Annotated in this window: 58 protein-coding genes (2 of these 58 running past the window's edge); 36 read left to right on the plus strand and 22 right to left on the minus strand. The window is 71.5% G+C overall.

Going from position 1 to position 55478, the window contains the following annotated elements:
* Nucleotides 1–168: the 5' end (the start) of a glycosyltransferase family 4 protein gene (locus C470_RS05600; protein ID WP_004596505.1), read on the minus strand. The gene continues 882 nt to the left of window position 1, outside the view; 168 of the gene's 1050 nt are visible here — the first part of the coding sequence; its start codon is at nt 166–168; its stop codon lies beyond the left edge, outside the window.
* Nucleotides 169–346: 178 nt separating this feature from the next.
* Between C470_RS05600 and C470_RS05605 the strand changes: the two genes are divergently transcribed.
* Nucleotides 347–2152 (plus strand): S9 family peptidase, encoded by a 1806-nt coding sequence (locus C470_RS05605; protein ID WP_008365839.1) that lies wholly within the window; start codon nt 347–349, stop codon nt 2150–2152.
* Between the two features lie 124 nt (nt 2153–2276).
* Nucleotides 2277–3680, plus strand: coding sequence for a PAS domain S-box protein (locus C470_RS05610; RefSeq protein WP_193365830.1), 1404 nt, complete (start codon nt 2277–2279; stop codon nt 3678–3680).
* Between the two features lie 18 nt (nt 3681–3698).
* Here C470_RS05610 and C470_RS05615 read toward each other — a convergent pair whose 3' ends face one another.
* From C470_RS05615 to C470_RS05640, 6 genes are all read right to left on the minus strand, one after another.
* Nucleotides 3699–4484: an aldo/keto reductase gene (locus tag C470_RS05615; RefSeq protein ID WP_008365842.1), complete on the minus strand. Its 786-nt coding sequence runs from the start codon at nt 4482–4484 to the stop codon at nt 3699–3701.
* Nucleotides 4485–4642: 158 nt separating this feature from the next.
* Nucleotides 4643–5065, minus strand: coding sequence for a hypothetical protein (locus C470_RS05620; RefSeq protein WP_004596509.1), 423 nt, complete (start codon nt 5063–5065; stop codon nt 4643–4645).
* Nucleotides 5066–5155: 90 nt separating this feature from the next.
* Complete coding sequence (locus C470_RS05625; RefSeq protein WP_008365844.1) at nt 5156–7729, minus strand: heavy metal translocating P-type ATPase; 2574 nt, start codon at nt 7727–7729, stop codon at nt 5156–5158.
* Between the two features lies 1 nt (nt 7730).
* Nucleotides 7731–8573 (minus strand): sulfite exporter TauE/SafE family protein, encoded by an 843-nt coding sequence (locus C470_RS05630; RefSeq protein WP_008365846.1) that lies wholly within the window; start codon nt 8571–8573, stop codon nt 7731–7733.
* 142 nt (nt 8574–8715) lie between these two features.
* Nucleotides 8716–9141, minus strand: coding sequence for a plastocyanin/azurin family copper-binding protein (locus C470_RS05635; RefSeq protein WP_004596518.1), 426 nt, complete (start codon nt 9139–9141; stop codon nt 8716–8718).
* A 121-nt stretch (nt 9142–9262) separates the two neighbouring features.
* On the minus strand, nt 9263–10042 hold the full coding sequence (locus C470_RS05640; protein ID WP_008365848.1) for a helix-turn-helix domain-containing protein: 780 nt from the start codon (nt 10040–10042) through the stop codon (nt 9263–9265).
* Nucleotides 10043–10176: 134 nt separating this feature from the next.
* Here C470_RS05640 and C470_RS05645 point away from each other — a divergent pair, with 134 nt between their 5' ends.
* The 5 genes from C470_RS05645 (at nt 10177) to C470_RS05665 (ending at nt 15356) form a co-directional block, all read left to right on the plus strand.
* Nucleotides 10177–11712, plus strand: coding sequence for a phytoene desaturase family protein (locus tag C470_RS05645; RefSeq protein WP_008365850.1), 1536 nt, complete (start codon nt 10177–10179; stop codon nt 11710–11712).
* Between the two features lie 242 nt (nt 11713–11954).
* The gene (locus C470_RS05650) at nt 11955–12773 is read left to right on the plus strand and encodes a bacteriorhodopsin (RefSeq protein WP_008365852.1); all 819 of its coding nucleotides are present in this window, start codon (nt 11955–11957) and stop codon (nt 12771–12773) included.
* Nucleotides 12774–12882: 109 nt separating this feature from the next.
* Nucleotides 12883–13221 (plus strand): peptidyl-tRNA hydrolase Pth2, encoded by a 339-nt coding sequence (pth2, locus tag C470_RS05655; protein WP_007344820.1) that lies wholly within the window; start codon nt 12883–12885, stop codon nt 13219–13221.
* Nucleotides 13222–14697: a tRNA pseudouridine(13) synthase TruD gene (truD, locus tag C470_RS05660; RefSeq protein ID WP_008365855.1), complete on the plus strand. Its 1476-nt coding sequence runs from the start codon at nt 13222–13224 to the stop codon at nt 14695–14697.
* A 104-nt stretch (nt 14698–14801) separates the two neighbouring features.
* Nucleotides 14802–15356: a GMP synthase subunit A gene (locus C470_RS05665; RefSeq protein WP_008365857.1), complete on the plus strand. Its 555-nt coding sequence runs from the start codon at nt 14802–14804 to the stop codon at nt 15354–15356.
* A gap of 135 nt (nt 15357–15491) precedes the next feature.
* On the opposite strand, the gene C470_RS05670 is transcribed toward C470_RS05665, so the two are convergent.
* From C470_RS05670 to C470_RS05690, 5 genes are all read right to left on the minus strand, one after another.
* Nucleotides 15492–15776, minus strand: coding sequence for a DUF3194 domain-containing protein (locus tag C470_RS05670; RefSeq protein ID WP_008365859.1), 285 nt, complete (start codon nt 15774–15776; stop codon nt 15492–15494).
* Nucleotides 15777–15780: 4 nt separating this feature from the next.
* Nucleotides 15781–16167: a prefoldin subunit beta gene (locus C470_RS05675; RefSeq protein WP_007344826.1), complete on the minus strand. Its 387-nt coding sequence runs from the start codon at nt 16165–16167 to the stop codon at nt 15781–15783.
* Nucleotides 16168–16286: 119 nt separating this feature from the next.
* On the minus strand, nt 16287–16544 hold the full coding sequence (locus C470_RS05680; protein ID WP_008365861.1) for a KEOPS complex subunit Pcc1: 258 nt from the start codon (nt 16542–16544) through the stop codon (nt 16287–16289).
* Nucleotides 16545–16566: 22 nt separating this feature from the next.
* Nucleotides 16567–16701: a DNA-directed RNA polymerase subunit P gene (locus C470_RS05685; RefSeq protein WP_004049526.1), complete on the minus strand. Its 135-nt coding sequence runs from the start codon at nt 16699–16701 to the stop codon at nt 16567–16569.
* 4 nt (nt 16702–16705) lie between these two features.
* Complete coding sequence (locus C470_RS05690) at nt 16706–16972, minus strand: hypothetical protein (protein WP_004596544.1); 267 nt, start codon at nt 16970–16972, stop codon at nt 16706–16708.
* 444 nt (nt 16973–17416) lie between these two features.
* Here C470_RS05690 and C470_RS05695 point away from each other — a divergent pair, with 444 nt between their 5' ends.
* The 10 genes from C470_RS05695 (at nt 17417) to C470_RS05740 (ending at nt 28399) form a co-directional block, all read left to right on the plus strand.
* Nucleotides 17417–18352, plus strand: coding sequence for a sulfide-dependent adenosine diphosphate thiazole synthase (locus C470_RS05695; protein ID WP_007344828.1), 936 nt, complete (start codon nt 17417–17419; stop codon nt 18350–18352).
* Nucleotides 18353–18887: 535 nt separating this feature from the next.
* Nucleotides 18888–20645 (plus strand): pyruvate kinase, encoded by a 1758-nt coding sequence (gene pyk / locus C470_RS05700; protein WP_008365865.1) that lies wholly within the window; start codon nt 18888–18890, stop codon nt 20643–20645.
* Nucleotides 20646–20763: 118 nt separating this feature from the next.
* Nucleotides 20764–21051, plus strand: a complete 288-nt coding sequence (locus C470_RS05705; protein WP_004596547.1) for a DUF7312 domain-containing protein — start codon at nt 20764–20766, stop codon at nt 21049–21051.
* 100 nt (nt 21052–21151) lie between these two features.
* A complete protein-coding gene (locus C470_RS05710) occupies nt 21152–21760 on the plus strand; it encodes an NfeD family protein (protein WP_004596548.1) in 609 nt (202 codons plus the stop codon).
* A 92-nt stretch (nt 21761–21852) separates the two neighbouring features.
* On the plus strand, nt 21853–22596 hold the full coding sequence (locus C470_RS05715; protein ID WP_004596549.1) for a YIP1 family protein: 744 nt from the start codon (nt 21853–21855) through the stop codon (nt 22594–22596).
* A 92-nt stretch (nt 22597–22688) separates the two neighbouring features.
* Complete coding sequence (gene dcd, locus C470_RS05720) at nt 22689–23309, plus strand: dCTP deaminase (protein ID WP_004596550.1); 621 nt, start codon at nt 22689–22691, stop codon at nt 23307–23309.
* On the plus strand, nt 23306–24220 hold the full coding sequence (locus C470_RS05725) for a thiamine-phosphate synthase family protein (protein ID WP_008365867.1): 915 nt from the start codon (nt 23306–23308) through the stop codon (nt 24218–24220). Before dcd ends, C470_RS05725 begins: the two co-directional genes overlap by 4 nt.
* A 309-nt stretch (nt 24221–24529) precedes the next feature.
* Nucleotides 24530–26671: a methionine--tRNA ligase gene (gene metG / locus C470_RS05730; protein WP_008365869.1), complete on the plus strand. Its 2142-nt coding sequence runs from the start codon at nt 24530–24532 to the stop codon at nt 26669–26671.
* A gap of 83 nt (nt 26672–26754) precedes the next feature.
* Nucleotides 26755–26961, plus strand: coding sequence for a hypothetical protein (locus C470_RS05735; protein WP_008365872.1), 207 nt, complete (start codon nt 26755–26757; stop codon nt 26959–26961).
* Between the two features lie 190 nt (nt 26962–27151).
* A complete protein-coding gene (locus C470_RS05740; RefSeq protein ID WP_008365874.1) occupies nt 27152–28399 on the plus strand; it encodes an RNA-guided endonuclease InsQ/TnpB family protein in 1248 nt (415 codons plus the stop codon).
* A gap of 16 nt (nt 28400–28415) precedes the next feature.
* Here the strand turns inward: C470_RS05740 and C470_RS05745 are convergent, their stop codons facing one another.
* Nucleotides 28416–28874 (minus strand): VOC family protein, encoded by a 459-nt coding sequence (locus tag C470_RS05745; RefSeq protein ID WP_008365875.1) that lies wholly within the window; start codon nt 28872–28874, stop codon nt 28416–28418.
* A gap of 39 nt (nt 28875–28913) precedes the next feature.
* Nucleotides 28914–29039 (minus strand): transporter, encoded by a 126-nt coding sequence (locus C470_RS16355; protein WP_193365831.1) that lies wholly within the window; start codon nt 29037–29039, stop codon nt 28914–28916.
* A gap of 95 nt (nt 29040–29134) precedes the next feature.
* Here C470_RS16355 and C470_RS05755 point away from each other — a divergent pair, with 95 nt between their 5' ends.
* The 5 genes from C470_RS05755 to C470_RS05775 all read left to right on the plus strand — a co-directional run bounded on the left by C470_RS05755 (nt 29135) and on the right by C470_RS05775 (nt 34195).
* A complete protein-coding gene (locus tag C470_RS05755; RefSeq protein WP_004596564.1) occupies nt 29135–29812 on the plus strand; it encodes a 2,5-diamino-6-(ribosylamino)-4(3H)-pyrimidinone 5'-phosphate reductase in 678 nt (225 codons plus the stop codon).
* Between the two features lie 248 nt (nt 29813–30060).
* Nucleotides 30061–30984: a coiled-coil protein gene (locus C470_RS05760; RefSeq protein WP_004596565.1), complete on the plus strand. Its 924-nt coding sequence runs from the start codon at nt 30061–30063 to the stop codon at nt 30982–30984.
* A gap of 156 nt (nt 30985–31140) precedes the next feature.
* Nucleotides 31141–32076, plus strand: coding sequence for a signal peptide peptidase SppA (gene sppA, locus C470_RS05765; protein WP_008365878.1), 936 nt, complete (start codon nt 31141–31143; stop codon nt 32074–32076).
* An 85-nt stretch (nt 32077–32161) separates the two neighbouring features.
* Complete coding sequence (locus C470_RS05770; protein WP_004599694.1) at nt 32162–33298, plus strand: DUF373 family protein; 1137 nt, start codon at nt 32162–32164, stop codon at nt 33296–33298.
* 72 nt (nt 33299–33370) lie between these two features.
* Nucleotides 33371–34195 carry a shikimate dehydrogenase gene (locus tag C470_RS05775; RefSeq protein ID WP_008365881.1) on the plus strand — a complete coding sequence of 275 codons (825 nt, stop codon included), beginning with the start codon at nt 33371–33373 and terminating at the stop codon, nt 34193–34195.
* A 413-nt stretch (nt 34196–34608) separates the two neighbouring features.
* On the opposite strand, the gene C470_RS05780 is transcribed toward C470_RS05775, so the two are convergent.
* A complete protein-coding gene (locus tag C470_RS05780; protein ID WP_008365883.1) occupies nt 34609–35067 on the minus strand; it encodes a hypothetical protein in 459 nt (152 codons plus the stop codon).
* Between the two features lie 104 nt (nt 35068–35171).
* Between C470_RS05780 and C470_RS05785 the strand changes: the two genes are divergently transcribed.
* From C470_RS05785 to C470_RS05810, 6 genes are all read left to right on the plus strand, one after another.
* Complete coding sequence (locus C470_RS05785) at nt 35172–35747, plus strand: helix-hairpin-helix domain-containing protein (RefSeq protein WP_008365885.1); 576 nt, start codon at nt 35172–35174, stop codon at nt 35745–35747.
* Nucleotides 35748–35803: 56 nt separating this feature from the next.
* Nucleotides 35804–37543 carry an anthranilate synthase component I family protein gene (locus C470_RS05790; protein WP_008365887.1) on the plus strand — a complete coding sequence of 580 codons (1740 nt, stop codon included), beginning with the start codon at nt 35804–35806 and terminating at the stop codon, nt 37541–37543.
* Complete coding sequence (locus C470_RS05795) at nt 37540–38193, plus strand: anthranilate synthase component II (protein ID WP_004596574.1); 654 nt, start codon at nt 37540–37542, stop codon at nt 38191–38193. The genes C470_RS05790 and C470_RS05795 overlap by 4 nt, the downstream gene beginning before the upstream one ends.
* Nucleotides 38186–39127, plus strand: a complete 942-nt coding sequence (locus tag C470_RS05800; RefSeq protein ID WP_008365889.1) for an aminotransferase class IV — start codon at nt 38186–38188, stop codon at nt 39125–39127. The genes C470_RS05795 and C470_RS05800 overlap by 8 nt, the downstream gene beginning before the upstream one ends.
* 78 nt (nt 39128–39205) lie before the next feature.
* On the plus strand, nt 39206–39805 hold the full coding sequence (locus tag C470_RS05805; RefSeq protein WP_008365890.1) for a DUF5789 family protein: 600 nt from the start codon (nt 39206–39208) through the stop codon (nt 39803–39805).
* Between the two features lie 87 nt (nt 39806–39892).
* Nucleotides 39893–40363: a Rieske (2Fe-2S) protein gene (locus C470_RS05810; protein WP_004596577.1), complete on the plus strand. Its 471-nt coding sequence runs from the start codon at nt 39893–39895 to the stop codon at nt 40361–40363.
* Nucleotides 40364–40382: 19 nt separating this feature from the next.
* Here C470_RS05810 and C470_RS05815 read toward each other — a convergent pair whose 3' ends face one another.
* On the minus strand, nt 40383–40829 hold the full coding sequence (locus C470_RS05815; protein ID WP_007994573.1) for a DUF5788 family protein: 447 nt from the start codon (nt 40827–40829) through the stop codon (nt 40383–40385).
* 119 nt (nt 40830–40948) lie between these two features.
* On the opposite strand from C470_RS05815, the gene C470_RS05820 reads away from it, so the two are divergent.
* Nucleotides 40949–41749, plus strand: a complete 801-nt coding sequence (locus C470_RS05820; protein ID WP_007344848.1) for a YkgJ family cysteine cluster protein — start codon at nt 40949–40951, stop codon at nt 41747–41749.
* Between the two features lie 27 nt (nt 41750–41776).
* Here the strand turns inward: C470_RS05820 and C470_RS05825 are convergent, their stop codons facing one another.
* Nucleotides 41777–42682, minus strand: a complete 906-nt coding sequence (locus tag C470_RS05825; RefSeq protein WP_007344849.1) for a dihydrodipicolinate synthase family protein — start codon at nt 42680–42682, stop codon at nt 41777–41779.
* A gap of 68 nt (nt 42683–42750) precedes the next feature.
* On the minus strand, nt 42751–43854 hold the full coding sequence (locus C470_RS05830) for a bactofilin family protein (RefSeq protein ID WP_008365893.1): 1104 nt from the start codon (nt 43852–43854) through the stop codon (nt 42751–42753).
* A 152-nt stretch (nt 43855–44006) separates the two neighbouring features.
* On the opposite strand from C470_RS05830, the gene C470_RS05835 reads away from it, so the two are divergent.
* Nucleotides 44007–44417, plus strand: a complete 411-nt coding sequence (locus C470_RS05835) for a TRAM domain-containing protein (RefSeq protein ID WP_004596588.1) — start codon at nt 44007–44009, stop codon at nt 44415–44417.
* A gap of 15 nt (nt 44418–44432) precedes the next feature.
* On the opposite strand, the gene C470_RS05840 is transcribed toward C470_RS05835, so the two are convergent.
* Complete coding sequence (locus C470_RS05840) at nt 44433–45152, minus strand: class I SAM-dependent methyltransferase (RefSeq protein WP_004596590.1); 720 nt, start codon at nt 45150–45152, stop codon at nt 44433–44435.
* Between the two features lie 100 nt (nt 45153–45252).
* The gene (locus C470_RS05845; protein ID WP_004596592.1) at nt 45253–45645 is read right to left on the minus strand and encodes a PPOX class F420-dependent oxidoreductase; all 393 of its coding nucleotides are present in this window, start codon (nt 45643–45645) and stop codon (nt 45253–45255) included.
* 151 nt (nt 45646–45796) lie between these two features.
* On the opposite strand from C470_RS05845, the gene C470_RS05850 reads away from it, so the two are divergent.
* From C470_RS05850 to C470_RS05865, 4 genes are all read left to right on the plus strand, one after another.
* Entirely contained in the window at nt 45797–46069 is a 273-nt protein-coding gene (locus C470_RS05850; protein WP_007344851.1) for a MarR family transcriptional regulator, read from the plus strand.
* Nucleotides 46070–46206: 137 nt separating this feature from the next.
* A complete protein-coding gene (locus C470_RS05855) occupies nt 46207–47250 on the plus strand; it encodes a glycosyltransferase (RefSeq protein ID WP_008365896.1) in 1044 nt (347 codons plus the stop codon).
* A 46-nt stretch (nt 47251–47296) separates the two neighbouring features.
* Nucleotides 47297–48115, plus strand: a complete 819-nt coding sequence (hisF, locus tag C470_RS05860; RefSeq protein WP_004596597.1) for an imidazole glycerol phosphate synthase subunit HisF — start codon at nt 47297–47299, stop codon at nt 48113–48115.
* A 98-nt stretch (nt 48116–48213) separates the two neighbouring features.
* A complete protein-coding gene (locus tag C470_RS05865; protein WP_008365898.1) occupies nt 48214–48399 on the plus strand; it encodes a DUF7511 domain-containing protein in 186 nt (61 codons plus the stop codon).
* 434 nt (nt 48400–48833) lie between these two features.
* Here C470_RS05865 and C470_RS05870 read toward each other — a convergent pair whose 3' ends face one another.
* A complete protein-coding gene (locus C470_RS05870; protein ID WP_008365900.1) occupies nt 48834–50963 on the minus strand; it encodes a hypothetical protein in 2130 nt (709 codons plus the stop codon).
* Nucleotides 50964–51067: 104 nt separating this feature from the next.
* Between C470_RS05870 and C470_RS05875 the strand changes: the two genes are divergently transcribed.
* Both C470_RS05875 and C470_RS05880 read left to right on the plus strand, forming a co-directional pair.
* A complete protein-coding gene (locus C470_RS05875) occupies nt 51068–53419 on the plus strand; it encodes an alpha-amylase family glycosyl hydrolase (protein ID WP_008365902.1) in 2352 nt (783 codons plus the stop codon).
* Between the two features lie 85 nt (nt 53420–53504).
* Nucleotides 53505–54566, plus strand: a complete 1062-nt coding sequence (locus C470_RS05880; RefSeq protein WP_007994592.1) for a TrmB family transcriptional regulator — start codon at nt 53505–53507, stop codon at nt 54564–54566.
* Between the two features lie 150 nt (nt 54567–54716).
* On the opposite strand, the gene C470_RS05885 is transcribed toward C470_RS05880, so the two are convergent.
* Nucleotides 54717–55478: the 3' portion of a DUF7551 domain-containing protein gene (locus tag C470_RS05885; RefSeq protein WP_008365904.1), read on the minus strand. 294 nt of this gene lie beyond the right edge of the window; only the last 762 of its 1056 coding nucleotides appear in the window; its start codon lies beyond the right edge, outside the window; it ends in the stop codon at nt 54717–54719.

Genomic DNA, 55478 nt, shown 5'->3' on the forward strand with positions numbered 1-55478 from the left:
GATCCCGTCCTCGGAGAAGGCGCCGTGGTCGCCGCCCCACCACTGCGCGCAGAGCCAGACCACGTCGTGGCCGCGGTCGGCGAGGGCGCGGGCGGTCCGCAGCGTTCGCGTTCGCGCGGGGGTCTCCCCGTGTCCGGGGGCGAAGAGCGAGACGAACGCGACGCGCATACGCCGACCGCACGGGGGGCGCCGGTAAAAAGACACGGCATCCGGCCGGGAGACGACGCGTCGACGGCGGGGCGGCGTCGCCCGGCCGCTCCGCCCGCGGCCGACCGTCGGCGCGGCGCGACGGTCTACGGGTTCCGTCACCCGAAACGGTTTCACGGGGCGCGCGGAACCGAGTGGCATGCGACAGTACGACATCGAGCGCTACCTCAACGTGCGGAACGCGGGCGGCGCCGACCTCGGCCCCGACGGACGGCTGTCCTTTCTCCTCGACACGACCGGGACCGGACAGGTGTGGTCGGTCCGCGAGCCCGAGTCGTGGCCCGAACAGCACACGTTCTTCGAGGAGTCCGTCTCCTTCGTCGACTCCTCGCCGGAGCGCTCCGAGGCCGTCTTCGGCATGGACGAGGGTGGCAACGAGCGCGCGCAGCTGTACCGGCTCGACTACGAGTCGGGCGCGATCACGAACCTCACCGACATGCCCGAGGCGAAACACCGGTGGGGCGGCTGGGACTCGACGGGCGACCGCTTCGCGTTCGCGTCGAACCGCCGCGACGAGGCCGTCTTCGACGTGTACGTCCAGGGCCGTGACGAGACGGGCGACGACGCCGAACTCGTCTACGAGGGCGACGGCTGGCTCTCGGTCGCCGGCTGGTCGCCGAGCGACGACCGGCTGATCGTCCACGAGGCGCACTCCTCGTTCGACCACGACGTGTACACCCTCGATCTGGCGACCGGGGACCTGACCCACCACACGCCCCACGAGGGGGACGTGCGCTACTCCGGCCCGGAGTGGGGCCCTGACGGCGAGGGGGTCTACCTCGTCACCGACCGCGACACGGACACGCTGCGCCTGGAGCGGCTCGACCTGGAGACCGACGAGTTCGCGGTCGTCGCCGACGGCGGCGAGTGGAACGTCGACGGCGTCGCGATAGACGACGAGTCCCGTCGGGTCGTCTACTCCCGGAACGTCGACGGCTACAGCGAGCTCACCGCCGGCGAGCTCGTCGCGCCCGACCGGATCGACGAGTTCCCGGACCCGGACCTGCCTGACGGCGTCGCGGGCGGCGTGAGCTTCGGCCCCGACGGCGACCGGTTCGCGGTGACGGCGACGGGGAGCACGCACAACGCGAACGTCTACGTGGTCGAGGCGACCACTGGCGAGGCGGAGCGGTGGACGCGCGCCTCGACCGCGGGGATTCCCGCGGACACGTTCGTCGAGCGCGAGCTGGTCCACTACCCGACCTTCGACGGGCGCGAGATCCCCGCCTTCTTCTCCGTGCCCGAGACGGAGCCGCCGGAGTCGGGCTACCCGGTCGTCGTCGACATCCACGGCGGGCCGGAGTCGCAGCGGCGGCCCTCCTTCGCCTCGGTCACGCAGTACCTGCTGAACAACGGGTACGCCGTCTTCGAGCCCAACGTCCGCGGCTCCTCGGGGTACGGGAAGGCGTACTCCGGGCTCGACGACGTGGAAAATCGGATGGATTCGGTGAAAGACGTCCGGGAGGCCGTCGGCTGGCTCCACGACCACCCCGAGGTCGATCCGGACCGCGTCGTCGCGATGGGCGGCTCCTACGGCGGCTTCATGGTGCTGGCGTCGCTGACGGAGTACCCCGAGCTGTGGGCCGCCGGCGTCGACATCGTCGGCATCGCGAACTTCGTCACGTTCCTCGAGAACACCGGCGACTGGCGCCGCTCGCTGCGCGAGGCGGAGTACGGGTCGCTCGAAGCCGACCGCGAGTTCCTTGAGTCCGTCTCGCCGATCAACAACATCGAGTCGATCGAGGCTCCCCTCTTCGTCCTCCACGGCGAGAACGACCCGCGGGTGCCCGTCGGCGAGGCCGAGCAGATCGTCGAGGAGGCCCGCGAGCAGGGGGTTCCGGTCCGGAAGCTGATCTTCGACGACGAGGGACACGGCTTCGCGAAGCTCGACAACCGGATCGAGGCGTATCGAGAGATCGTCGACTTCCTCGCCGAGCACGTCTGAGGCGGTCCGAAGCGCCCGGTCCCGTGCGTGGTGGCTCCGCCACGACGGTCCGGCGGTGACGGTCGTCCGGCACGGGCTAATCCGGCCGTGACGGTTATGAGACGCGCGTGAGAAGGGGGCGTCCATGAGCCGGTCCGATCCGCACGGGGTGCTGCTCGATCAGGCCCAAGACAAGGTCGCCCTGCTGGACGAGACTGGAACGTACACGTACGTCAACGCGACCGGGGAGCGGATCCTCGGATTCGATCGCGACGAACTGATCGGGACGAACGCCTTCGAGTACATCCACCCGGACGAGCGAGAGGCCGTGCGACGCACCTTCGAGGGCGCCATCCGGACCGCGGGGTTCACCGAGGTGACGGCGGATTACCGGCACCGGACGCGCGACGGCTCGTGGGTGTGGTTGGAGAGCCGGATGTCGAACCTCATCGACGGGGAGCTCGACGGGTACGTGATCAGTTCCCGCGACGTGACCGACCGCGTCCGCGCGGAGCGTCAGCGGGAGGAGGCCGCCTCGCACCTCCGGGAGATCGCGTCGGTCTCCAGCGACGTCCTCTGGATGTTCGACGCCGACTGGTCGGAGCTCCTCTTCGTGAACCCCGCCTACGAGGAGATATACGGCGCGTCGACCGACGAGCTCCGTGGCGACCCGAACAAGTTCCTCGAGGCGACCCNCCCCGACGACCGACCCGCGGTCGAGGAGGCGATGGAGCTGCTCGCCGCAGGCTCGTCGGTGGACATCGAGTACCGGGTGAACGCCGACGAGGACTACGGCCGGTGGGTCTGGGTTCAGGGAGAGCCGATAACGGAGGACGGCGAGGTGGTCCGGATCACGGGGTTCACGAAGGACATCACGGACCGGCGACGGCGCGAGCGGCAGCTGGTGGTGATGGACAACCTCCTGCGCCACAACCTCCGGAACGACCTCAACGTCGTCTTCGGCGAGCTGGAGGAGCTCGACGACGACGTGCCGGAGGCGGCGGAACACACCGCGGTGATCCGGCGGATGGGCGAGGGCCTCCTCGAGACCGCCCAGAAGGAACGCGAGGTCATCAAACTCATCACCGACCAGCGGGAGACCGATCGGATCGACCTCCGGAGCGTGGTCGAGGAGTGCGTCGGGACCGTCAGGGACCGATACCCCGAGGGGTCGATCGCGGTGGACGCCCTCGATCCGGTCACCGTCGACGGGCGCTGCGAGCTCCGGTCGGCGGTGATCGAGCTCTTAGAGAACCCGTTCCAGCACAGCGAGGACCGAGCGCCGACGGTGACGGTGCGTCTCAGTCGAACCGAGGACGGCGCGGATCTCGTGATCGAAGACGACCTCGCGGCGATACCGGCCGTCGAGGCCGACGTGCTCACCGGCGACCACGACATGACGAACGTCTACCACAGCAGCGGTCTCGGCTTCTGGCTCATCTACTGGAGCGTGGAGCTGTCGAACGGGAGCATCGCGGTCGACGCCGACCCGACGGGTCGCGAGCGCGGTAACCGGATCACGGTGTCGCTCCCCCGGGCGACGGAGTGAGGGGGGCGCTCTCGCCGCCTACCAGTCCGGCCCGAAGTCGGGGTTGAGCTGGCGGTCGGTCCGGCCGAGCGAGTCGATGCGCTCGACGTCCTCGTCGTCGAGCGTCAGGTCGACGCTCGCGAGGTTGTCGCGGATGTGGTCGATCCCGGTCGCCTTCGGGATGGCGGTGACGCCCGTCTCGCGGAGCCACGCGAGGCTCACCTGTGCGGCGCTGACACCGTGTTTCTCCGCGATGTCGACGATCGCCGGGTCGTCGAGGATCTCCCCGCGGGCGAGCGGCGAGTAGGCGACGAGCTCGACGTCGTTGGCGTCGGCGTACTCGCGAAGCTCCTCCTGGCGGAGCAGCGGGTGCATCTCGACCTGGTTCGCGAACGGCGCCTCGCCGAGCGCGTCCGTCGCGGCGTCGAGGTGGTGCGGCTCGAAGTTCGAGACGCCGATCCGGTCGATCAGCCCGTCGTCGCGGAGCTCCGCGAACGCCGGCAGCGTCTCCTCGGGCTCGTACTCGCCGGCCGGCCAGTGGACGTACATGAGGTCGACCGCGTCGACGCCGAGCTTGTCGAGGCTCTCGCGGGTCGACGAGGCCACGTCGGCGGGCGAGAGCTCGTCGATCCACACCTTCGACGCGAGGAAGATGTCCTCGCGGTCGACGTCGCTTTTCGCGATCCCCTCGCCGACGGCCGCCTCGTTGCCGTAGATCTGGGCGGTGTCGACGTGGCGGTAGCCGGCGTCGAGCGCGTTCGCGACCGATTCGGTACACTGCGCGGGGTCGTCGTTCTCCCACGTTCCGAGCCCGAGAACGGGCATTCCGTTGCGGGTCGGTACCGCGGGCTGCTGCTGTTGGTCTGTCATCGTCACCGTCTACTCGCGTGAGCCGAAAATCGCTTGCGGTAGGGGCGGGCGCGGCCGGGTCACGGGACCGGCGGACGGGTCGCGAGAGCGGCGACCGCGAACGCGCGGGGCGCTCAGTCGAACTCGTCGACGAGCACGAAGAGGTAGCCGACGACCGCGAGGTCGAGCGCGAGCGCGGCCGCGGGGGCGACGAGGCCGCCGCCGCCCCGGAGCGCGAAGAGCAGCTCGCCGGTCGACACCATGGCCCCGACGCCGAAGAACAGGAAGGTGAGGCCGAGTGCCCGGGCGCTGCCTCGGCGGAGCCCGAGCGCGGCCCAGCACTTCACCGCCCCGATCGCGGCGACCGGGACCCCGATCAGGAACAGCGGGCTCGCGACCAGCGCCAGCCCCCCGACCAGGTCCGTGAGCCCGCTGATCAGCGCGAGCGCGACGATCAGGGTGACGCCGAGCCGACGGTCGGTCTCGCCGTCGCCCCGGTCGTCGTCGGACGAGGAGGACCGCCGGTCGCGGCGCCGCTCGGCTTCGTGGAGGGACATGCGCGGCGGCACGGCCGGGACCGAAAAGTGCCTTCGGGTCGCGGCCGCGGGCGCCGCCCGCTCGGTCCACGGGGCGGCAGCACCGCCCGCTCACTCGTCGGAGAGCAGCGCTCGCGAGGAGTTCGTCACCACGAGCAGGCTCGACGCGCCCATCGCGACGGCGGCGAACAGCGGGTTCAGGAGTCCGGTCGCCGCGAGCGGGATGGCGACCGCGTTGTAGCAGAACGCCCAGCCGATGTTCCCCTTCACGCGCCGGCGCGCCGCCCGCGCGAGCTCGAAGACGGTCGCCACGGAGCCGAGGTCGTCGTCGACGATCGCCACGTCGGCGGCGTCGGCCGCCATCGCGGTGCCGCCGCCGAGCGCGATCCCGAGGTCGGCCGCGGCCAGCGCAGGGGCGTCGTTGGTCCCGTCGCCGACCATCACGGTGACGCCGCGCTCCTTCAGCCGCCCGACCGCCTCGGCCTTCCCCTCCGGCGGCACGCCGGCGAACACCGACGACACCGCGTCGTGCTCGCTGAAGACGGTCGCCGCGCGCTCGTCGTCGCCGGTGAGGACGATCACCTCGACGCCCGAGCGATCGAGCGCGGTCACCGTCTCCTCCCACCCGTCGCGCAGCTCGTCGCCGACCACGACGAACCCCTCGGCGACGCCGTCGCGACCGACCGCGACCGGGACGCGCCCCACGTCGCGCGCGTCGGCGACCGCCTCGCGGACCTCGTCCGGGACGCTCCAGCCGCGTTCGTCGAACAGGTCGGGGTGGCCGACCACGACCTCGACGCCGTCGACGACGCCGGAGACGCCGCGGGCGTGGCTCTCGAAGGACTCGACCGCGGGGGCGTCGCCTCCCTCGCCGGTCTCGCCGTCGACCGGCTCCGCCTCGCCGTCCACCGCCTCCGCCCCGCCGTCCGCGACCGCCGGCGTCGCGCCGCCCTCGCCGAGAGCGGCGTCGGCCGCGCCAGCCGCGGACCGCGCCGCGGCGATCGCCTGCCCCACCGGGTGCGCGGAGCGCGATTCGAGCGCGGCCGCGAGCCGGAGCAGATCGTCGTCTATCCGGCGGTCGATCAGCCGCATCTCGCCGGTCGTCAGCGTCCCGGTCTTGTCGAAGACGACCGTGTCGGCGTCGCGGATCCGCTCGAAGACCGTGTCGTCGAAGACCACGATGCTGCGTTCGAGGGCGTCGCGGATCCCGGCGGCGACCGCGAGCGGCGTCGCCAGCCCGAGCGCGCACGGACACGAGACGATCAGCACCGTCAGCCCCACGAGCATCGCGTCGGTTGGGCCGCCGCCGAGCGCGAGCGACGCGCCGGCCGCGACGGCCGCGATGACGAGGACGGCCGGGACGAACACGGTCGCGAGCCGGTCCGCGAGCTTCTGGACGCCGTGGTTCCCGCTCTGGAGGTCGTACACCAGCTCCGCGACGCGGTCGAGGCTGGAGGTCGCGTCCGGGCCGACCGCGACCGTGAGCGAGCCGTCGGTCACGACGGAGCCGCCGACGACCGCGTCACCCGCGACCTTCCGGACCGGGAGCGACTCACCGGTGACGACCGACTCGTCGACCGCGGCGTCGCCGTCGACCGCCTCGCCGTCGACCGGGACCCGCTCGCCGGCGCGCACGAGGAGCCGGTCGCCGGGGTCGAGGGCCTCGACGGCGACCGATTCGGTGTCGCCGTCGGCGGTCAGCCGCCGCGCGTCGTCGACCTGGACCGCGGTGACCTCGGAGAGCAGCTCCGTCGCCCGGTCTTTCACCGAGTCCTCGTAGTGGTTCCCGACGGTGACGATGACGATGATCGCGACGGTCACGTCGTAGTAGATCGAGGGCGACTCGACGAAGATCACGGCGAGCGTGCTGTAGAGGTACGCGCTCACCGCCGCGATGGCGACGAGCAGGTCCATGTTCGGCGAGCGCGTCCTCGCGCTGACGTACGCCCCCCGGAGGATCGGCTTCCCGGTGAAGAAGAGGACGATGGTGGTCAGGACGCCGATGACGATGAAGAAGTACGTGCCGGAGGTCGAGGCCATCGCCTCGTTGAGGTACGTGAGGGTCCGTTCGTCGTAGAACGGGAACGCGAAGTACGTCGGGTAGATGAGCACGATGTACTGCAGCATGACGGCCATCCCGACGAGCACGCCCGCCGCGAGCCGCGCGGTCGCCATGTTGCTCGCCTGCCGCCGCGAGAAGGCGTCGTCGCGGGCGTACGCGCTGTACCCCAGCCCACTCACCGTCTCCGTGAGGTCCTCGACGGTGACCGCGTCGGGGTCGCGGTCGATCCGCACCGTGTCGGTGACGTAGCTCGCGCTCGCGCCGCTGACGCCCTCGGCGTCGGTCGCCACCGTCTCGATGAACGCCTCGCAGGTCGCGCAGTGCATCCCGTCGACCTCCAGGTACGTCGCCTCGTAGCCGTCGGGCACGTCGCGGTCGCCGTCGTCCGCGGGGGCGCCGTCCTCGACTCCGGCCCCTCCGTCACCCGCGTCCGCCCGCCGCCGCTCGCGGACCGCGTCGGCGTCGACGTCGACGTCGCCGAGGGCGCCGTACACGTCGCGGCAGCCGGTACAGCAGAAGCGGTTCCCGTCGCCGTCGGTCACGTCGACGCCCTCGGTCGGGAGTTCACAGAGGGTACACGCGGCGGGCTCGTCGGCCGAGCCGTCGTCGCGAGTCGCGCTCATCTCACATCCCCCCGTGGCCGGCGCCGGCCACGTCGAGCGGGTTCCAGAACGGGAGCCGCGGGTGCGGCACGTGGATCCCGACCGACATCAGCCCGTGGGCGAACAGCACGTAGCCGAGCGCGACGAACGCGACCCCCAGCAGCCGGTGGATCCGGCGGCGGTGGACCGGGTCGACGCTCTCGATCAGGGTCCCGTACGCGAAGACGGCCGGGATCGTGCCGAGCCCGAGGGCGCCGAGCGCGACGCCGCCCGCGACCGCCGAGCCGCTCGCGAAGGCGTACAGGTACGCCGGGTAGAGGATCGGACAGGGGAGGAGTCCGTGGACCGCGCCGAGCGCGACGATCCCCGGTCCGTTCGCGAGTCGGTCGACGTGGCCCGTGAGCCACCCGGTGACGCGTTCGAGCCCGGGAAGGTGGACGCCGCCGGTGGCGCCGCCGAGGAGGTATCGAATGCCGACGAGGATCACGGCCGCGCCGACGAGGAGGCCGACCCCGCCGCGGACGCTCTCGGCGGCGCCCGTCAGGGTCGCGGTGGTGACGAGGACCGCGCCGCCCAGCGCGCCGAGGAGGGTCCCGATCGTCGCGTAGCTCGCCGCGCGCCCGAGGTTGAAGAGCGCGTGCTGGCGGACCTCGTAGGTTGTCAGGTGTCCTTCGCGGCCGGAGGTCCCGCTCGCGGTGCGCGCGGCGCCCGCCTCGCCGCCGTCGGTCCGCCCGGCGTCGGCGTCCATCCGGCTCGCGTACACCGTGACGAGCGGGCCGCACATCCCGATGCAGTGGGCGCCGCCGAGCAGCCCGATGGCTGCGAACAGCAACACGTCGGTTCCGAGGAGCGGCGAGAGGGCCATGAGGATCAGTCACCGACCGTTCGGCGCGCGGGCGGAAACGGGTTTCGGCGGCCGGATTCGGCGGCGCGGGCCGCGGTTGGTCGGACGGGGTCGGCGGCGCGGGCCGCGGTTGGTCGGACGGTGGCGAGACGGGCCACGCGGATCACTCCTCCACGACGACGGTCCCGAACATGCCGCCCTCGCGGTGGGGGATACAGACGTACTCGTAGGCGCCGGAGACGGTGAAGGTGTGCTCGAAGCGGTCGCCGTTCTCCATCCTGCCGCCGAAGTCGGACTGCCACGCGGACAGCGCGGTCTCGTAGTCGTCGAAGCCGCCGGAGGCGAAGAACTCCGCGTCGTCCGGGATCCCGCCCGCGGTCGCGGTGACGGTGTGCGACCGCGCGCTCGTGTTCTCCCAGACGACGGTGTCGCCGACCGAGACCGTGATCTCTCTCGGTTGGTAGGCGGACGCGAGCATCCCGACGTCGAAGTCCGGTTCGCCGCCGACGCCCGCGCACCCGGCGAGGCCGACGGTCGCCGCCGCGCCCCCGGCGGCGCCGGCCGACCGGAGGAACCGTCTGCGATACATACCTTACCTGGGCACCTGAACGGTTTCAATACCGCGGTCGCCCCCGCCGCGTGAGAACGGATTTCTGGCCCCGGGCGAGGGGCGAGCCGACCCCGACGCGCCGGGGCGACCGCGGCCGGCCTCACCCGCCGACGAGGTCATCGAAGACGCGGTGCTGCGCCGCCGCGAGGTGTTCCGAGAAGGTCGCGCGGGCGATCCCGATCGCGTCGGCCACCTCGGTCGCGCTCGCCTCGCGGGGGTGTTCGAAGTAGCCGAGCCGGTGGGCGGTCCGAACCACCTCGCGCTGCCGCTCCGTGAGCCGCCCCCGGTCGACGATGACCGGGTCCGAGCGGGTGTCGGCCCCGCCGGAGCTGGTGAGCCGTTCGAGCCGCACCGAGCCGCCGGTCGCCTCCAGCGCGTCGATCACGTCCCCCAGCGGGTCGGCCGCGGGCAGGGAGAGCCCGAGCCGAACGCGGTCGGGCGCCGTCCGGACCGTGACCGACGAGACGGGGTAGCCGAGCGACTCGACGGCGTCGGACGGGAACTGGTCCGGCGCCCGACTCCGGCAGCGGTAGACGAACTCGTCGCCCCCGTCGAAGACGAGTTCGGCGTCGACGGCGCGGTCGGCGCGGAACTGCGAGACGGCGGCGCCGTCGACGCGGAGGCGGTCGACGTCCTCCGCGACCGCGCCCGGCGGCAGCGCCGCCGCCACCGGCGCGGGCGTCGGGTCGCGGACCACGACCTCGACGCGGACGCCGGCGCCGCCGGAGCCGACCGCACCGGTGGACCGCCCGGCGTCTCGCGCCGCGTCCGAGCCGCTCCGGGCCGCGTCCGAGGTGCCACCGCCGTCGGAGCCCGAGGGGCCGACCGATCCCGGGCGTTCGGCGCGGCTGGAGTCGGACGACCGCGACCGCTGTCCCATGTGTCGATCTCGGGGTCGAAGCCGGAAAAAAAGGAACCCGAACGAGTACCCCTCGCGGCGGGCCGGCGGCCCGCTTCATAAAGCCCCGTCGAGAGTTGGCAACCACTCACACGGCGCGAGTCCCTACCGTACCCATGAGCGACGAGTCGCTCCGCGGGGAGTCGGTAGGAGTAGTGGGCGGCGGCGTCGGCGGGCTCTCGGCGGCGGCCTACCTCGCGGCCGCCGGTGCGGAGGTGACGGTGTACGAGCGGGCCGAGCGCGTCGGGGGCGTCGCCGGGCGACTGGAGCTCGACGGGTTCCGGTTCGACACCGGCCCGTCGTGGTACCTGCTCCCGGACCTCTTCGAACGGTTCTTCGACGACTTCGGCCGCTCGCCCGAGGAGTTCTACGAGCTGACGCGGCTCGACCCGCACTACCGCGTGTTCTGGGACGACGGCGACCGCGCCGACGTCCCCGCCGACCCCGCGGCCGCCGCCGACCTGTTCGAGTCGTACGAGGACGGGGCGGGAGCGGCGTTCCGCGAGTACCTCGACGACGCGGAGCGGGCGTACGACGCCGGCATGGAGCGGTTCGTGCTCCCCGGGCGGTCGCGCTTCCGCGACTACCTCTCGCTGGACGTCCTCGCCGGGGGGCGGGAGCTGGATCTCCTGTCCAGCCTCGACGAGACGGTGCGGTCGTACGTCGACCACCCGAAGCTCAGGCAGCTGCTGGAGTACACGCTCGTGTTCCTCGGCGGGTCGCCGCACAACACGCCGGCGCTGTACCAGCTGATGAGCCACGTCGACTACGGTCTCGGCGTCTACTACCCGATGGGCGGGATGTACGAGGTGATCGAGGCCGTCGAGACGGTCGCCCGCGACGCCGGCGCCGACGTCCACACCGGCGTCGAGGTGACGGGGCTGGAGCCGATCGACGGCGGCGTCGAGGCCGAGCTCGGCGGCGACCGCTACGTCCACGACCGGGTCGTCTGCAACGCGCCGCCCGCGCACGTCGAGCGCGAGCTGCTCCCTGAGGGGACGGTGCCGCGGCTCGGCGACTACTGGGGCCGCCGGACGTACGGCCCCTCGGCGCACCTGCTGTACCTCGGCGTCGAGGGGGAGCTGCCGGAGCTGGAGCACCACACGCTCGCGCTCCCGACGGACTGGGACCCGCACTTCGCGGCCATCTTCGACGACCCCGCGTGGCCGACCGGCGACACGGAACCGGTGGTGTACGTGAACGTCCCGTCGCGGACGGACCCGTCGGTCGCCCCCGACGGCCACGAGGCGGTCGTGACGCTCGTGCCGCTCGCGCCGGGGCTCGACGACACCCCGGACCGGCGGGCGGCGCTCAGGGAGCGGGTCTTGGAGGCGGTGGCGTCCCGGACCGGCGTCGACCTTCGAGACCGAATCGTCGCCGAGGAGTCGGTGTGCGTCTCCGAGTTCGCGGGGCGGTTCGACCAGCCCGGCGGAAGCGCGCTCGGGCTCGCGCACACGATGTCGCAGACCGGGCCGCTCCGTCCCGGACCGCGCGTCCGCGGGACCGACCGGCTCTACTACGTCGGCGGGAGCAGCAACCCCGGGATCGGCGTGCCGATGTGCCTGCTCGGAGGCGAGCACTGCGCGGCCGCGGTCGAGGCGGACGCGGCCGGTGGGGGGCCCCTCGACCGGCTGCCGCTGGTGGGTCGGTGAGTGGCGCCGGGAAGGGCGGAGCGGCGAGGCGCAGAGCGGGGCGGACGAAGAACGAAACGACCGTCCACAGTTAGTGAGAAGAGAAAAAATATTTCGAAAAATAGGCCGCGAGATCGGAAACGGACAGAAAAACCTTACCAGTCAGGTTAGTACATTTAATAAATACGCCACGTGATTAGCACTGTCGCATGATCGAAACAGCAGCGGCTGACTTACTCGCAAGCGGAACAGTCCCGCTCGAAATGACGCAGACCGAGATATTCCAGTTCATCCAGAGCAACACGCTCCTGAGCGCGTCGCTCTGGGTGAACATCGCCCTCGCGGGCCTGTCGATCCTCCTGTTCGTCTATATGGGACGGAACGTGGAGGACCCGCGCGCGCAGCTCATCTTCGTCGCGACCCTGATGGTACCGCTGGTGTCCATCTCCAGTTACACGGGGCTCGTCTCCGGACTCACGGTGAGCTTCCTCGAGATGCCGGCGGGACACGCGCTCGCCGGCGCTGGCGCCGGACCGGAGGGCGGCGTGTTCACCCCGTGGGGCCGATACCTCACGTGGGCGTTCTCGACGCCGATGATCCTCGTCGCGCTCGGCCTGCTCGCCGGGTCGAACCTGAGCAAGCTGTTCACCGCCGTGGTGGCCGACGTCGGGATGTGTATCACCGGGCTCGCGGCCGCGCTGACCACGTCCTCCCTCCTGCTGCGGTGGGTCTGGTACGGGATCAGCTGCGCGTTCTTCGTCGTCGTCCTCCACATCCTGCTCGCCGAGTGGGCGCGGGACGCGGAGGTCGCCGGCACCGCGGACATCTTCAACACGCTGAAGGTGCTCACCGTGGTCCTCTGGCTCGGCTACCCGATCTTCTGGGCGCTCGGCGCCGAGGGGATCGCGGTGCTGGACGTCGCGATCACCTCGTGGGCGTACAGCGGGATGGACATCATCGCGAAGTACCTCTTCGCGTTCCTCCTGCTGCGCTGGGTCGTCAACAACGAGCGGACGGTCGGCGACATGGCGGCCGGCCTCGGCTCGGCCTCCCGCGGCGGCGCGGCGCCCGCCGACGACTGATCGGCCGCGGTCGATCCCCCGCCCCTTCCTATTTCGACCGGCGACGACGAGCCCCGCGGCTCGGCGACGGAGAGAAAAGCGCTAAACCCGCGGCGGCGGTGGAGACGGTATGAAACAGGCCATCGTCGCCCGGACGGACATCGGCATGGGCGAGGGGAAGCTCGCCGCGCAGGTCGCGCACGCGTCGCTGTCGGCGTACCAGGACGCGGGGAAGCGCGCCCGGAAGAAGTGGCAGGGCGAGGGACAGAAGAAGGTCGTGCTGAAGGGCGACTCCGAGAGCCAGCTGTTCGGGCTGGCCGACAAGGCCGACAAGGAAGGGCTCCCGTACGCGATCGTCCGCGACGCCGGTCACACCCAACTCGAACCGGGGACCGTCACCGCGCTCGCGGTCGGGCCCGCCCGCGACGACACCGTCGATCGCGTGACCGGCGACCTCTCGCTGTATTGAATGGCCCCCGAACGCACGCTCCGCGAGGCGCACCCGACCGAGCGCGCGGTCGGCATCGAGTACTACGTCAGCGACGCCGACGGCATCGGCGGCCGGCTCCGCGAGTCGCCCGAGGACTTCCGGGTCCGCGAGCTGGAGGCGTTCGACGCGGAGCCGCTCGACGCCGAACCCGGAAGCTACCCCGAGCTCGTCCTCCGGGCGACCCTCCGCGACTGGGACACGAACGACTTCGCGCGCCGCCTCTCGGACGCGCTCGGAATCAGCCGCGAGCGCGTCTCGTGGGCGGGGACGAAGGACAAGCGCGCCGTCACCACGCAGCTGTTCACGGTCCGCGGGATCGGCGCCGACGAACTCCCCGAGATCCGCGGCGCCGAGATCGAGGCGCTCGGCCGGGCGGGGCGGAGCCTCTCGTTCGGCGACCTCGCCGGCAACGCCTTCGAGATCCGGGTCGCGGACGCGGTCGACGACGCCCCCGAACGCGTCGCCGACGCGGTGCGGGATCTGCGGGCGTTCGCGGGCGACGGAGAGGCCCCTCCCGACGGTGAGGGGGACGTTCCGATCGAAGCGACCGTCGGCGTCCCGAACTACTTCGGCCAGCAGCGGTTCGGTAGCCGGCGGCCGGTGACGCACCTCGTGGGGCTCGCGATCGCACGGGAGGACCCGCGCGAGGCGGTCCGGCTGTACGCCGGCAACCCGGCCGAGACGGAGCCCGACGACACCCGGGCCGCGCGCGACCGCGTCGACGCGGCGTTCGGCGTCGGCGAGGGCTCCGGCTCCGACGACGCCGACCGCGCCGCCGCCGACGGCACGGGCGACGGCGACTGGGCCGCCTGTCTCGACGCGATCCCCGGCAAGCTCCGGTTCGAGCGGTCGATGGTCCACCGGCTCGCCGACCGCGACGTCGACCCAGACGCGCCGCCCGACGACGAGGACTGGTGGCACGCCTTGGAGGCGGTGCCCTCGAACCTCCAGCGGCTGTTCGTCAACGCCGCCCAGTCGTACTGCTTCAACCGGGTCGTGAGCGAGCGGCTGCGCCGCGGGCTCCCGTTCGACCGCCCCGTCGCCGGCGACGTGGTGTGTTTCGCGGACGCCGACGCGCCCGAGGGGCTGTACGCGCCCGACACCGACCGGCTCCAGCGGGTCGACGCCGACCGGGTCGACGTGGTCTCGCGGCACTGCGAGCGCGGGCGGGCGTTCGTCACCGCGCCGCTCGTCGGCACCGAGACGGAACTCGGCGACGGCGAGCCCGGCGAGATCGAGCGGGCGGTACTCGACGACGCCGGGATCGAGCCGGGCGACTTCGCGCTCCCCGGCGAGTTCGACTCCCGTGGGACGCGGCGCGCGATCCTCCTGCGCACCGACCTCGACGTGACGTTCGAGGGGGGCGATCCGCGGTTCGCCTTCGCGCTCCCGAGCGGCTCGTACGCGACCGTGCTGCTCCGCGAGTTCACGAAGCGCGGTCCGTTGGACCTCTGATCGATCCGCGTTTGTGTATTGAAGCTGGAACTCAGTAGCCGAAATCACCACGATACTGCGCTCCGTTCCGAGCCGTTTTTGTGCGACAGCCCGCAACCGAAGGCATGACCCGGATCGTCGTCATCGACCTCCACGGCCAGTTCACCCATCTCGAACGGCGGGCGCTCCGCGACCTCGGCGTCGACACCGAAATAATCTCCGCGGACACGCCGGCCGACGAGGTCGACGCGGACGGGGTCGTCCTCTCGGGCGGCCCGGACATGGACCGCGTCGGCAACGCCCCGGACTACCTCGAACGCGACATTCCGGTTCTCGGCATCTGCCTCGGGATGCAGCTGATCGCCGCGGAGCTCGACGGCGCGGTGGGCGCGGGCGACTACGGCGGCTACGCCGACGTCGACGTCGAGATCGTCGACGAGGCGGACCCGCTCGTCGGCTCGCTCGCGCCCGAGACGCGCGTCTGGGCATCCCACGCCGACGAGGTGACGGCGCTGCCCGACGGGTTCGGTCGCACGGCCACCTCCGACGTCTGCGGCATCGAGGCGATGTCGAATCCGGACGCGGAGCTGTACGGCGTCCAGTGGCACCCCGAGGTCGCCCACACGGAGCGCGGCGAGGAGGTCTTCGAGAACTTCGTCGCGATCTGCGAGTCGGCTTGAGATCCTCCCCGCGCTAAAGCGCGAGGCTGTCTCCCTGTACGTCCGTAAGACGCGTCGGCGGGGCGCCGCGGGAGATGGACCCGTCGGTTGTCGGCCGATGAAACGGAAACGCAGACGCAAAAAGACGGCGGCCGCCTACGCTTCGAACAGCTCGTCGACGGCCTCGCCCGCGGTCTCGACCGCCTCCTGCGCGACCGCCTCGCGGTCGGGTTCGGCGTCCTCCGGCGCGTTGAGGTAGACGTCGACGTCGAGGACGCCCTCCTCGAACGTGACGGTGACGTCGAGGTCGGTGACGGTCGACTGGTCGTAGTGTTTGAACACGATCCCCTCGGCCGCCTCGGCGGCGGTGCGAACGACCTCGTCGTCGCTCGGCTCCGCGGCGTCGTCCGCCTCGGAATCGTCGGTTCCGTCGTCGCTCACGGCCTTACGCGCCGCCGGCGCCCGGGCCGCCCGGTCCCATCGGGCCGCCGCCGCCCGCGCCGCCCTGGAGCATCTGCTGGAGCTCGCTCTGGAGGTCGTCGAACTGCTCCTCGACGCGCTCCTCCTGCTTCTCGAGCTGCTCGACGCGGACCTCGAGCGAGTCGACCTTGTCCTCGAGGTCGTCGTAGGCGGACTCGTAGTCCGTCTCGACGAGGACCTCGCCGATCTCGCGGTACATCCCCGCGTCCTCGTCGACGTCTTCGAGGGCGTCGAGGGCGGTCTTCGACTCGTTGAGCGCGGACTGCGCCTGCTCCTTCTGCTCGGCGACCTGCTGTGCGGTCTCCTGAAGCTCCTGCAGTTCCTCGATCTTCTCCTGTGCCTCGGGCGGCATGTTCCCTTGCATGGGCGGACCGAGGCGGCCCGGACAGAAAAACCCCTTACTTCTCGGACGACGGTGTATTCGGAGCGCAGCGGCCCGAGAGGGCGCGGTATCGGCGTATCCGGTGAGCCTCAATCCCGTCCCGCGCCGACGCCCTCGGCGACGGAGACCAGCCGCGACCAGCTGTTGACGCCGGCGCGCAGCGCCACGAGGTCGTCGGCGAGCACGCGGACGCGGACCGCGTCGCCCTCGCGGTCGACGGTCGCGCTCGACCGGGCGTCGTCGATCTCGCCGACCTCGGGGCCGAGCGCGGCGGCCACGACGCGGGCGCGTCGCTCGGTGGGGTAACTGAAAGAGAGGACCGTCTCGTGTGCGCGCGTCGCCGTCACGGTCCGAAATGGAGGGGGTCGCTTACTCGACGTTCACTTCCTTCACGTCGCCGCCGCGCTCCTTCAGGAGGACGCGGTGGCCGCAGTACGGGCAGCGCACGCCGCCGTACTCGTCGAGGGTGACGTCGCGCTTACAGCGGGAGCACTTGTAGCTCATCGTCCTATTCCTCGTCGGCGAGCGCGGCGCGGATGGAGCGGCGGACGGTGCGACCGCCGGGCGTCTCGGGGCGGTACGCACCGCCCGTGAACGTCTCGCCGGTCTCCTCGTTGACCCAAATGCCGGTACCCACGCGCTTGACGTCGTCGCCGTCGACGGTCGCGTTGCGCATCTCCGCTTCGATGTCTTGGACCCGCTTGCGGGAGACCCGGCCGTAGCGAGCGCCGAATCGGCCCGCGCTGCCGGTGCTTCGAGCCTTGTCCTCAGCCATAGTAGCCACTTCTACCGCCAGCGTAGGTAAAAAGGCTGCGAGTTGCGGCGGTCGGAACGGTACGCGCGACGATAGCAGACGACCCGACGCGGCGGTGGCGCGTGCCTGCGAGGCCGCTCTGCGGCCGAGCAGCACGCGCGAGGGAGCGGTGAGCGACGGGCGACCGGAGGAAGCCCGGAGCGAACCGCGAGGCTGGGGAGGCGTGAGGCTGCTGTGCGGGGCGGTGCGGGCGGGACTCAAAGGGGCAGTCGCGAGGACGAAGACGCGCGACGCAAGCACTGGAGGGAGCGAGCGTAGCGAGCGACCGAAGCGCGCAGCGAGCGCATCGAGTCCTCGCGACTGGGGCTTTGGCGGTGTTCGCCGCCGGTCTGCCGGAAGATCTTATATATACAACTCCGCATCGACCGCAACGTATTTCACAACCAAGTAATACTACCAAGTTGTATGAAGGGATTCGACGGCTTCGCGGACGTGAGCGAGACGGACGTAACGAGAGCTATCGGCACCGAGTGGACCGACGGGTTCCTCGACTTCACGGACTCCGAGGTGATCATTCTCGGCGGCGGCCCCTCCGGACTGATGGCCGCGAAGGAGCTGGCCGAGCGCGGCGTGAAGGTGATGATCGTCGAGAAGAACAACTACCTCGGCGGCGGGTTCTGGCTCGGCGGGTTCCTGATGAACACGGTGACCGTGCGCGACCCGGCCCAGGAGATCCTCGACGACCTCGACGTGGAGTACGAGCCGGTGGACGACGTCGACGGCCTCTACACCGCCGCGGGGCCGGAGGCCTGCTCCGGGCTGATCAAGGCGGCGTGCGACGCCGGCGCGCGCGTCCAGAACATGACCGAGTTCACGGACCTCGTCGTCCGCGACGACCACGAGGTCGGCGGGATCGTGATGAACTGGACGCCGGTCCACGCGCTCCCGCGCGAGATCACCTGCGTCGACCCGATCGCGGTCGAGTCCGACCTCGTCATCGACGCGACCGGTCACGACGCCGTCGCGATCAGCAAGCTCGACGAGCGCGGCGTCCTCTCGGCGCCCGGCATCGAACACGCGAAGGAGCACAACACCGGCATGGACCAGACGGCCGACGGCGAGTACGGCGCCCCCGGCCACGACTCGCCCGGCCACGACTCGATGTGGGTCGGCGAGAGCGAGGACGCCGTCGTCGAGCACACCGGCGTCGTCCACGACGGCCTGATCGCCTCCGGGATGGCGGTCGCGACCGCCCACGGCCTCCCGCGGATGGGCCCGACGTTCGGGGCGATGCTGGTGTCGGGGAAGCGCGCCGCACAGACCGCGCTCGACGAACTGGAGGTCGACGCGCCCGAAGTGAACCTCTCGACCGGCAGCGCGCCCGCCCCCGCGGACGACTGAGAACCCACCGCTGACGCTTCGAGGACGGCCCCCTCCAACGCCTCTGACTCTTATTTATAAATCGTCGACTGTAGATCGGCGGCGTACTCCTCCAAAGCCCCACTCGATCACGTATAAATGTCTGCTAACGGATCTTCGGCGAACGCCTCCAAAGCCCCAGCCGCGACGGCTCGCGTGACTCGCTGCGCTCCTCGCTCGTTCGCTCCGCTCACTCACTGCGGTGCTTGCGTCGTCAGGCTTCGCCCTCGCGGCTGCCCCTTTGAGTCCCGCCCCGCACCGCACAGCCCCGCACCTCACACCTCCCCAGCCTCGCGGTTCGCTCCGGGCTCCCTCCGGTCGCCCGTCGCTCACCGCGTCCCTCGCGCGTGCTCCTCGCGCCCTGACGGGCGCTCGGAGGCACGCGCCACCGCGTATTCATTTATAAATAGTCGCCGCAGTCCAAGTCTGGAATCGACTGCGATCGTCCTTCACGAACGTTTACTCGGGAGCGACGCAACCGGGTGCCTTTTTCCGGCGCTACGTCGAACCCGGCGACATGCGAAACGCCAAGATCGTCTGTACGATCGGTCCCGCCTCGGACGACCGGGACACGATCCGCGGCCTCGCCGACGCGGGGATGTCCGTCGTCCGGCTCAACGCCAGCCACGGAACGACCGACCACCGGGAGACGGTGATCGAGCGCGCCCGCGCCGTCGACGCGGAGATCGACGACCCGCTCGCGGTGATGGTCGACCTGAAGGGCCCGGAGGTCCGCACCGCCGAGATCGAGGAGCCGATCGAACTCGCGACGGACTCCGAGGTCACCTTCCTCGAAGGCGACGACGCGACGCCCGAGCGCGTCGGCCTCACCCACTCGATCGGGGCCGCCGAACCGGGCGACACGATCCTGCTGGACGACGGCCGGATCGAGTGCCGCGTCGAGGACGTCGAGGGCGAGTCCGTGGTCGCGACGGTCGTCTCCGGCGGGAAGCTCGGCTCCCGGAAGGGCGTGAACCTCCCGGGCGTCGCCATCGACGTCGACCTCATCACCCCGGAGGACGAGGCGGAGCTCGACCTCGCGGCCCGGACGAACGCCGACTTCGTCGCCGCCTCCTTCGTGCGCGACGCCGACGACGTGTACAAGATCGCCGACGAGCTGGAGGCCCGCGGCGGCGACGACATCCCGATCGTCGCGAAGATCGAGCGCGCCGGCGCGGTCGAGAACTTAGAGGAGATCGTCGACGCCGCCGACGGCGTGATGGTCGCCCGCGGCGACCTCGGCGTCGAGTGCCCGCTGGAGGACGTTCCGGTGATCCAAAAGCGGATCATCCGGACCTGCGTCAACGAGGGCGTCCCCGTCATCACCGCGACGGAGATGCTCGACTCCATGGTCTCCTCGCGGCGGCCCACCCGCGCGGAGGCCTCCGACGTGGCGAACGCCGTCCTCGACGGCACCGACGCCGTCATGCTCTCCGGCGAGACCGCCATCGGCGAGGACCCCGTCAACGTCGTCGAGACGATGGACCGGATCGTCCGGCAGGTCGAGGCCAGCGGCGAGTACGCCGAGACGCGCGAGCAGCGCGTCCCGACGGCCGACGAGGGGTCGCGCACCGAGGCGCTGGCGCGCTCGGCGCGGTACCTCGCGCGCGACATCGGCGCCTCGACGGTGGTCGCCGTCTCCGAGTCCGGCTTCACCGCCCGCAAGACCGCGATGTTCCGGCCGGGCGTCCCCGTGGTCGCGACGACGCCGAACGACCGCGTCCGCCGACAGCTCGCGCTCTCGTGGGGCGTTCGCCCCGTGTTGACCGAGTACGCCCACGACATGGAGGCGGTTCTCGACAACGCCGTCGACGCCGCCCTCGACACCGGCGGGGCCGAGTCGGGTGACACGCTCGTCGTCCTCTCCGGCATGCTCACCGAGTTCGAGGGGACGAACACGACGAACACCCTGAAGGTCCACGTCGCCGCCGAGACGCTCGTGACCGGGAAGGCGGTCGTCGCCGGCCGCGTCGCCGGCCCCGTCCACCGGACCGCTGACGGCGACCTCGACGCGCTGCCGGACGGCGCCGTCGTCGCGCTCGGCGCCGACTTCGACGGCGAGTTCTCCGGTGACCTCGACCGGATCGCCGGAGTCATCGACGCCCGCGAGGGGATGACCGGCTACCCCGCCGTCGTCGCGCGCGAACTCGGCGTGCCGATGGTCTCCGGCGCCGGCCTGCCCGAGTCCGTCGCGGACGGGACCACGGTGACCGTCGACGGCGAACGCGGCGTCGTCTACGACGGCGACGTCCTCCGGGCGGCCCGCGAGCGGTAGGCCGCTCCGCCGAACCGGGACCGCCGTCCCGCCCCGTCCCGCGCGGACCCCATCCGCCAGACCGATCCGACCGCCCGCGCCCGCCAGCCATTTATTACGGAGTCGCGTACGCTCGTCCATGAGCGACGAATCCGGCGACGACGCCCGCGAGGAGAACTCGGCCGGCGCCCCGGAGTCGGCGGAGTTCGGCGAGCGGACCCGGGCCAACGACGCCGGCGAAGAGAGCCCGGACGACGGGCGCGAGTGGCGCTTCGCGGTCGACGACGTCGGGCCGGACGGGGTCACGGAAGACACCGCCACGCCCGCGGACGAGCCGATAGAGCCCGGGGACGTCACCCTCGAACACGCGGTCTTCGTCGTCCTCGGAGTCGCGCTCACGGTCGGCGTCCTGCTGGTCGGGTTCTGAGCCAGGTCGCCGCCGGTCGGGCGCGAACCGAGAGGGGACGGCCGCTCGACCGACGCCGCGGCCGCGCACCACTTATCAGGCCGCGGCCGTAGGACCGAACATGAACGCGCTCGCACAGTCCGGGCTCCTCTCGCCGGACACTCTCCCGCTCCTGCTTCTGACCGCGGGGCTGCTGCTCTCGATGGCGGAGGCGCTCGCCCCGGGAGCGAACTTCATCGTCGTCGGTATCGCGCTCATCGGCGCGGGGCTCGGCGGGCTCGTGTTGAGTTCGCTCGGCGTCGCCGGCGTCCTCCTCACGCTGCTCATGGCGTTCTTGACCCTCGCCTTCGGCGCCGCCGCCTTCTACGGCTACCACGAGTTCGACCTCTACGGCGGGAAAGGGCAGCAACAGACCAGCGACAGCGACTCGCTGAAGGGGAAGACGGGGACGGTCACGGAGCGGGTGACCCCCACGGGCGGCGAGGTGAAACTCACCGGCGGCGGCTTCAGCCCCCACTACTCCGCCCGGTCGATCGACGGCGAGATCGACGAGGGCGAGGAGGTGATGGTTGTCGACCCCGGCGGCGGCAACGTCGTCACCGTGGAGTCGATGGGGTACGTCGAGGACGACATCGACCGCGAACTGGCGGCCGACCGCGCGCGGAAGGCCGCCGCGAGCGAGGCCGAGGAGACCGACGCCGACGCGGAGACCGAACTCGACCGGGAGTGACGCGGCCCGCGTGAGGCGTCGGATCGGTCCCGGACCGCGGTCGCCGCCACCGAGCGGAAAAGCACTTGTCCGTCGGCGGCGATGACCCGCCGATGCCCTCCCCGTTCGCCGCCCTCGCGAGTCTGCCCGGCAGCCTCATCGACCGCGTCCGCGACGCCTTCGGCTCCCCCCGAGCCGGGACCGTCGCGGTCGCGATGCTGGTCGTCGTCACGATCGGCACCAGCGTCGGAATCATCGCGCTCGGGGCCGTCTTCGACGCGACGGTCGACCAGCAGATCACCGTCGACAACCCGGATCGCCCCTCGGAGTCGACCTGCGAGACGTTCGGCGACGACCCCGACTCCGTGATCGGCGAGCAGTGCGACGAGCCGAAGCGGATCGAGGTCGACGCGGGGGAGGAACTGCGGGACGCCGCGGGCGGATACATCCACTACGGCCTGCTGGGCGTGCCGCTCTGGTGGGTGATGTTCGCGCTCGCGCTCCACGTCGGGGCGCTCGTCGCCGGCGGCTCCGGCTCCGTCGCCGACTCCTTCGTGATCGCCGGGTGGGCCCTCGGCGCGGAGCTGCTCCGGCTCGGCGCCGGGATCGTCGCGATCTGGTACACGCTCTCGAACGCGGCTCCCGCGGGGTCGTCGTTCGAGGCGCTCACGACGGACCTCGTCGCCGCGATCACGAGCGCGACGGGACCGCTGCTGGTCGCGTCCGCGGTAGCGATCGCGATCCAGTGGGTCGTGGTCGTCGGCGGGCTGGAGGCCGAACACGACCTCGGTCGCGGGGCGGCGGCGGGCGTGGCGACGTTCTTCGCCGCGATCGCGCTCGTGATCGCGGCGGTTTGAGTCCCACCGGACCGGTCGGCCGCGCCAGCCGCGGGGACGCCGGCGACCGCGGATTCGGGAGTTTTTAACCCGCCGGCGCTCCCCCTCTCGGTATGATCCTGTCGGACGCCGACATCCTCGACCGGCTCGCGGAGGGTGACCTCGCGATCGAGCCGCTCGACGACGTCGACCAGCAGGTCCAGCCCGCGAGCGTGGACCTGCGCCTCGGCGAGCGGTTCCTGGAGTTCCAGCGCACCAACATCCCCTGCATCCACCCGACCGACGCGGGCGAGGTGAGCGAGTACGTCACCGAGACGACCGTCGACGAGGGCGACGAGTTCATCCTCCACCCCGGCGACTTCGTCCTCGGGACCACCGTCGAGCGCGTCGCGATCCCGGACGACCTCGTCGCCCACGTCGAGGGCCGTTCCTCGCTCGGCCGGCTCGCGATCGTCGTCCACGCGACCGCGGGCCTCTGTGACCCGGGCTACGAGGGCCAGATCACCCTCGAACTCTCGAACCTCGGGACCGCCCCCGTGGCGCTCTCGCCCGGAATGCGCGTCTCGCAGCTCACCTTCACGGAGCTGAAGCGGCCCGCAGAGCGGCCGTACGGCGCCGAGCGCGGCTCGAAGTACCAGAACCAGGACGGGCCGCAGGCGTCGCGGATCGGCGACGATCCGGAGTTCGACGACGCCGACCGGGCGGCGGACGTGGAGCGGGGTGACGGGCGATGAGGTTCATCGAGGAGGTCGTCGTCGACGAGTTCCTGCCGACCGTCCGCTCGATGCTCGCGGAGGACCTCCGCGACCGCGGGTTCACGCAGTCGGAGGTCGCCGACGCCCTCGGCATCTCCCAGTCGGCGGTCTCGAAGTACGCCGCCGGCGACGTGGCCAGACACGAGGACATCGTCGACGACGAGCGCGTGCGAAACCTCGTCGAGCGCGTGGGCGAGGGGCTCGCGAGCGGCGACCTCACGCCGGTGGCCGCGCTCGTCGAGATCGAGGTGCTGATCCGCCAGCTGGAGGAGGGCGACCTCCTCGCCGACCTCCACGAGGCGGCGATGCCCGCGCTCGCCGAGGCGGACGTGGAGTTCTCGGTCCACGACCCCGACAGCGGGCTTCGCGAGCGCGAGCGCGTCCTCACCTCGGTCCGGCGCGGCCTTCGGACCCTGACGAACGCCTCCGGCTTCGCCGGGCTCATCCCGAACGTCGGCGCGAACGTCGCCGAGTGCCTCGCCGACGCCGCCACCGTCGACGACGTCGCCGCGGTCCCCGGCCGGCTCGTCGACGTGAAGGGCCGGGCGATGGTGCCCGGGGAGCCGGAGTTCGGCGTGAGCGAACACGTCGCGACGGTGCTGCTCGCGGCCCGCGAGGCGGGCGCCCCCGTCCGGGGCGCCGTGAACCTCCGGTACGACCCGGAGACGGTCGACACGCTCGCGGCCGACCACCCGACCGTCGAGTTCGACGCGGAGCGACCGACGCGCGAGGCGGTCGCCGACGCGGTCGCGGCCGCCGACCCCCCGGCGGGCGGGGAGACGGAGACGCTCGTCTTGTACCAGACCGGCGCGGTCGGCGTCGAGCCGATCGTGTACGTCCTCGCTCCGACCGCCGCGGAGGCGGCGCGGATCGTCCGCGACCTGCTGTGACCGCTCCTCGGGCGACGCTTTTTAGACCGAACCGCGCGAAACGGGAGACGTGACACACGTCCGACGGTCCGGGATGCGGATGCGCTCCTTTTAGCGACGGGTGGACCCGTCGCGTCGGCGTCGACCGGTAGCGCGGCCGACGCCGCCGCGGCGGCGAATCCCGTCGCCCTCCGCAGCGTCCGGGCCGTCGATCGCGCGAGCCGCGGAGCGGACGGCGATCCGCGACCGCGACCGATCGCCGCGCCGGCGACGGCCCCGAACCAGCGGGCTTTAGACCCGATCGACCGACACACGACATACACACACCACATGAGCCACGACGACTTCCCCACCGATCGCCCGGCGGTGGTGACCTGTGGACTGCCGTACGCCAACGGCGACCTCCACATCGGTCACCTCCGCACCTACGTCGGCGGCGACGTGTACAGCCGCGCGCTCGAACGGCTCGGCCAAGAGACCGCGTTCGTCTCCGGCTCCGACATGCACGGCACGCCGGTCGCGGTCAACGCCGAGCAGGAGGGCGTCTCCCCCGAGGCGTTCGCGCTCGACTGGCACGAGCGCTACGCCGAGACGTTCCCGAAGTTCAACGTCGACTTCGACAACTACGGCCACACCCACGACGAGACGAACACCGAGATCACCCAGCAGCTCGTCCGCGACCTCGACGAGGCCGGCCACCTCTACGAGAAAGAGATCATGGTCGCGTACGACCCCGTCGACGACCAGTACCTCCCCGACCGCTACGTCGAGGGGACCTGCCCGTACTGCGGCGCGCACGCCCGCGGCGACGAGTGCGACGAGGGGTGCCAGCGCCACCTCGAACCCGGCGAGGTCGAGGACCCCGAGTCGACGATCACCGGCAACCCCGCGGAGTACCGCGAGCGGACCCACAAGTTCTTCGCGGTCTCCGAGTTCGCCGACTACCTCTCCGACTTCCTCGACCGCCTGGAGGGCACCTCGAACGCCCGCAACCAGCCCCGCGAGTGGATCGAACAGGGGCTTCAAGACTGGTGTATCACCCGCGACATGGACTGGGGGATCGACCTGCCGGGGGAGAACCCGCAGGATCTGGTCCTCTACGTCTGGGTCGACGCCCCGATCGAGTACATCTCCTCGACGAAGCAGTACTCCGAGCGCGTCGGCGCCGGCGCGTTCGACTGGGAGGCGGCCTGGAAGGAGGGCGTCAGCGACGACCACCCCGAGGGCGGCGAGATCGTTCACGTGATCGGCCGCGACATCATCCAGCACCACACCATCTTCTGGCCCGCGATGCTTGAGGCGACCGACCACGCGGAGCCGCGCGCGGTGATGGCGAGCGGGTTCGTCACCCTCGGCGGCAAGGGGTTTTCGACCAGCCGCGACCGCGCGGTCTGGGCCGACGAGTACCTCGACGAGGGGTTCCACCCCGACCCGCTGCGCTACTACCTCGCGACCAACGGCGGGTTCCAGCAGGACGTGGACTTCTCGTGGGAGAAGTTCGCCGAGCGCGTCAACACCGAGCTCGTGGGCACCGTCGGCAACTTCCTCTACCGCTCCCTGCTCTTCGCCCACCGCAACTACGAGGACGGCCCCGACGCCGACGCCCCGAGCGACGAGGTGGCGGCGCGGATCGACGAGGCGGTCGACGAGTTCGCGGCCGCGGTCAACGACTACTCCGTCCGCGCGCTCGGCGACGCGGTCACCGACCTCGCGCGCTACGGGAACGAGTACATCCAGCGCAACGAGCCGTGGAAGCTCGTCGACGAGGAGCCCGCGGAGGCGGAACGGGTCATCTACGACTGCGTCGCGCTCGCGAAGGCGATCGCCGTCCTCTTCGAGCCGCTGGCCCCCGAGAAGAGCGAGCGGCTCTGGGCCCAGCTCGGCGAGTCCGGCACCGTCCACGAGGCGACCGTCGAGGCCGCCCGCGAGGGACCGACCGGCGACCTGAGCGAGCCGACCGAGCTGTTCGAGCAGGTCGAAGACGAGCGCGTCGAGGACCTGAACGAGAAGCTCGAAGCGCGCGTCGCCGAGTCGGAGGACGGCGACGGCGACGAGAGCGACGACGACGGCAGCGAGGCAGACGAAAGCGCCGCCGACGAGAACGACGACGACACCGACGACACCGACATGACCGACATCGAACCCCTCAGCGACGACCGCATCAGCTTCGACGACTTCCAGGAACTGGACATCCGCGTGGGGCGGATCGAGGCGGCCGAAGGGATCGAGGGCGCCGACGACCTCGTGAAGCTCACCGTCGATCTGGGCGCCGAGACCCGAACGATCGTCGCGGGCCTGAAGCAGCTCCACGACGTGAGCGACCTCCCCGACACGAAGGTGATCGTGCTCGCGAACATGGAGAAGGCCGAGCTGTTCGGCGTCGAGTCGAACGGGATGGTCCTCGCGGCCGGCGAGGAGGCCGACCTACTCACCACCTACGAGGACGCCGGACCGGGTACGAAGGTGAAGTGAGGGCCGCACGGGGCCGCGACAGCCGCCGGACCCGCGCGTCCGCTCGAACTTTTATCTGATCGCGGAGCGCAGGACCGTTCGTAATGGCCCTCCTCGCGTGGTTCGACGCGCTCTCGTTTCAGGCACGGCTACTCCTCGTCGCGGTCGTCTGCGACCCGGTCGGGTTCGCGGCCGGCTACCTCCTCGCGCCCGAGTTCGGCGTCGAGTCGATCCTCGGCGGCGCGTACGGGCTCGTGGCCGCGAGCCTCCCGCTGTCGCTGCTCGTGATGCGCGAGGCGGGCAAACGGTAGCGGTCGGCCGCGGTCCGGTCGCCCCACGGTCCGACACCCGCCTCAGCATTTTCGAGGTGGAGCCCCAACCTCAAGGAGCGAACGGAGTGAGCGAGTAGGTCGGAGGAAACCGACGTGGGGCGACACAACCGCCACACAGCGACCGACTGACTCCCAAGAATATAAATACCGTCCGGTACTCTCTGAAACTATGGGCGTGCGTCGAACCGCCGTCGTGAAACTCGCCGTTTCCGACGAGCAACGCGACGCACTCCACCGAACCGCCGAACAATACCTGTACTGCGCGAAACGAACCGCCGACTACTGTTGGTCCGACACCTCCTACACCCAGTGTAAGACCAACAAGCGAGAGGTTCGCGACGCGCTCTACGCCGACCTTCGAGAGGAGACGGACCTACAGGCCCAACTTGTCCAAGCCGCTATCAAACGCGCTGTCGAAGCCGTCAAAGCGTGTGTTGAACGGTGGAAAAAGGGACAGCGCGTCTCTCAACCGACGTTCACCGCCGAAACGATGGACTACGACACGCGGAGCGCGACCTTCTACCGGAACAAGGTGTCACTGGCAACTGTTGAGGGCCGAGTCGAACCCTCGTTTGTTCTCCCGGCAGACAGTCCGACGCCCTACGAGCGGTACGTACTCTCCGAGAACTACGAGTTCCGCGAGAGTACGCTTCGGTACGACGCGGCCACTGACGAGTTCTACCTCAACATTTCGACGCGGCGGACAGACGGTGACGATGAGGTTTCGGAAGATGCCGGGCACTCCGACCAAACGGTCCTCGGTATCGACCTCGGCGTCAACAGCCTCGCTGTGTCCTCAACCGGCACGTTTTGGCAGGGGGACGACTACGACCACTGGTGTCGTGAGTTCGAGAAGCGACGTGGCGAGATACAACGGCGCGGCACGCAGGCCGCACACAAGGCCCTGCTTCGCCTCGGGAAGCGTGAAGAAGCCTGGCGCAAACAGTACATCCACACGATCGCCAACGAACTCGTCTCGGAAGCCGTCGAACACGACTGCGACGTAATCGCGTTCGAGGACTTGAGTGACATTCGAGAGCGGCTTCCGGACGCGAAGTGGCACCACGTTTGGGCGTTCCGACGCCTGTTTGAGTACGTCTCCTACAAAGCCCCTGAACAGGGGGTCTCCGTGGAGCAAGTCGAGCCGAACCACACATCTCAACGCTGTTCTCGGACGGACTGTGGCTTTACACACGACGGCAACCGCCACGGCGAACAGTTCGAGTGCCAGAAGTGTGGGTATGAAGTGAACGCGGATTACAACGCTGCAAAGAATATTGGCGTGCGGTACGCTCGGAAGCGGCAACACAAACTCCGTTCCTCGCCCAAGTCGGGGAGCGGAGACGCACAAGTAGACGTGCGTGTGAATGGTGGGACGTTGAACGGTGAGAGTCACCAGCCTCTTGCTGGCGACTGATTGCCGGGAGTCCACATCAAAGCCCTACCCTCAAGGACCGAGGCGCGGAGCGCCGAGGGAGTAGGGTAGGGTAGTTTACGTTCCCCTCCGGGTCCCGAACGAACAGCACCGTCGTCCCGCTCTCGGTCGTCCGCGGCGGGCTCAGCGTCTCGACGTCGTCCGCGAGGTCGGCGTAGAACGCCTCGACGTCGTCGACCGTGAGCCCGAGATGGGTCGCCCCGGGGCTGTTCAGGTCGGGGTCGCCGCCGGAGTCGACGGCGGGGTCGTACGCGACGAGTTCGACGCGGACGCCGTCGGCGTCGAGGTGGGCGAACTCGGCAGCGGCGCCGTCGACGGCGACCGCCTCGGCGAAGGCGTCGCCGCCGACGGTGAACTCGGCGACGACGTCGAGGTCGAACGTCTCGGCGTAGAACTCGACGGCGCGGTCGAGGTCGGACACGGTGATCCCGACGTGGTGCGCGGTTGGGTCGGACACGGGTGGGCGCTCGGTCGGGGCCGGCTAAACCGTGTCGGGTCAGAGCCCGAAGAGGCGAGCGGCGAGGCCCGCGAGCGCGACCAGCGCCCCGAGGACGAACGTGCCCGGGACCGGGAGGACGAACAGGAGCGCGCCGACCAGGATGAGAATCGTCGACGTTCTCATGGGGGTCGGTTCGGTCTCGCGCCGGATACGCGTTGGGACGGGATCGACCGCCACCCGACCGAAACGACCATTCCGCGTCCGGACGACCCTCGCGTATGCACGTGGTCGTCAACGCGGCCCAGAGCGTCGACGGGAAGCTCGCCACCCGCCGCCGGGAACAGCTCCGGATCTCCGGGCCCGAGGACTTCGATCGGGTCGACCGCGTCCGGGCGGCCGCGGACGCGGTGCTCGTGGGGGTCGGGACGGTCCTCGCGGACGACCCGCGCCTCACGCTCGACGAGGAGGACCGCCGCGTCGAGCGCCTGCGGAACGGGCGACCCGGCGACCCCGCCCGCGTGGTGGTCGACTCCACCGGCCGGACGCCGACCGACGCCCGGATCCTCGACGACGCGGCGACGACGTACCTGCTCGTCTCGGCCGCGACCGACCGAGAGCGACGGGAGGCGCTCGCCGACGCGGGCGCGGAGGTGATCGTGGCCGGCGAGGAGCGCGTCGACGTCGCCGAGGGGGTCGATGCGCTCGCCGACCGCGGCGTCGACCGCCTGATGGTCGAGGGGGGCGGCGAGGTGATCTTCTCCTGCTTCGAGGCCGGCGTGGTGGACGAGCTCCACGTCTACGTCGGCTCGCTCGTGATCGGCGGCCGCGACGCCCCTACGCTGGCGGACGGCGCCGGCTTCACCGAGGGGTTCCCAGAACTGACGCTCGCGGAGACGGAACGACTCGACGACGGGGTCGTCCTCTCGTACGAGGTCGGGGACGCCGGCGAGTCCTGATCGGCGGCCGTCGATCCCCGGACCCGTGTGAACGGTAACCACAAGAATCGTCGGGTACACGCGCCGTGGCACCGGTACGCACGAAAATCACCGAAGTATTTATGTATCGGCCGGGGGTAGTTGCGGGTACCAGAACGCCTCTGGCGCTGGTGGAATCGCACGCTGAAATGAACGGGAGTTCTTGCAGACGGCCCGACGCACCACAGCGAGCGTCCGCTATCGCCGGAGCGGTGATGGAGAGATAACAAATGGTAACGAAAGAAGAAGTCATCGAGCAGTACGACGTGGAACCGATGGACGAGGCGGACAACGTGGACCTTTCTGAGGACGACCTGGAGAACGGCTCCAAGGGTCAGCTCATCAAACGCGCCGGCCAGCTGCGAGACCGACGCAACGAGCTGAACCAGATGGCGTCCGAGCGCGCCTCCAAGCGCGACGACCTCAACGCGAAGACGCGCGAGAAGGTCGACGAGGCCCAGGAACACCGCGAGCAGCGCGACGAGCTCAACGAGCAGGTCCAGGAGCACAAGGACAAGCGCAACGAGCTCAACGCCGAGGCCAACGAGCTGTTCGACGAGGTCGAGGAGCTCAAACAGGACCTCGAGCTCGGCTCCGGCAAGTCCATCGAGGAGCTCGAAGAGGAGATCGAGGACCTCGAGTTCCGCCAGCAGACCGAGGTGCTCGACGCGGAAGACGAGCGCGAGCTCATCGAGAAGATCGACGACAAACGCGAGAAGCTCGCCGAGAAGAAGGAGAAGGTCGACGACACGAGCGAGCTCGACGAGCTCGTCGAGGAGGCCGAGGAGGTCCGATCCGAGGCGTCCCAGCACCACCAGAAGGTGACGGAGCTCGCGGACAAGGCCCAGGAGCACCACAACCAGATGATCGAGGCCTACCGCGAGGCCGACGACATCCGCGACGAGGCCGACGAGATGCACGAGCTCTTCGTCGAGGCCCAGGAGGCGGCCGACCGCCATCACGAGGACTTCGTCCGCGTCCAGAAGCGCCTGCGCGAGCTCGACAAGAAGGAGGAGGAGGAGCGGCAGGACGAGCGCGCCGAGAAGCGCGAAGAGGAGAAGGAAGAGGCCGAGGAGATCTATCAGAAGTTCAAGGAGGGCGAGACGCTCGACACCGAGGACCTGATGAAGCTCCAGAAGACCGGCCTCCTGTAAGTCGGTCGAGTCCCCCGGTTCCGACGCGGTTTTCTGCGGTTTTTCGCGACGAGTGGCGTGACGGGCAGCGTCGCGGCCGCGACGATCGAGCCGGGGCCGGCGGCGACGGTCGGCGCCGGCCACGGCTTATAAACGCGTGCGCCGTCAATCGCTGGTATGGACGACGCGCCGACGAACGGACGGAAGGGGCTGCTCGCGGCCGCCGCGGTGGGTGCGGCGACGACGATCGCGGGCCGCGCGCTCCTCGGGCGCCTCACCGGCGGGCGGTTCGGTGACGCGGACGAGTACAACACGGCGAAGGTGACCGTGTCGGGACCGATCCGGCGGAATCAGGGGCGACCCTCGCCGCTGTCGGGCCCGGGCGGCGCGACCGCGGACGACGTGGTCGAGCAGATCGAGGCGGCCGACGAGGACGAGGACGTCGAGGCGCTGCTCGTCGAGCTCAACACGCCCGGCGGCGAGGTCGTCCCGAGCGACGACATCCGGCGGGCCGCCGCCGACTTCGACGGGCCGACGGTGGCGTACGCGACCGACCTCTGCGCGTCCGGCGGCTACTGGATCGCGAGCGGCTGCGACGAGCTGTGGGCCCGCGACGCCAGCCTCGTTGGCTCCATCGGCGTCGTCGGGTCCCGGCCGAACGCGAAGGGGCTGGCGGACAAGCTCGGCATCTCCTACGAGCAGTTCACCGCCGGCGAGTACAAGGACGCCGGCGTCCCGCTGAAGGAGATCGAGGAGGACGAGCGCGAGTACCTCCAGGGGATCATCGACGGCTACTACGAGCAGTTCGTCGAGACCGTGAGCGAGGGGCGCGACATGGACCCCGAGGAGATCCGCGAGACCGAGGCGCGGGTGTACCTCGGCGACGACGCCGCGGAGCTCGGGCTCGTCGACGAGCTTGGCACCGAGGACGACGTCGAGGACCGGCTCGCCGACCTGCTCGGGACGGAACCAGCGGTCCGGGAGTTCACCCCGGACCGGGGGCTCGCAGAGCGGCTCGGCATCGGCGCCGAGCGCGTCGCGTTCGCCGCCGGGAGCGGCGTCTCGGACGCCTTCGTCGACGACGGCGGCGACGTCGACGTGGAACTCCGATAGCGGGCGAGAGAGCGGCTGGGGTGACCGAACGCCGCGGGGCGGCCAACGGGGAGGATTTTTGTCCGGCCGCGGTGTGGAACGACACGTGACGACGCTGGTCATCTGCGTCGACCGGTCCGGGGCGATCGGTCGCGCCACCAACGTCCCGATGCCGGTCGCCGGCTGGGAGGCCGTCCGGTCGCTGGTCACGGACGCCGGGCTGGACGACCCCGAGGACGCCAGCGTGAACTGCCTGCTGGAGTCGCTGCGCGTCGCGCGCGACCTCAGGGACGAGCGCGAGGAGTCGGTGGTGGCGGTCGTCTCCGCCGAGAGCGACACGGCGGTCGGCGCCGACCGCTCCATCGCCTCCCAGCTCGACGACCTCGTGGACCGGTACGACCCGCGGGCCGCGATCGTCGTCGTCGACTCCGCGGAGGACGAACGGGTCCTCCCGGTCGTGGAGTCGCGGATCCCGGTCGACTCGGTCGACCGCGTCGTCGTCCGCCAGGCCCGCGACATCGAGTCCACCTACTACCTGCTGAAGCAGTTCCTCGCCGACGAGCAGCTGCGGTCGACGGTGCTGGTCCCCATCGGCGTCGCGCTGCTGCTCTTGCCCGTGCTGTTCTCCCAGTTCTCCGCCGGCGAGGCGATCGCGGGCGTCGCCGGCCTGCTCGGCGCCGCGCTCCTTTATAAAGGACTCGCGATCGACCGGTTCGTGGCGGGCATGCCCGAGCGGGTCCGCGAGGCGCTGTACGCCGGGCAGGTGTCGGTCGTGACGTACGTGGTGGCGGGCGGGCTGGCGCTGGTCGGCGGGTTCTTCGGCTTCCTCGCCGCCTCGGACCTGGGCCCCGGGTCGCCCCGGATCGTCGAGGTCGTTGAGTTCGCCTACGCGGCGGTCCCGTGGTTCGCCGTCGCCGGCGTGACCGCGGCCGTGGGCCGGCTCCTCGACGAGCTGATCCGCGACGAGGGGATCCGGACGCCGTACCTCAACCTCCCGTTCGTTATCGCCGCGGTCGCCCTCGTCGTCCGCGGGTTCGCCGGCTACTTCCTCGCGCAGGAGGCGATCCACGAGCCGCTGTCGATGTACGGGATGACGATGACCCCGGTCCAGCAGCTCGCGGCGTTCATCGTCGGCGGCATCGTCGTGTCGCTCGTCGGCGTCAAGGTCGCCAGCGACGTCGGCACCGAGACCCTCGAAGACGTCATCGACGCGGAGCGGGACGCCGACGGCCGGCGGGAGTGAATCCCCGGTCGGAACCGGCGGACCGGGGCCGCGACCGACCGCCTTTTGTCGGTCGCGGCCGCGTGAGCGGGCATGGACGTGTACGGACTGATCGGGAACCCGGTCGGCCACTCGCTGTCGCCGCCGATGCACGAGGCTGGCTACGAGGCGCTCGGCCTCGACGCGCGGTACGTGACCTTCGAGCCGGACGCCGACGCCGCGGCCGCGGCGATCGCCGGCGCCGCCGACCTCGGCGTGGCGGGGCTCAACGTGACGGTGCCGTTCAAGCGCGACGCCCTCGACGCGGTCGACCCCGCCCCGCTCGCCGAGCGCATCGGCGCGGTCAACACGGTCGACTACGGGCCGGTCCGGGCCGGCGAGGCCGAGCGGCCGCGCGGCCACAACACCGACGCGGCCGGGGTGACGCGGGCGCTCGCGCACCACGACGTGGCCGTCGACGGGCGCGACGCGCTCGTCGTCGGCGCGGGCGGCGCGGGACGGGCGGCCGCGTTCGCGCTCGCCGACGCAGGTGCGGCGGTCCACGTCGCGAACCGCACCGCGGAGCGCGCGACCGAGTTGGCCGCGGACGTGCCGGACGCGACCGGCGGCGGCCTCGACGACCTCGCCCACCGCGTCGCGACCGCCGACCTGCTCGTCAACGCGACGAGCGTCGGGATGGAGGCGCCCGAGGAGACGCCGGTCCCCGCAGACCACCTCCACGGCGACCTCGCGGTCCTCGACGCGGTGTACGCGCCGATCGAGACGCGACTGCTGCGCGAGGCCGCCGCCGCGGGCGCGACGACGGTCGACGGCGCGTGGATGCTCCTCTACCAGGGCGTCGAGGCGTTCGAGATCTGGACCGGCGAGGACGCGCCCGTCGACGCGATGAACGCGGCGCTGCGCGCGGAGTTGGAGTGAGGCGTCGAGCAATTGTTTATAAAGAAAGTTGCGGTGGCGCGCCGGTGAGCGGCCGCCACCGGCGGCCGCGAACCGTCCGCGAGGGAGTCAGTCGCCGGAGCGAAGCGACGGCGACTGACGAGGCTGGGGAGGTGTGAGGTGCTGTGCGGGGCGGGACTCAAAGGGGCAGCCGTGAGGCGGGCGCAGGCGAAGCAAGTACCGCAGGGAGCGAACGGAGTGAGCGACCGAGGAACACAGCGAGCGTGCGCCCGCCTCACGGCTGGGGCTTTGGAGGTATCCTCCGCCGATCTGTTGTCAGCCGTTTATAAGCGAGCGACTGGGGCTTTGGAGCTATTCGCCGCCGATCTGCTATTAGCTATTTATAAGCTGTCGATGACATCTTAAAGGAACCCGACTACCCGAACTAAGCCTCGTTAAAACAATCCAGGACTCGCGAGCAGCCCGGCGGTGACGATCAGCCCGACGGAGACGGCGGACGCGCCGTAGAGGAACGGCTTCGCGTCGCGAGCGGGCTCCCGGAGCTTGCCGGCGTCGAGGCCGTCGGCCAGCTTCGAGCCGGCGACCTCGACGAGCCCGGTGCCGACGAACCACAGGCCGAGCATCGTCAACACGAGGTGGCCGCGGGGCGACCCCGTCAGCCCCTCGAACGTGTACAGCGTGCCGGCCATGTGGCCGCCGGTGGCGACGAACGCGATCGCGCCGATCCGGGTGATCCAGCGCAGGCGGCCGACGACCGAGCCGAGCGCGTCGCCGCCGATGTCGCCGCGGAGCGCGGGCGGGAGGACCGCGAGGGTGACGAACAGCACGCTGCCGACCCAGAGGACGGCGAAGCCGACGTGGACCGACCACATGACCGGATTGAGAACGTCCATACGGTCGGATGGCGCCGGCCCCACTTATAAACCGGCGGGACGGCGGCGGCGGGCGGTTGCGTCGGAGACGGTTTTTAAATATCTCGCACGTGTAGCCGCCGGCAATGGCTCTACTCCAGAAGCTCAAAGAGAAGCTCGGATTCGGGAGCGGTTCGGGCGAGCGCGAGTCCGGCGAGACGGAAGTGACGGTCGAGCGCGAATCGGAGCCGGCGGCCGAGTCCGAGCCGGCCGCCGAGGCGCCCGATGCGGACGACGAACCGGCGGACGAGGCCGGGTCGGCGGCCGCCGCGGCGGACGAGGCAGATGAGGACGACGAGCCGGTCGCCGCGGAGACGGAGGCCGCCGCCTCGACCGAGTCGCTCGTCGGCGAGGAGGCGGCCGCGAGCGACGCCGAGACGGCGGCCGAACCGGCGGAGGCCGCGGCGGCCGAGGACGGCGAGGCCGACGTCGACGACGCCGAGGACGAGGCGGCCGCCGACGTCGACGAGGCCGACGACGACCGCGGCCCGAGCGTCGAGGAGATCAAGGGGATCGGCCCGGCGTACGCCGAGCGCCTCGCGGAGATCGGCATCGAGACGGTCGACGACCTCGCCGGCGCGGACGCCGCCGCGGTGGCCGAGGGGACGAGCGTCGGCGAGAAGCGCGCCGCGACGTGGATCGACCGCGCGAGCGAGTTCTGAGGTCGACCGGTTCCGACGACCGCAACTGTTTCACCGCCCCCGCCGAACAGGGTTCCATGAGGCGAACGGTACACACCGACCGGGACCGGTTCCGCGCGGTCGCCGCCGTGGCGCCGGACGGCGCGAGGGTACCGGTCGAACTCCGGGTCGCCGTCGACGACCCCTTCGCGGCCTACCGCCGGGCGCGCGACGGCCCCGGCGGCGTCTTCTACGAGACGACCGGCGGCCAGTCCGGGTGGGGGTACTTCGGCGTCGACCCGGTCGAGCGGCTGACCGTCTCCGGCGAAGCGGTCGTCGCGGACGGCGACCCGGAGCGATCTGACAGCAGCCCGGAGCGGTCCGGCGACGGAGACGACTCCGGGACCGCGGGCGACTACCGGCGCCCCTCGCCCTCGCTCGCGGCGCTGGAGGGCGTCCTCGACGGCGAGCGGCTGGCCCGCGGGGACTGCGAGGTGCCGTACCCCTGCGGCGCGTTCGGCTGGCTCTCCTACGACGCCGCCCGCGAACTGGAGGACTTCCCGCCGGCGGCGCCCGACGGCCCCGGCGCGGTCGACGACCGGGGGCTCCCGCGGCTCCGGGCCGCGCTCTTCGACCGGATCGCGGCGTGGGAGTGTCCGGTGGACGGCGGCGACGGTGACGTCGACGGGACCGTCACGCTCCGCGTCACCGCCTGTCCCCGGGTTCCGGCGGGGCTCGACGACCCCGACGACGACCGCGACGCGCTCGACTCGCTGTTCGAGGAGGGACGGACGCGGGCCGCCGACCTGATAGACCGGATCGAGAACGGCGATCCGGCAGCGGGACCGGCGCCGGACCCGACCGCCGAGAGCGCGACCTTCGAGAGCGACGTGGGCCGGGAGGGGTACGCCGACGCGGTCCGGCGGGTCAAGGAGTACATTCGCGAGGGCGACACGTTCCAGGCGAACGTCTCCCAGCGGCTCACCGCGCCGGCCGCGGTCCACGCGGTCGAGGCGTACGACGCGCTCCGCGAGGTGAACCCGGCGCCGTACTCCGGGCTGATCGAGTTCGGCGGGAGCGGAGAGGCCGGGACCGGCGAAACCGAGTCCGACCGGCCGAGCGGCGTCGACCTCGTGAGCGCGAGCCCGGAGCTCCTCCTGGAACGCGAGCCGACCGACGACCCCGAGCGCGGCGCGCGGCTCGTCACGGAGCCGATCGCGGGGACGCGACCGCGGGGGGACTCGGAGGCGGCGGACGCCGGACTGGAGACCGAGCTGACCGGCGACGCGAAGGAGCGCGCCGAACACGCGATGCTGGTCGACTTAGAGCGCAACGACCTCGGGAAGGTGTCGCGGTTCGGCACGGTCGACGTCGCGGAGTACCGCCGCGTCGACCGCTACAGCGAGGTGATGCACCTCGTGAGCCTGATCGAGGGGGAGGCCCGCCCGGACGCCGGGTTCGCGGACGCGGTCGCCGCCTGCTTCCCCGGCGGGACCATCACGGGCGCGCCGAAGCCGCGGACGATGGAGATAATCGACGAGCTGGAGCCGACGCGCCGGGGGCCGTACACCGGGTCGATGTTCGCGGCCGGGTTCGACGGGCGCGCGACGCTGAACATCGTCATTCGGACGCTCGTGCGCCACGCCGCCGAGTACCACCTCCGGGTCGGGGCCGGGATCGTCCACGACTCCGACCCGGACGCCGAGTACGAGGAGACGCTCGCGAAGGCCCGCGCCCTCGTGAGCGCCGTCGACGAGGCGCTCGCCGCCGGCGGGATGGCGGTCGGCGAGGCGATCGGGGAGGTCGACGAGCCGACCGAGGAGGCGGTCGAGCGATGACGGGCGGCAGCACTGACTCGGAGCCGACGGAGGGGAGGGACGGCTGGCGCCCCGGCGCGGGCGAGTCCGACGCGCGGGTCCTCGTCGTCGACAACTACGACTCGTTCGCGTACAACCTCGTCCAGTACGTCGGCGAGGTCGCCGGCGCGGTGACGGTCCGGCGGAACGACGCGGTCGACCTCGCGGGGATCCGCGCGCTCGACCCGGACGGCGTCGTCGTCTCGCCGGGCCCGGGAACCCCCGCGGAGGCGGGGATTTCGACAGCGGTCTTCGAGCTCGACCGGCCAGTGTTCGGCGTCTGCCTCGGCCATCAGGCGCTGTGCGCGAGCCGCGGGAGCCGCGTCGGCCACGCGCCCGAGGTCGTCCACGGGAAGCCCTCGACGATCAGCCACGACGGCGAGGGCGTCTTCGCCGGCCTCCCCGACCGGCTCCGCGTCGGGCGCTACCACTCGCTGTGCGTCGAGCGCGAGGACCTCCCGGACGAGCTGGTCGAGACCGCGCGCACCGACGAGGAGCGAGAGGTCGTGATGGGCGTGCGCCACCGCGAGAAGCCCCACGTCGGCGTCCAGTTCCACCCGGAGAGCATCCTCACGCCGCGCGGGAAGCGCATGGTCCGGAACTTCGTGGAGGGGTGCGAGGCGCATGAGTGACGACGGCGAAGGGTCCGAGGCGGCCGGCGACGACGACCCGCTGCGGTACCACGTCGACGGCGACCTCGTCCCCGCCCCGGAGGCGACCGTTTCGGTGGAGGACCGCGGGTTCGCCTACGGCGACGCCGCCTTCGAGACGATCCGCGCGTACGGCGGCGACGTCTTCCGGTGGGAGGCGCACGCGGAGCGCCTCGCGGACACCTGCGAGACGCTGGCGCTCGACCACGGGGTCGCCGACGCGGAGCTGAAGCGGCGGGTCGACGAGACGCTGGCCGCGAACGACCTCGCGGACGCGTACGTGAAGCTCTCGATCTCGCGGGGGGTCCAGCCCGGCACGCTCGACCCGCAGCCCGAGGTCGACCCCACCGTCGTCGTCATCGCGAAGCCGCTCCCGCGGGGCGGCGTCGGGAGCGATCCCGTCCACGACGGCCCCGCCGCGCTCCAGACGACGAAGACGCGCAAGGTCGCGGACCGCGCGATCCCGGCCGCGGCCAAGACGCACAACTACCTCAACGGAATCCTCGCCCGCCTGGAGCTCCGCGTCACCGACGCCGACGAGGCGCTGATGCTCGACCCCGACGGCAACGTCGCCGAGGGCGCGACCGCGAACCTCTTCTTCGTCGACGGGACGGCCCTCAAGACCCCCTCGCTCGACGGGCCGATCCTGCCCGGCGTCACCAGGCGGACCGTGATCGAGGTCGCGGAGTCGGAGGGGATCCCGGTCGAGGAGGGGACGTACGCGCCGGACGCGGTCCGCGAGGCCGACGAGGTCTTCCTCACGAACTCGACGTGGGAGATCCGACCCGTGACGACCGTCGACGGCATCGCGGTCGACGGCGACGGCGAGGGGGTCGCCGGGCCGCTCACGACGCTCCTCTCGCGGCTGTTCGACCGGCGGATCGAAGAGGGGTACTACGACGGCGAGCGGTTGTGATCGGATTTCCCGCCGCAGAAGCGGTTTCGCCGCCAATTTTGACCACACCGTTATCCCGACGGGAGCCGTAGATGAGGGATGGCAGACGACAAGGACGGACGAGAGAAACAGGCCGCAGACGAGGACCGCCGACAGCGCAAGCGCGACGTCGAGGCCGAGCTGGAGCGCGGCGACGAGGCCGAGCCCCCGATCGACCCCGACGAGGTCGACGAGTTCGAGGCGGCGCTCGAACCGCTGACGTTCCCGGCGACGGGCCGCGAGATCGTCGCCGCGGTCGGCGAGCGCGAACTCGAATCGTCGACCCGCGTGTACGCCGTCGCCGACCTGCTCCCCGACGCCGACATGGAGGCGTTCGACACGCCCGCGACCGTCCGGGAGCGCGTCCGTCGCCCGGCGGTCGCGGCCGCGATGAAGCGGGTCGTCGAGGCGGCCGCGACGCTCGAGAACGAGGAGTTCGGCCGGTCGCAACACGAGGCGTTCGAGCGGACCTTCCGCGCGCTGAGCGACGTCGACGAGCTCGACGACGACGAGGGCGTCCGCGCGATCGCCGACTGGGTCGCCGACCGGGTCGCGGAGAAGGAGACGGTCCCCGGGTCGCGAGACGTGCGCCGACAGGCCGCGAAGTACTGTCGGAAACACGGCTACGAGGTGCGCGACGACGAGTGGCTCGGGGTCTGAGGGGACTCCGGCCCGCGTCGGACCGGGGAAGTCGTCCTCGACGCGGGAACGCACAACGTTCAAGCCGGTCGCCGGCCTCGCACGGACATGGACGAGCACCGCCGGATCGCCGGCGTCGAGGAGGTTCCCGAGGAGAGCACGCTGCTCGCGACGCTGCGCCCGGTCGACCCCGAGTCGGTCGACGAGGGCGAGGGCGACCTCGGCGAGGGCGAGGACGGGGACCCCGAGGTCGAGGCGGTCCTCACGCGGGCCGCCGGCGAGGTGCGCGCGTTCCGGAACTACTGTCAACACTGGACGGACGTCCGGCTCGACAAGGACGACGGCGCGTTCGTGCGCGACGGCGAGGTGTTCTGTCAGACCCACGGCGCGACGTTCGAGGCCGACGGCGGCTACTGTAACTTCGGCCCCTGCGAGGGCGCCGTCCTCGAATCGGTCGACGTGACGGTCGACGGCGACGCGGTGTACCTCGACGACGACGGCTACGAGTTCGTCCGGCTCGGCCCCTCAGCGGGGAAGGGCGACGGCAGCGGCTCGCGGATCGATTTCACCGGGAACTGAACCTCCCGAAGAGGACCGGTCAGAACCGCGTGCGGCCGCTCCCGCCGCCGGCGTCCTCGCGCCCGAGCGCCTTCTTTAAGAAGTTCATCCACCGCTTCTGGTCGGCCGCCTCCTGCCGCTTCGCCTCGGTCTCCGGATCGGGCGCGTCGAGCCCCTCCAGCGCCTCCAGCGCGCGGTCGATGCCGATTATCGACGACGCCAGCCGCTCGCCCTCCTCGTAGCTCACCTCGTTCTCCTCGATGGGTTCGAGCCGGTCGAGCCGCTCGCGCCGGAGGTTCCGCTTCGCGCGCTCGACGCGGTCGCGCTCGCCCGGCGGGACAGAGTCCCGGCGCTTGATCTCGAAGACGAACGACCGCAGGTCGATCGCCTCGCCCTGGATCTCGATCGACTCCGGGATGTCGACGCCGATCGTCGAAGACTCCCGCTCGACCCGTTCCAGGAGCTGTTTTCGCTCGAACTCCTTCACGCCGGGTCTGTAGGGAGCGGGCGCACTTCGCTCCTTCGCCCCCGGGCCGTCGCCCGCCGAACGAGTCGGGCGTCACTCGAAGAGACGACGTTAACCGCGTCGCGCCGCAACCGGGTCGCATGGAGTCGCTCGAAGCCGAACTCGCCGCGGCCCGCGACCTCGACGTCGCGGAGCTGGCGGACGCCATCGAGTCCATCGGCTTCGAGTGCACGCGCTGCGGCGGCTGCTGTACCGGCTACGCCCCGGACGAGCCGGGCGGCGCGCCCGCGGGAGAGGGCGCGGACGAGGACGACGGAGCGGGAAGCACCGAGAGCGGCGCCGGGTGCCACGACGACGGCGCGGTCGGCGACGCCGACCGCGAGCCCCACACCGCGACCGTCTTCCCGGACGAGGTCCGGCGCGTCGCCGACGCCGCCGAGGAGGCGTTCGGCGAGGCGTACGACTGGCGCGACGTGGCGCGGCCGATGCCGTTCGGCCTCGACGCCGACGCGGACGGCGACCCGGTCGGCGAGACGTTCGAGTGGGCGCTCGCGACCGACGACTGCGGCGACTGTACCTTCTACGAGGAGTCGGACGGGCAGGGGGCCTGTACGGTCCACGACGCGCGCCCGCTCATCTGCCGGACCTACCCGTTCAGCGTCGCCCTGGAGGGGACGAGCCAGCCGATGGGCGAGCCGGTCGACGAGGCGGGCGTCGTCCGCGCCCACGAGTGCGAGGGGCTCGGCCGCGACGTCTCCCGCGAGGACGCCGAGGAGCTGGCCGGCGCGCTGAAGGAGCGCGCGGTGCGCGAGCTGGAGGAGGCGATCGGCGTCCGCGACACCTACGATCCGAACGCACGGGACCGGGCCGACGGCGACGTCGTCGTCTTCGACTCCGAGGGCCCGAAGGAGGCCGACGGGGGCCCCGTCCGCAGCGAGTAGCGGTCGGATACCGGATTTCGTCGCCTCTCAGACCACGTCCAGCGCCGCGTCCACGTCGGCGCGGATCGCCCCGCGGGCGTCCTCGTCCGGGAGCGTGAGCGGCGGGCGCACGGCCGGGTCCGGAATGTACCCGCGGTGGGCGGCCGCGACCTTCGTCGCGGGCGCGAAGCCGTGGTCGGCGCAGCGGGCGAACAGCGGCCTGACCGCGCGGCGGTGAAGCGTCAGCGCGCGCTCGTCGTCGCCGTCGCGGATCGCCTCGCCGAGCGCGACGAAGACCTCCGGGATCACCTGCGAGAGCGCGTGGATCCCGCCGTCGACCCCGAGGCTCGCGCTCGGGTACAACAGCGCGTCGACGCCCTGAAAGACGGTGAACTCGTCCGGGGTCCGGTCGACGGCGGTGTCGACCGCCGAGACGTCGCCGCTCGTGTCCTTCAGCCCGACGATCGAGTCGCGCTCGGCGGCGGCCGCGAGGACGTCGGGGGCGATCGGCTCGCCGACCGTCGACGGGATGTCGTAGAGGTAGATCGGAAGCGGGGCATCGTCGGCGACCGCGTCCAGGAAGGCACGCTGTCCCGCCGGCGCCGTCGAGTTGTGGTAGTACGGGAGGGTGACGAGCCCCGCATCGGCGTCGACCTCGGCCGCGAATCGGAGCCGCTCGCGGACCCCCGCGACCGTCGTGTCCGCCGCGCCGGCGAGCACGGGAATGCGACCGTCGACCGCCTCGACGACGGTCTCGACGACCGTTCGGTGTTCCTCGTCGGTGAGGCTCGCGAACTCGCCGGTCGTCCCGCAGGGGACGACCCCGTCGAGGCCGGCGTCGACGAGCGTCTCAGCGTGGTCCGCGAGCGCGTCGGCGTCCACGTTCCCGTCGGCGTCGAACGGGGTGACGATCGGCGGCGAGACGGCGGCGTGGGGGAAATCGATGTCGTCCATGCGCCCCGGTTCGACGGGCCGCGACAAAGGCCTTGGTCCGGCGGCGAGATCCGTCCCGGAGCGCGCCGTCAGTCGGCGGCCACCGCCTCCTGATCGGAAGCGGCTCCGGAATCGCGACCGCGGTACCTGTCGTTCAGCGCGAGCGCGAGCGAACCGAGGCCGAGCAGCAGCACGAGGAGTTCCGCGAGCCCGCCGACCCACGGGAGGAGCCCGATCAGGGCGAGTGCGACGACGCCGAGGAACAGTGCGAGCCAGCGGTTCGGGCTTCCGAGCCGGTCGAGAACCCACGACCCGACGGCGTACTGGCCGTAGACGGACCCGACCCAGATCGCGGCGCCGTAGGCCGCGAACCCGACGAGCGCCAGCGGGATCCCGACGATCGTGATCGCCACGAGAAGGAGGGCAAACGGGGTGACGACGAGCGCGAGGAGGCCGACTCCGCCGCTGACGAACGTGTCGCTGCCGACGCGGTCCCCGACGGAGCGGGAGAACCGGGGGAACACGAGCAGCAGGACGGCGCCCAGCGCGAGGTTGACGGCGACGCCGTAGGCGGTGCCGACCCACGAGGGCAGGAACGATCCCCCGCCGCCGATGCCTGGGCCGCCGTCGCCGCCGAGGCTCGGGTCCTCGACGACGCCGCCGGCGACCGACGCGCCCGAGCTCCGGGTGAACTCCTCGGCGTCGTATCGGAACTCGCCGTCGACGACCGCGTTTGGACCGAGGACGACCGATTCGCCGGCCGCGCGGACATCGCCGCCGACCGCGCCGTCGACCGTTATCGAGCCCGCGCCGACGTCGAGCGACCCGTCGATCCGCCCGGTCTCCGTCAGCTCGAAGGCGCCGGCGCCGACCTCGACGTCGCCGGCGACCGTCCCGTCGATGATGACCGTTCCGGCGGCGGAGTCGACGTTCCCGCCGACTCGACCCGTCTCGGCGATCCGGATCGACCCGGCCGCGCCGGAGACGTCTCCCTCGACGGTGCCGCGCACGACGATCGTCGCGGCCGCGGTCTCGACGCTGTCGACCGTCTCGCCCTCGTCGACGACGACGGAGGCGGACGGCGTCTGTACCGACTGTGCCGCCGCGACCCCCGTAGCGAGCGGCGAGAGGAGTGCGACCGCCGCGAGCAGGAGGGCGATTCGGCGGCGCGCGTTGCCGTCTGAGAGGACCATGCGCGAGGTATCTCCGTCGAGGCATATATGTCTATTCGACAACTGGTGACGAACGCCTCGCTCGGTCGGCCGGGACCGACGTCGGCGCGACGCCTGACTGTGTCGGCGGTACAACTATACTGGCTCGCGATCAGATTCCGGTGGAGTCTACTATGGAAATCTCCGAGAAGCTCCTCTGTCTGTTCAGCGCGGAAGTTCGCGAGGCCGACGACGGCGAGTACGTCGTCGACGTGCCCAACCGAGAGATCGACGCCGGATCGCTGGAGCCGGGCGAGACGTACCGCGTCGCGCTCGTCGCCCGCGACGGGACCGCGGCGTCGGCAGACGACGCCGACGCCTCCCCCTCGCGGAGCGACGACGGGCCGCAGCCGCCGGTCGAGCCGGGCGAGATGCGGTACGTCGAGATCGAGGACCTCGGCAAGCAGGGCGACGGGATCGCCCGCGTCGAGCGCGGGTACGTGATCATCGTCCCCGACACCGAGGTCGGCGAGCGCGTGAAGATCGAAGTGACCGAAGTGAAGTCCAACTTCGCCGTCGGCGAAGTCGTCGAAGAGGCGGGCTGAGCGGCGGCGAGGCGGCTACTCCTCCTCCGGCACCCTGGCGTCCCAGTACGATACCGAGGCGACGTAGTCGCCGGGAATCGTGTCGCCCGCGAGCTCGTCCAGGGCCCGGAACGGCTTCGCGACGGCGCCCGGGAGCTCGCGGTAGAAGCCGTACGGCAACACGAAGTCGTGCTCCTCGTTCGCGAGCGTGAGTCCCGCCTCGCCGAGCATCGCGGCGACCTGTCGCTCCGAGTAGAGCCGCGACCCCATCGGGAGCAGCCAGGTGTACAGCGTCCGCAGGCTGCGGCCGTTGAACGTGTCGAAGAACACCTGATCGCGGCTCACCCGGCGGAGCTCCTTCGCGAACGGGACCGGGTCGTCCATCAGGTGGAAGAAGCGCATCGCGACGACCGTGTCGAAGTGGTCGTCCGGGAACGGGAGCCGCGAGGCGTCGCCCCGGAGGAACTCGACCGTGTCGGCGTGCCCGGCGGCGGCGACCTTCTCGCGGGCCTGTTCGAGCATCTCGCGGGAGACGTCGAGCCCGACGACGTCCGCCCCCTGGTCGGCGAGCATCGTCGTGAACCGCCCGGTGCCGCAGGCGACCTCCAGCACGCGGTGGCCCGGGTCGATCGGGCCCAGCGCGGCGAGGACGGCCTCCTTCTCCCGGCGATCGATGAGCTGTCCGCCGCCGGAGAACCGGACGTCGTCGTACTCCTCGGCGACCTCGTCGGCCTGGTACCAGTCCTGTCCCTTCACGTTGTCCGTGATGGAGTCCGGACCGACAAAACCGTACTGGATGCGGGCGGGCGGCGACCTCGGTGGTGTCCGTCGGAACGGCTCGGCCGGCGGCCCTCGCTCACCCGCTCGTTGCCACGTTCTCGGCCGGGATCTTCACGATCACGCGCTCGCCCTCCTCCTCGTCGTGGTGGGGGTACTCGTCGACGCCGAAGTACCGGCGGGCGAGCTCGTCGATGTGTTCGCGCGCGCCCTCCTCGGTCAGCTCGGCCTCGCCGCGGACGGAGACGTACCGGTACGGGTCGTCGGGGTCGAGCACGCTGACGCCGACCTTCGGGTTCTCGCGGACGTTCCGCTCCTTGCGTCGCCCGCGGGCGGTGTTGACGAGGACGTACTCGCGGTCCTCGTGGTCGACCCACACCGGGGTGACGTGGGGGAGCCCGTCCGGCCCGACGGTCGCGAAGTGCGCGTACGACTCGGCTTCGAGGATGTCGACGTGGGACTCGGGTATCACGGGGGCGCGTACGGGCCGCCGTCGGAAAACCTGCCTGATAGATCGTCTACGATAACCGGGCGAAGAGTGATATTAACACATTATATTATCACAGGCGAATTCCCCTATATGTAGCCAACCTTTACCACTACCCACGGGATTCGTGTGAGACATGAGTACCAGTCCCGCGGAGACCGCTGACCAAGACCGCCTGTCGGAGACCGAGTACCGCGACCGCCTGCGCGAGCTGCCCCCGAGCGCGAAGCTCGTCGCGAAGGTACTGGAGGGGGACGCCCCCCTCTCGCAGGGCGGCCTCGCCGAGGAGTCGCTGCTCCCCGACCGCACCGTCCGCTACGCGCTCAACCGCCTCGAGGAGGAGGGCCTCGTCGACTCGCGGTACAGCTTCAAGGACGCGCGCAAGCAGGTGTACTACCTGACCATCTGAACGGCTCCGGACCGCCGTCGTGACCTGCTGAACGGCTCCGGACCGCCGTCGCCGGCCGTGGTCGGCTCGGCGTCGGATCGGGCCGCACCGAACGCACACGTTGCCCTTTTTACCTCCTCGCCCCGATAACGCCTCGTATGGACCTCTCGGTCGTCGTCCCGACGCTCAACGGTCGGGACCGGTTGGCCGCCTGCCTCGACGCGCTGGCGGCCGACGCCACCGACGCCGAGGTGATCGTGGTCAACGGTCCCTCGGCCGACGGCACGACCGGTATGGTGCGCGACCGCGACGACGTCGACGTGCTGGTCGAGATCTCCGACCGCACGGTGAACGTCGCCCGCAACGCCGGCATCGAGGTGGCGACGGGCGACGCGGTCGCGCTGGTGGACTACGACAACCGGATCGAGCCGGGGTGGCGCGACGCGGTCGCCGACGGCCTCGACGCGGCCCCCGTTGTCTCGGGGCCGGTGACGCCGATCCCGCCGAGCGAGGCGGCCGAGAGAGCGGAGACCGAGACGGTGGGACCGGCGGAGACCGGCTCGGAGCGCGATCCGACCGAGCCGGAGCGCAACCGGATCGCGGGCAGAGACGTCACCTACTTCGAGAGCGGGAACGTCGCGTTCCGGCGGGACGCCCTCCGGGACCTCGACGGCTTCGACGAGTACCTCCGGGTCGGCGGCGCGCGCGACGCGGCCCACCGGCTCGCGCGAATGGACCGCGAGGTGGCGTGGCGGCCGGCGATGGCCGCGCGGAAGGAGCTCCCGACCCCGACCGCCGCGGACGGCGGGCGCAGCGCCCACGAGTGGGGCTGGAAGTACCGGGGGCTCGCCTACCGGCTGCTGAAGAACTACGGCGTGCGGCCGACCGTCCTCCTCAGGACGGGGTCGCACGCGGTCGGCGACGCCATCGGCGCGGCGAAGGACGTGGTCCGCGGCGAGTCGACTCCCTCGCGGTGGGCCGCGACGGGTCGCGACGTGCTGGTGGGACTCACCGGCGGGTGCTCCGACGGGTTCGTCGCGCGGCGTCGCGACCGGAGCCCCGCGCGGAACCCGAACGGCATCTCGACGCGCGCGGACCGCGCCGTCGCGAAGTACGACCGGCGGACGGAGGCAAAGCGGGGCGAGCGTGGTCGCTCCGGAGACGAAAGCGGAGCCATCGAGGCTGACGGCGATCCCGAGTGAGCCCCGGGCATTTTAACCGAGGGCGCGGCCTACGCTCCGGCAACGAATGGGACTCACGAAGCGCATCATTCCCTGTATCGACGTCGACCTCGACGACGACGGCGACGCCGCGGTGTACACCGGCGTCAACTTCGAGAACCTTGAGTACACCGGCGACCCCGTCGAGCTGGCGAAGAAGTACAACGAGGCGGGCGCCGACGAGTTCGTCTTCCTCGACATCACCGCCAGCGCCGAGGGGCGGGAGACGATGCTCGACGTGGTGAACGCGGTCGCCGACGAGTGTTTCATCCCGCTGACGGTCGGCGGCGGCATCCGGACGAAAGCGGACATCAAGGAGACGCTCCGGGCCGGCGCGGACAAGGTGTCGATCACGACCGGCGCCCTCGAACGCCCCGAGCTCATCGAGGAGGGCGCGGCCGCGTTCGGCAGCCAGTGCATCGTCATCTCGGTCGACGCCCGCCGCCGGTACGACGACGCGGGCGACCACTTCTACGAGGACGAGGACGGCGAGACGGTGTGGTTCGAGTGCACGAAGAAGGGCGGCCGCGAGGGCACCGGGATCGACGCCGTCTCGTGGGCGAAGGAGGCCGAGGAGCGCGGCGCGGGCGAGCTGTTCGTCAACTCCATCGACAAGGACGGGACGAAGGACGGCTACGACATCCCCCTGATGAAGGCAGTCGGCGAGGCCGTCTCGACCCCCCTCATCGCCTCCTCCGGCTGCGGGAGCCCCGAGGACATGTATGACGTGTTCACCGAGGCGAACGCGGACGCCGGGCTCGCGGCCTCCATCTTCCACTTCGGCGACTACTCCATCGAGGAGACGAAGGCGTACCTCGACGAGCGCGGCGTGCCGGTGCGCCGCTGAACGCGGCGTGCCGGTCAGACGTTAACTACTACTGTAGTGTGTATTTTCTCACGTCCGAAACCAACAGTTATTATCCGATCGGGCGCGAAGCGTGACGTATGTCCACGTCCACGTCATCCGCACGTGTTCGCGACGGGTCGCCGGCGCTCGTCTGTAAACGGACCGACGGCGACGACGGCGGCGAGGTGACGTTCTTCGAGCGGGACGTCGACCCGGACGAGCGGACCACCCGGTGGATCACGGTCCGCGAGTCAGACTGCGTCTCCCGCGACGAGTGGCGATAATATCGGGTTTGTCGTGTTTTCGGTTTCTATTTATAAATCGTTGTGAGCGGAGCGGCGGTAATCACTTCCAGAACGCCAGCCGCTCGCTTATAAATAGTCGACGGTGGATCGACAGCGAACACCGCCAAAGCCCCAGCCGCGAGGCGGACGCACGCTCGCTGCGCTCCTCACTCGGTCGCTCACTCTGTTCGCTCCCTCGTTGCGGTGCTTACGTCGCCTGCGTCCGCCTCGCGGCTGCCCCTTTGAATCCCGCCCCCACCGCACGGCAACCGCACAGCGACCGCACCTCACACCTCCCCAGCCTCGTCGGCGGTCCTTCGCTTCGCTCCGGACCGCCGACTCCCTCGCGCGTGCTCCTCGCGGCCGCTTTCGGCGGCCACTCGGAGGCACGCGCCGACCGCACTGGTCATTTATAAATAGTCGCCGAGGTCCGGTCAGTCGTCGTCCGCGGCGGCGGGGTCGGCGAACTGCGGCAGCTCGTCGTCGAGCAGCGCGACCGTCGCCAGCCGGATCGCGTGCGGCCAGCCGAGCGGGGTCGCGCTGTCGGGCGTCCCGTCGTCGAAGAACTGCTCGGGGAGGTACGTCGTCGGCTCGCAGAGGGAGCCGCCGGGCGAGACGAGCGAGAGCAGGTCGCGGGCGCGTTCGACCATCTCGGCGGCGCGCGGGTCGTCGTGCGCCGCGAGCAGGGCCGCGAGCTCCGCGCAGGCGTTCGCGCCCCACGCGGTCGAGACGGTCCACACCTTCTCGGAGAGCTGGTCCGCCCGTCGCCAGCCGTCGCCCTCGTAGCGGATCAACCCGGCGATGTCGTCGGTCTCGTGGGAGAGCCCGTCGACGACCGTCTCGACGTGCGAGACCAGCCGGTCGAGGCGCTCGTCGTCGACCGGGCCGACCGCGTCGTACGAGCGGTGCGCGGCCGCGAGCGCCAGCGTCGCGGAGTCGAGCCGGTCGTCGATCCCGCCGTCGAGCGTCTCGCGGACCGCGTAACAGCCGCGCTCGGGCACCCAGAGGTCGTCGAGCGCGTCGTACACCTCGCGGGCCCGGTCGCGGGCGTGCGCGACGAGGTCCTCGGGGAGCGCGTCGGCGCCGGGCACGGCGTCGGGGTCGTCGAGCGCGTCGACGGCGAGCCCCTCGCCGCGGCGGCCGAGCTCGCTGTACGCCTCCAGGAACGTCGCGGCGGTGTGCGTGAACCGCCCGGCGGAGTCCTCCCACGCGTTCTGGCAGACGACGGGGCGGCCGTCCGGTTCGAGCGTTCGGTCGAGCCCGGCGAGCGCGGCGACGAGGGTCGCGTCCAGCCCGTCGACGTCGACGCCGGCGGCGCGGGCCCGGGCGAGGTACGCGACGACGCTGCCGGTCTGGTCGGCCTGGTAGTCGACGTCCGGCCCGTCCTCGATGCGGGCGTTCGCCCACCCGGGCGCGAGCGCGCCGTCGCGGGGCCACACCCGGTGAGGCCAGGAGCCGTCGGGGCGCTGCGTGGCGACGTACATCCGGGCGGAGCGGGCGTGCCAGTCGTCGAGGTCGACGCCGACCGCGTCGGCCGCGCCGAGGAGGAACCCGGAGATCTCCGCGTCGTCGCGGAACCACGTGTAGCCGTAGCCGCCGGAGTGCTCGTAGTAGGGGTCGAAGTCCGGCCCCGCGATCCGGAGCCCGGAGGGAGAAGAGAGCAGCGAGAGGACGCGAAGGTCGGCGACCACGGAGTCGCGGGCGGGCGCGGACTCGGGGACCGCGGGGAGCGAGTCGGCGGCCGCGTCCGCGAGCGCGTCGACGCTGTCGAGGTCGGCGAAGAGCTCGTCGAGCCGCTCGCGGGCCGCCTCGCGGTCGGTCTCCGCGCGGTCCGTCAGGAGCGTGGCGACGGTCGCGACGCCGTCCGCGAACGGCACGTCGGCGATCACCTCGCCGGAGAGGCGCTCCTCCTCGTACCGGTCGCCGTCGCGGTCGCGCGGGAGGTCGGTCGGGTCGTCGGCGAGCAGTTCCGGGAACGTCGCGGGGAGCTGGCCGCGGAGGTCGGCGAAGCCGGTCGCGCTCGCGAGGAAGTCGTGCTCGTCGGCGTGGTACACCTCGACGGCGTCGTCGTAGCGGAGCTGCCCAACCCGGTCGTCGCGGCCGTCGGGCGCGAAGCGGGCGTAGACGACGAGCGAGGCGTCCTCAGGGCCGGCGGCGTCGCCGCCGGTGGTGCCGTCCTCGCCCGACGCTTCCTCGCCGAACTCGACCGACGCCCGGGTGAGGTGCGCGTCGCCGAGCGTGACGTCGTGGCGCGTCACCGTCGCGCGCGGCGTCTCGTGGACCGTCTCGACCAGCGCGGTGTCGCCGACGTACCGCTGGGTCGTCTCGGCCTCGTCGAGCCACGCGACCTCGTCGCCGACGGCGAGCCCGATCCGGGACCTGACGAGTCCGGTCCGACCGGTGAGCGGGTAGCCGAAGTCGCGGAGTTCGCCGTCGTCGCCGACGTGGACGAGCCGGCCGTCGCCGCCCGAAAACCGACCGGAGACGGTGCGCCGCTCGCCGGGGAAGCGCGTCCCGTCACCGGCGTGGCGCTTGTAGTCATCGAGCGCGTCGCGGAGCTGCATTACGCGAACACACGCCACCGGGCGACATGAACCTTTGGTGTAATTATTGTTCACTCGTTTGGCGAACGGAAACCCTCAAACCGCGGCGCGACGAGAGGCGGGGCGTGCACGAACCCGGCCCCCCGCGAACGACGAGCGTCGGCGAGCCCGTCGAGCTGGCGCCGCGGTCACCCGACCCCGACGGGACCTACCGCTGGACCGTCCGCGACGCGCCCGCCGAGAGCGACCTCTCCCCCGGAGACGGTCCGGACCCGAACGCGACCGGTCCACCGAGCTCGGCGACCGCGGCCGGTTCGGATAGCTCGGCGACGGACGCGGCCGCTCCCGCCGATTCGACGGCGGTGCTGCGCGCGAGCGAGACGAGCCGCGACGACGACCCCGTCGTCCACCTCGATCCGGACGCGCCCGGGACCTACGTCCTCGCGCTCGACGCGCCGGACGGGACCCACCGCCAGCGCGTGCGGGTCTTCCCCGACGAGCGCCGCGAGGCGGAGATCCGCGTGCCGGTCGACGACCTCTCCGTCGAGGACGGCGAGGTCGACCGCGTCTCCCTCCTGTGGCCCCACAACGAGAACCGGCTCGCCCTCGACCGGGCCGAGCGCGACGGCGACGAGTGGGTCGCGTCGGTGCGCGTCCCGCCGGGCAGCCACGGCTTCGGCTTCGTCCCCGACGGCGACCGCTCGGCGGCGTACCACGGGGAGTGTGAGGTGCCGGGCCCGGGCCGACCGCGGCTCTCGCTGGACGCGACCGTCGTCGAGGCCGATGAACCCGACGACCCGGCGGAGGGCGACCGGCTCCGCCTGACGGCCGTGGTCGACCCCGCGCCGGCGATCGACGACGTCGAGCGCGGCGGCGACCCGGACGCGCTCGACGCGACGTTCCTCGTCGACGACCGGGACGCCGACCCGGAGACGGTCGCGGCGATCGAGTCGCGCGCTGACGGCCGGACGCTCACGGTCCCGCTCGGCGAGCTCCCCGACTCGGTCCGGGTCCGCGCGGTCCCGCACGGCGAGCGGTACGGGGCCGCGGAGACGGTGCGGATCGAGACGGGGGAGGGCGGGGAGAGCGACGCGGAGGTATCGAGCGGCGACGTCGGCGGGTCGGTCGCGGTCACCGACCCGAACCCGACGCCCGAGTGGGCGGAGTCGCCGACGATCTACGAGGTGTTCGTGCGGTCGTTCGCGGGCGACACGCTGCCGACGACGTTCGCGGAGATCGAGCGTCGGGTCGAGTACCTGGAACACCTCGGGGTCGACGCCCTCTGGCTCACCCCCGTCCTCGCCTCACCGACGGAGCACGGCTACCACGTCACCGACTACTACGACACCGCGAGCGATCTCGGCTCCCGCGAGGCGTTCGCGTCGCTCGTCGACGCCTGCCACGACGCCGGGATCCGCGTCGTCTTCGATCTCGTGATCAACCACACCTCTCGCGACCACCCCGCCTTCCATCTCCACTCGGCCGGCGTCGACGCGTACGCCGACCACTACCGCCGGACCGACGCGGCCGCCGACGTGACCGGGATCGACTGGGCCGAACTCGACGGGGGCGCGGCGCCCGACTACTACTTCGAGTGGGGCCGCATCCCGAACCTCAACTACGACAGCCCGACGGTCCGCGAGTGGCTGCTCGACGTGATCGACGAGTGGGCCGGCGTCGTCGACGGGTTCCGCGCCGACGTGGCGTGGGGCGTCCCGCACGGCTTCTGGAAGGAGGTCGCCGACCGCGTCCCCGAGGACGTGCTCCTCCTCGACGAGACCCTCCCACACGACCCGTTCTACGGCGAGGGAGAGTTCCACCGCCACTACGACACCTCGCTGTACGAGGCGCTCCGCGCGATCGGCGCGGGCGAGAAGCCGGCCGACGCGGTCGAAACGGCGCTCGCGCGCGGCGAGTGGCTCGGCTTCGACGACCCCGCTGCCCAGATGCGCTACGTCGAGAACCACGACGAGGACCGCTATCTCGCCGAGTACGGCCGAGACGCGCTCCGCGCGGCCGCGGCCGTGACGTTCACGCTGCCGGGCGCGCCGATGATCTACGCCGGGCAGGAGCGCGGCAACGAGACGTACCGGGGCCCGATCCGGTGGCACGACGGCGACAACGCCCTCACCGAGTTCCACCGCGAACTGGCCGCGCTGCGCGCGGCCGAACCGGTCCTGCGGACGGGCGCGGTCGACTTCGACGGCCGCGCGGCGGACGTGCGCGTCGTGGAGGGCGACGCCGAGCGCGTGACCGCCTACGAGCGGACGCCGCCGGAGGAAGGCGAAGTCGACGGCGGGGTCGACGCCGCGGACGGCGATCCCCTGCTCGTCGTCGTCAACTTCGCCGACGAGCCGGCGACGGTCGCCGTGCCCGAGGAGGTCGAGGCGGACCTGTTCGGGGACGGGAGCGCGGCGGAACGCGACGGCGACGGCGAGGCTCGGGTCGCGGTCGACGCGGTCGCCGTCCTCCGCTGACCGGTCGGCCGCCGGCGGTCGGTCGCGGAGCGGCGAAGCCGCCCCGGACCGACTCTTATAAGTGTCGCTCGGAAGAGGCGTTCGTATGGACGACCGGACGCTGACAGACCTCCTCCGTCGGTTCGGGCTCTCGGACAAGGAGGTCGACACCTATCTCAGTCTGCTGGAACACGGCGAGGCGAAGGCGAGCACCGTCGCCGACGCGGCGGGCGTCTCGAAGCGGTACGTCTACAGCGTGAGCGAGTCGCTGGCGGAGCGCGGCTTCGTCGAGGTGAACGACCACGTCGTGCCGACGACGATCCGCGCGAACCCGCCGGACGAGGTGATAGACCGGCTCCGGTCCGACGTGGACGCGATGCGGCCCGGGCTGGCGGAGCGGTACTCCCGCGTGGAGCGCCAGGCCGAGCAGTTCGAGGTGATCAAGTCGCGGGCCACCGTGATCAAGCGGATCCGCTCGCTGCTCGCGGACGCCGAAAGCGAGGTGGCGCTGTCGATCACCGCGAAGCAGCTCCCCGAGGTGCGGGAGGCGCTCGTCGACGCGGTCGACCGCGGCGTCCTCGTCCTCCTCGTGGTCTCCGACGCGGCCGCGGACCTCGACGCGGACGACCCCGGGCTGGCGGGCGTCGCGAACGTCGTCCGGACGTGGGGCGAGGCGATGCCGACCCTGCTCACGGTCGACTCCGCGGCCGGCGTCGTCTCCCCGCCGGAGCTCCTCCGGCGGTCGACGACCGACCGGCAGGCCATCGCCTTCGCGCAGGAGCAGCTCGCGCCGGTGATCGTCGGCTCCTTCCTCGGGAACTACTGGCCCGCCGCGACCGAGCTCGCCGTCGCCGACCCGGCGCCGCTCCCGGCCGAGTACACCGACTTCAGGCACACCGTCCTCCAGGCGACGCTGCGGCTCCGCGCCGGCGACCCGCCGCGGGTGACCGTCGGCGGCCGGTGGACGGACGACGACGAGCCGGCCGAGGTCGTCGGCCGCGTCGTCGAGACGAGACAGGGGATGGTGGAGCCGACGAACAACGAGTTCCCGGTCGAGCACTCGCTCGTCGTCGAGACCGACGACGGCGAGGTCACCGTCGGGGGGCAGGGCGCGTTCGTCGAGGACGTCGAGGCCGACCTCGTGCGGATCGAGCCCGACGAGGAGTAGGCGGCGACGCGGACGCCGGGACACGCGAAGCCGGACCGTAGGAGGCTGAGACGCAAGCGCCGGGGCGCGAGAAGCCCGGGCACGGAGATCCGGATCGGCGGCGGTCGGCGCGTCGCCAAGCCGGCGGTCGGCGCGTCGCCAAGCCGGCGGTCAGTTCCCCGCGGGAACCGACGCGGTCGACGGACCGCCGTCGAGGGAGGGGGCCTGCGGGTCGACCCTGACCCACCAGTCCGAGCCGGCCGAGTCGCCGGCCGCCGCGAGGAGGGCGGTCCCGGCGATGCGGCCCCGCGGGTCCCGGCGGCACACCTCCAGCGCGGCCGGGAGCGTCGCGACCCGCCCGTCCGTGGGCGACAGCGCGTACCCGCTGATCCGCACCGTCGCGTCGTCGGGCCCCCCGGCTTCCGAGGCCGGTCCCGCGTCGCCCGCGCGCTCGTAGCCCTCGACGAGGCCAACGGCCGCGAGGCGGTCGAACGCCGCGCCGACCGGATCGGCCGCGGACGGCTCCGGCGGGTCGGGGAGGCGCTCGGCGGCGTCGGCCAACACCGCCGCCTGCGCCGTCGGGCCGAGGTGTCGGTCGAGCGCGGCCGCCGTCGCCTCGAGCAGACAGAGACAGAGGTCGTCGGGGTCGGAGACGCGCTCGGCGTGCGAGAAGTACGCGTCCATGACCGCCGACTCGGCGCGGTCGTGGCCCCCGGCGGAGAGCGCCTCGAACGTCGCCGCGGCCGCCGCGTGACAGAACTCGACGCGGTCGCGGGCCCGGCCGCGCCCCCCGGCTTCGTCCGCGGGTCGGCGGTCCGTCGACCCCTCGTCGCCGCCGGCCCGGCGGTGGGCGGTGCCGTCGACGATCCGATCCGACAGCTCGTCGGGCGGCTCCTCGCCGTCGTCGGGGGCGAACGTCTCGGGATCGTCGGG

The organism is Halorubrum distributum JCM 13561 (assembly GCF_000337395.1).
Taxonomy (GTDB): domain Archaea; phylum Halobacteriota; class Halobacteria; order Halobacteriales; family Haloferacaceae; genus Halorubrum; species Halorubrum distributum.

Excerpts from the sequence above, each read along its gene's own strand:
- C470_RS05605 (WP_008365839.1), top strand. The coding sequence starts at position 347 with ATGCGACAGTACGACATCGAGCGCTACCTCAACGTGCGGAACGCGGGC.
- C470_RS05615 (WP_008365842.1), bottom strand. The coding sequence starts at position 4,484 with ATGCCCGTTCTCGGGCTCGGAACGTGGGAGAACGACGACCCCGCGCAG.
- C470_RS05620 (WP_004596509.1), bottom strand. The coding sequence starts at position 5,065 with ATGTCCCTCCACGAAGCCGAGCGGCGCCGCGACCGGCGGTCCTCCTCG.
- C470_RS05625 (WP_008365844.1), bottom strand. The coding sequence starts at position 7,729 with ATGAGCGCGACTCGCGACGACGGCTCGGCCGACGAGCCCGCCGCGTGT.
- C470_RS05630 (WP_008365846.1), bottom strand. The coding sequence starts at position 8,573 with ATGGCCCTCTCGCCGCTCCTCGGAACCGACGTGTTGCTGTTCGCAGCC.
- C470_RS05635 (WP_004596518.1), bottom strand. The coding sequence starts at position 9,141 with ATGTATCGCAGACGGTTCCTCCGGTCGGCCGGCGCCGCCGGGGGCGCG.
- C470_RS05640 (WP_008365848.1), bottom strand. The coding sequence starts at position 10,042 with ATGGGACAGCGGTCGCGGTCGTCCGACTCCAGCCGCGCCGAACGCCCG.
- C470_RS05645 (WP_008365850.1), top strand. The coding sequence starts at position 10,177 with ATGAGCGACGAGTCGCTCCGCGGGGAGTCGGTAGGAGTAGTGGGCGGC.
- C470_RS05650 (WP_008365852.1), top strand. The coding sequence starts at position 11,955 with ATGACGCAGACCGAGATATTCCAGTTCATCCAGAGCAACACGCTCCTG.
- pth2 (WP_007344820.1), top strand. The coding sequence starts at position 12,883 with ATGAAACAGGCCATCGTCGCCCGGACGGACATCGGCATGGGCGAGGGG.
- truD (WP_008365855.1), top strand. The coding sequence starts at position 13,222 with ATGGCCCCCGAACGCACGCTCCGCGAGGCGCACCCGACCGAGCGCGCG.
- C470_RS05665 (WP_008365857.1), top strand. The coding sequence starts at position 14,802 with ATGACCCGGATCGTCGTCATCGACCTCCACGGCCAGTTCACCCATCTC.
- C470_RS05675 (WP_007344826.1), bottom strand. The coding sequence starts at position 16,167 with ATGCCGCCCGAGGCACAGGAGAAGATCGAGGAACTGCAGGAGCTTCAG.
- C470_RS05685 (WP_004049526.1), bottom strand. The coding sequence starts at position 16,701 with ATGAGCTACAAGTGCTCCCGCTGTAAGCGCGACGTCACCCTCGACGAG.
- C470_RS05690 (WP_004596544.1), bottom strand. The coding sequence starts at position 16,972 with ATGGCTGAGGACAAGGCTCGAAGCACCGGCAGCGCGGGCCGATTCGGC.
- C470_RS05695 (WP_007344828.1), top strand. The coding sequence starts at position 17,417 with ATGAAGGGATTCGACGGCTTCGCGGACGTGAGCGAGACGGACGTAACG.
- pyk (WP_008365865.1), top strand. The coding sequence starts at position 18,888 with ATGCGAAACGCCAAGATCGTCTGTACGATCGGTCCCGCCTCGGACGAC.
- C470_RS05705 (WP_004596547.1), top strand. The coding sequence starts at position 20,764 with ATGAGCGACGAATCCGGCGACGACGCCCGCGAGGAGAACTCGGCCGGC.
- C470_RS05710 (WP_004596548.1), top strand. The coding sequence starts at position 21,152 with ATGAACGCGCTCGCACAGTCCGGGCTCCTCTCGCCGGACACTCTCCCG.
- C470_RS05715 (WP_004596549.1), top strand. The coding sequence starts at position 21,853 with ATGCCCTCCCCGTTCGCCGCCCTCGCGAGTCTGCCCGGCAGCCTCATC.
- dcd (WP_004596550.1), top strand. The coding sequence starts at position 22,689 with ATGATCCTGTCGGACGCCGACATCCTCGACCGGCTCGCGGAGGGTGAC.
- C470_RS05725 (WP_008365867.1), top strand. The coding sequence starts at position 23,306 with ATGAGGTTCATCGAGGAGGTCGTCGTCGACGAGTTCCTGCCGACCGTC.
- metG (WP_008365869.1), top strand. The coding sequence starts at position 24,530 with ATGAGCCACGACGACTTCCCCACCGATCGCCCGGCGGTGGTGACCTGT.
- C470_RS05735 (WP_008365872.1), top strand. The coding sequence starts at position 26,755 with ATGGCCCTCCTCGCGTGGTTCGACGCGCTCTCGTTTCAGGCACGGCTA.
- C470_RS05740 (WP_008365874.1), top strand. The coding sequence starts at position 27,152 with ATGGGCGTGCGTCGAACCGCCGTCGTGAAACTCGCCGTTTCCGACGAG.
- C470_RS16355 (WP_193365831.1), bottom strand. The coding sequence starts at position 29,039 with ATGAGAACGTCGACGATTCTCATCCTGGTCGGCGCGCTCCTGTTCGTC.
- C470_RS05755 (WP_004596564.1), top strand. The coding sequence starts at position 29,135 with ATGCACGTGGTCGTCAACGCGGCCCAGAGCGTCGACGGGAAGCTCGCC.
- C470_RS05760 (WP_004596565.1), top strand. The coding sequence starts at position 30,061 with ATGGTAACGAAAGAAGAAGTCATCGAGCAGTACGACGTGGAACCGATG.
- sppA (WP_008365878.1), top strand. The coding sequence starts at position 31,141 with ATGGACGACGCGCCGACGAACGGACGGAAGGGGCTGCTCGCGGCCGCC.
- C470_RS05775 (WP_008365881.1), top strand. The coding sequence starts at position 33,371 with ATGGACGTGTACGGACTGATCGGGAACCCGGTCGGCCACTCGCTGTCG.
- C470_RS05780 (WP_008365883.1), bottom strand. The coding sequence starts at position 35,067 with ATGGACGTTCTCAATCCGGTCATGTGGTCGGTCCACGTCGGCTTCGCC.
- C470_RS05785 (WP_008365885.1), top strand. The coding sequence starts at position 35,172 with ATGGCTCTACTCCAGAAGCTCAAAGAGAAGCTCGGATTCGGGAGCGGT.
- C470_RS05790 (WP_008365887.1), top strand. The coding sequence starts at position 35,804 with ATGAGGCGAACGGTACACACCGACCGGGACCGGTTCCGCGCGGTCGCC.
- C470_RS05795 (WP_004596574.1), top strand. The coding sequence starts at position 37,540 with ATGACGGGCGGCAGCACTGACTCGGAGCCGACGGAGGGGAGGGACGGC.
- C470_RS05800 (WP_008365889.1), top strand. The coding sequence starts at position 38,186 with ATGAGTGACGACGGCGAAGGGTCCGAGGCGGCCGGCGACGACGACCCG.
- C470_RS05805 (WP_008365890.1), top strand. The coding sequence starts at position 39,206 with ATGGCAGACGACAAGGACGGACGAGAGAAACAGGCCGCAGACGAGGAC.
- C470_RS05810 (WP_004596577.1), top strand. The coding sequence starts at position 39,893 with ATGGACGAGCACCGCCGGATCGCCGGCGTCGAGGAGGTTCCCGAGGAG.
- C470_RS05820 (WP_007344848.1), top strand. The coding sequence starts at position 40,949 with ATGGAGTCGCTCGAAGCCGAACTCGCCGCGGCCCGCGACCTCGACGTC.
- C470_RS05825 (WP_007344849.1), bottom strand. The coding sequence starts at position 42,682 with ATGGACGACATCGATTTCCCCCACGCCGCCGTCTCGCCGCCGATCGTC.
- C470_RS05830 (WP_008365893.1), bottom strand. The coding sequence starts at position 43,854 with ATGGTCCTCTCAGACGGCAACGCGCGCCGCCGAATCGCCCTCCTGCTC.
- C470_RS05835 (WP_004596588.1), top strand. The coding sequence starts at position 44,007 with ATGGAAATCTCCGAGAAGCTCCTCTGTCTGTTCAGCGCGGAAGTTCGC.
- C470_RS05850 (WP_007344851.1), top strand. The coding sequence starts at position 45,797 with ATGAGTACCAGTCCCGCGGAGACCGCTGACCAAGACCGCCTGTCGGAG.
- C470_RS05855 (WP_008365896.1), top strand. The coding sequence starts at position 46,207 with ATGGACCTCTCGGTCGTCGTCCCGACGCTCAACGGTCGGGACCGGTTG.
- hisF (WP_004596597.1), top strand. The coding sequence starts at position 47,297 with ATGGGACTCACGAAGCGCATCATTCCCTGTATCGACGTCGACCTCGAC.
- C470_RS05865 (WP_008365898.1), top strand. The coding sequence starts at position 48,214 with ATGTCCACGTCCACGTCATCCGCACGTGTTCGCGACGGGTCGCCGGCG.
- C470_RS05870 (WP_008365900.1), bottom strand. The coding sequence starts at position 50,963 with ATGCAGCTCCGCGACGCGCTCGATGACTACAAGCGCCACGCCGGTGAC.
- C470_RS05880 (WP_007994592.1), top strand. The coding sequence starts at position 53,505 with ATGGACGACCGGACGCTGACAGACCTCCTCCGTCGGTTCGGGCTCTCG.